Annotated in this window: 40 protein-coding genes and 4 pseudogenes (1 of these 44 running past the window's edge); 21 read left to right on the top strand and 23 right to left on the bottom strand. The window is 42.4% G+C overall.

Translation table 11 applies throughout. The features are described from left to right. The 3 genes from V7K36_RS02865 to V7K36_RS02855 all read left to right on the top strand — a co-directional run. A protein-coding gene (locus V7K36_RS02865; protein ID WP_335113034.1) for a hypothetical protein crosses the window boundary here: on the top strand, positions 1–1,006 show its 3' portion. 809 nt of this gene lie to the left of the window's left edge; only the last 1,006 of its 1,815 coding nucleotides appear in the window; its start codon lies beyond the left edge, outside the window; the stop codon is at positions 1,004–1,006. A gap of 408 nt (positions 1,007–1,414) precedes the next feature. Further along, positions 1,415–1,777 (top strand): hypothetical protein, encoded by a 363-nt coding sequence (locus V7K36_RS02860; RefSeq protein WP_335113032.1) that lies wholly within the window; start codon positions 1,415–1,417, stop codon positions 1,775–1,777. A gap of 213 nt (positions 1,778–1,990) precedes the next feature. Next, complete coding sequence (locus tag V7K36_RS02855; RefSeq protein WP_442948430.1) at positions 1,991–2,212, top strand: ferredoxin-thioredoxin reductase variable chain; 222 nt, start codon at positions 1,991–1,993, stop codon at positions 2,210–2,212. A 5-nt stretch (positions 2,213–2,217) separates the two neighbouring features. Here the strand turns inward: V7K36_RS02855 and V7K36_RS02850 are convergent, their stop codons facing one another. The 7 genes from V7K36_RS02850 to purN form a co-directional block, all read right to left on the bottom strand. Next, positions 2,218–2,439, bottom strand: a complete 222-nt coding sequence (locus tag V7K36_RS02850; protein WP_335113030.1) for a hypothetical protein — start codon at positions 2,437–2,439, stop codon at positions 2,218–2,220. Between the two features lie 460 nt (positions 2,440–2,899). Then, entirely contained in the window at positions 2,900–3,691 is a 792-nt protein-coding gene (locus tag V7K36_RS02845) for a YdcF family protein (RefSeq protein WP_335113028.1), read from the bottom strand. Positions 3,692–3,760: 69 nt separating this feature from the next. Further along, entirely contained in the window at positions 3,761–4,267 is a 507-nt protein-coding gene (locus V7K36_RS02840; protein ID WP_335113026.1) for a hypothetical protein, read from the bottom strand. A gap of 444 nt (positions 4,268–4,711) precedes the next feature. After that, positions 4,712–6,235: a bifunctional aminoglycoside phosphotransferase/ATP-binding protein gene (locus V7K36_RS02835; protein ID WP_335113024.1), complete on the bottom strand. Its 1,524-nt coding sequence runs from the start codon at positions 6,233–6,235 to the stop codon at positions 4,712–4,714. A gap of 82 nt (positions 6,236–6,317) precedes the next feature. Then, positions 6,318–6,917, bottom strand: a complete 600-nt coding sequence (locus V7K36_RS02830; protein WP_335113022.1) for a 50S ribosomal protein L25/general stress protein Ctc — start codon at positions 6,915–6,917, stop codon at positions 6,318–6,320. 78 nt (positions 6,918–6,995) lie between these two features. After that, complete coding sequence (locus tag V7K36_RS02825; RefSeq protein WP_335113020.1) at positions 6,996–8,339, bottom strand: adenylosuccinate synthase; 1,344 nt, start codon at positions 8,337–8,339, stop codon at positions 6,996–6,998. A gap of 150 nt (positions 8,340–8,489) precedes the next feature. Continuing rightward, positions 8,490–9,152 carry a phosphoribosylglycinamide formyltransferase gene (purN, locus tag V7K36_RS02820; protein WP_335113018.1) on the bottom strand — a complete coding sequence of 221 codons (663 nt, stop codon included), beginning with the start codon at positions 9,150–9,152 and terminating at the stop codon, positions 8,490–8,492. A gap of 518 nt (positions 9,153–9,670) precedes the next feature. Here purN and V7K36_RS02815 point away from each other — a divergent pair. From V7K36_RS02815 to V7K36_RS02805, 3 genes are all read left to right on the top strand, one after another. Beyond that, positions 9,671–10,270, top strand: a complete 600-nt coding sequence (locus V7K36_RS02815) for a cytochrome b/b6 domain-containing protein (RefSeq protein WP_335113016.1) — start codon at positions 9,671–9,673, stop codon at positions 10,268–10,270. 138 nt (positions 10,271–10,408) lie between these two features. Next, positions 10,409–11,842 (top strand): bifunctional orotidine-5'-phosphate decarboxylase/orotate phosphoribosyltransferase, encoded by a 1,434-nt coding sequence (locus V7K36_RS02810; protein WP_335113014.1) that lies wholly within the window; start codon positions 10,409–10,411, stop codon positions 11,840–11,842. A gap of 113 nt (positions 11,843–11,955) precedes the next feature. Continuing rightward, on the top strand, positions 11,956–13,056 hold the full coding sequence (locus V7K36_RS02805; RefSeq protein ID WP_335113012.1) for an AI-2E family transporter: 1,101 nt from the start codon (positions 11,956–11,958) through the stop codon (positions 13,054–13,056). Positions 13,057–13,467: 411 nt separating this feature from the next. Here the strand turns inward: V7K36_RS02805 and V7K36_RS02800 are convergent, their stop codons facing one another. After that, the gene (locus V7K36_RS02800) at positions 13,468–15,921 is read right to left on the bottom strand and encodes an ATP-dependent Clp protease ATP-binding subunit (protein ID WP_335113233.1); all 2,454 of its coding nucleotides are present in this window, start codon (positions 15,919–15,921) and stop codon (positions 13,468–13,470) included. Positions 15,922–16,237: 316 nt separating this feature from the next. On the opposite strand from V7K36_RS02800, the gene V7K36_RS02795 reads away from it, so the two are divergent. Then, positions 16,238–16,534: a DUF3288 family protein gene (locus tag V7K36_RS02795; protein ID WP_334902109.1), complete on the top strand. Its 297-nt coding sequence runs from the start codon at positions 16,238–16,240 to the stop codon at positions 16,532–16,534. Positions 16,535–16,600: 66 nt separating this feature from the next. Here the strand turns inward: V7K36_RS02795 and V7K36_RS02790 are convergent, their stop codons facing one another. From V7K36_RS02790 to V7K36_RS02770, 5 genes are all read right to left on the bottom strand, one after another. Continuing rightward, the gene (locus tag V7K36_RS02790; protein WP_335113010.1) at positions 16,601–18,049 is read right to left on the bottom strand and encodes a hybrid sensor histidine kinase/response regulator; all 1,449 of its coding nucleotides are present in this window, start codon (positions 18,047–18,049) and stop codon (positions 16,601–16,603) included. 34 nt (positions 18,050–18,083) lie between these two features. Beyond that, a complete protein-coding gene (locus V7K36_RS02785) occupies positions 18,084–23,444 on the bottom strand; it encodes a trifunctional serine/threonine-protein kinase/ATP-binding protein/sensor histidine kinase (protein ID WP_335113008.1) in 5,361 nt (1,786 codons plus the stop codon). 164 nt (positions 23,445–23,608) lie between these two features. Further along, positions 23,609–24,982, bottom strand: a complete 1,374-nt coding sequence (locus V7K36_RS02780; protein WP_335113006.1) for an HlyD family secretion protein — start codon at positions 24,980–24,982, stop codon at positions 23,609–23,611. Between the two features lie 97 nt (positions 24,983–25,079). Then, positions 25,080–27,299 (bottom strand): peptidase domain-containing ABC transporter, encoded by a 2,220-nt coding sequence (locus V7K36_RS02775; protein ID WP_335113005.1) that lies wholly within the window; start codon positions 27,297–27,299, stop codon positions 25,080–25,082. A gap of 270 nt (positions 27,300–27,569) precedes the next feature. After that, positions 27,570–27,905 (bottom strand): hypothetical protein, encoded by a 336-nt coding sequence (locus V7K36_RS02770; protein WP_335113003.1) that lies wholly within the window; start codon positions 27,903–27,905, stop codon positions 27,570–27,572. Between the two features lie 621 nt (positions 27,906–28,526). Between V7K36_RS02770 and V7K36_RS02765 the strand changes: the two are divergent. Together V7K36_RS02765 and V7K36_RS33960 are read left to right on the top strand one after the other, a co-directional pair. Beyond that, positions 28,527–28,712: pseudogene (locus V7K36_RS02765) on the top strand (IS701 family transposase); the annotation flags it as partial. 143 nt (positions 28,713–28,855) lie between these two features. Further along, positions 28,856–28,978, top strand: a pseudogene (locus V7K36_RS33960) (IS701 family transposase); the annotation flags it as partial. Positions 28,979–29,129: 151 nt separating this feature from the next. Here V7K36_RS33960 and V7K36_RS02760 read toward each other — a convergent pair. Then, a complete protein-coding gene (locus V7K36_RS02760; protein WP_335113001.1) occupies positions 29,130–29,462 on the bottom strand; it encodes a hypothetical protein in 333 nt (110 codons plus the stop codon). Positions 29,463–29,644: 182 nt separating this feature from the next. Next, entirely contained in the window at positions 29,645–32,872 is a 3,228-nt protein-coding gene (locus V7K36_RS02755; protein ID WP_335112998.1) for a two-partner secretion domain-containing protein, read from the bottom strand. A gap of 262 nt (positions 32,873–33,134) precedes the next feature. Here V7K36_RS02755 and V7K36_RS02750 point away from each other — a divergent pair, with 262 nt between their 5' ends. Together V7K36_RS02750 and V7K36_RS02745 are read left to right on the top strand one after the other, a co-directional pair. Next, a complete protein-coding gene (locus V7K36_RS02750; RefSeq protein WP_335112996.1) occupies positions 33,135–33,803 on the top strand; it encodes a response regulator transcription factor in 669 nt (222 codons plus the stop codon). Next, entirely contained in the window at positions 33,803–35,800 is a 1,998-nt protein-coding gene (locus V7K36_RS02745; RefSeq protein WP_335112994.1) for a CHASE2 domain-containing protein, read from the top strand. The genes V7K36_RS02750 and V7K36_RS02745 overlap by 1 nt, the downstream gene beginning before the upstream one ends. A 405-nt stretch (positions 35,801–36,205) precedes the next feature. Here V7K36_RS02745 and V7K36_RS02740 read toward each other — a convergent pair whose 3' ends face one another. Beyond that, on the bottom strand, positions 36,206–36,946 hold the full coding sequence (locus tag V7K36_RS02740) for a chromophore lyase CpcT/CpeT (RefSeq protein WP_335112992.1): 741 nt from the start codon (positions 36,944–36,946) through the stop codon (positions 36,206–36,208). Positions 36,947–37,152: 206 nt separating this feature from the next. On the opposite strand from V7K36_RS02740, the gene V7K36_RS02735 reads away from it, so the two are divergent. Continuing rightward, positions 37,153–39,870 (top strand): CHAT domain-containing protein, encoded by a 2,718-nt coding sequence (locus tag V7K36_RS02735; RefSeq protein ID WP_335112990.1) that lies wholly within the window; start codon positions 37,153–37,155, stop codon positions 39,868–39,870. Positions 39,871–40,125: 255 nt separating this feature from the next. Here the strand turns inward: V7K36_RS02735 and V7K36_RS02730 are convergent, their stop codons facing one another. After that, positions 40,126–40,905 (bottom strand): DUF928 domain-containing protein, encoded by a 780-nt coding sequence (locus V7K36_RS02730; RefSeq protein ID WP_335112988.1) that lies wholly within the window; start codon positions 40,903–40,905, stop codon positions 40,126–40,128. Between the two features lie 581 nt (positions 40,906–41,486). Continuing rightward, positions 41,487–42,575: a chorismate synthase gene (gene aroC, locus V7K36_RS02725; protein WP_335112986.1), complete on the bottom strand. Its 1,089-nt coding sequence runs from the start codon at positions 42,573–42,575 to the stop codon at positions 41,487–41,489. Between the two features lie 683 nt (positions 42,576–43,258). Between aroC and V7K36_RS02720 the strand changes: the two genes are divergently transcribed. The 4 genes and pseudogenes from V7K36_RS02720 to V7K36_RS33955 all read left to right on the top strand — a co-directional run. Next, positions 43,259–43,687, top strand: a complete 429-nt coding sequence (locus V7K36_RS02720) for a hypothetical protein (RefSeq protein WP_335112984.1) — start codon at positions 43,259–43,261, stop codon at positions 43,685–43,687. Between the two features lie 292 nt (positions 43,688–43,979). Continuing rightward, entirely contained in the window at positions 43,980–45,203 is a 1,224-nt protein-coding gene (locus V7K36_RS02715) for a hypothetical protein (protein ID WP_335112982.1), read from the top strand. A 189-nt stretch (positions 45,204–45,392) separates the two neighbouring features. Beyond that, on the top strand, positions 45,393–46,841 hold the full coding sequence (locus V7K36_RS02710) for an NB-ARC domain-containing protein,Caspase domain-containing protein (protein ID WP_335112980.1): 1,449 nt from the start codon (positions 45,393–45,395) through the stop codon (positions 46,839–46,841). Positions 46,842–47,338: 497 nt separating this feature from the next. Continuing rightward, a pseudogene (locus tag V7K36_RS33955) lies at positions 47,339–47,876 on the top strand (tetratricopeptide repeat protein); the annotation flags it as partial. A gap of 212 nt (positions 47,877–48,088) precedes the next feature. Here the strand turns inward: V7K36_RS33955 and V7K36_RS33950 are convergent. The 4 genes and pseudogenes from V7K36_RS33950 to V7K36_RS02685 form a co-directional block, all read right to left on the bottom strand. Next, positions 48,089–48,241: pseudogene (locus V7K36_RS33950) on the bottom strand (hypothetical protein); the annotation flags it as partial. A gap of 151 nt (positions 48,242–48,392) precedes the next feature. After that, entirely contained in the window at positions 48,393–48,806 is a 414-nt protein-coding gene (locus tag V7K36_RS02695; RefSeq protein ID WP_335112974.1) for a type II toxin-antitoxin system VapC family toxin, read from the bottom strand. Then, entirely contained in the window at positions 48,803–49,012 is a 210-nt protein-coding gene (locus V7K36_RS02690) for a hypothetical protein (RefSeq protein WP_335112972.1), read from the bottom strand. Before V7K36_RS02690 ends, V7K36_RS02695 begins: the two co-directional genes overlap by 4 nt. Positions 49,013–49,100: 88 nt before the next feature. Then, positions 49,101–50,594 carry a catalase gene (locus V7K36_RS02685; protein WP_335112970.1) on the bottom strand — a complete coding sequence of 498 codons (1,494 nt, stop codon included), beginning with the start codon at positions 50,592–50,594 and terminating at the stop codon, positions 49,101–49,103. A gap of 657 nt (positions 50,595–51,251) precedes the next feature. On the opposite strand from V7K36_RS02685, the gene V7K36_RS02680 reads away from it, so the two are divergent. Then, the gene (locus V7K36_RS02680) at positions 51,252–51,497 is read left to right on the top strand and encodes a type II toxin-antitoxin system Phd/YefM family antitoxin (RefSeq protein WP_335112968.1); all 246 of its coding nucleotides are present in this window, start codon (positions 51,252–51,254) and stop codon (positions 51,495–51,497) included. A 107-nt stretch (positions 51,498–51,604) separates the two neighbouring features. On the opposite strand, the gene V7K36_RS02675 is transcribed toward V7K36_RS02680, so the two are convergent. Beyond that, the gene (locus tag V7K36_RS02675; protein WP_335112966.1) at positions 51,605–52,312 is read right to left on the bottom strand and encodes a YdcF family protein; all 708 of its coding nucleotides are present in this window, start codon (positions 52,310–52,312) and stop codon (positions 51,605–51,607) included. Positions 52,313–52,621: 309 nt separating this feature from the next. Here V7K36_RS02675 and ctpB point away from each other — a divergent pair, with 309 nt between their 5' ends. The 4 genes from ctpB to V7K36_RS02655 all read left to right on the top strand — a co-directional run. Beyond that, a complete protein-coding gene (ctpB, locus tag V7K36_RS02670; RefSeq protein WP_335112964.1) occupies positions 52,622–53,962 on the top strand; it encodes a carboxyl-terminal processing protease CtpB in 1,341 nt (446 codons plus the stop codon). A 362-nt stretch (positions 53,963–54,324) separates the two neighbouring features. Next, on the top strand, positions 54,325–55,317 hold the full coding sequence (locus V7K36_RS02665) for a glycosyltransferase (RefSeq protein ID WP_335112962.1): 993 nt from the start codon (positions 54,325–54,327) through the stop codon (positions 55,315–55,317). A 105-nt stretch (positions 55,318–55,422) separates the two neighbouring features. Next, on the top strand, positions 55,423–57,408 hold the full coding sequence (locus tag V7K36_RS02660) for a putative bifunctional diguanylate cyclase/phosphodiesterase (protein WP_335112960.1): 1,986 nt from the start codon (positions 55,423–55,425) through the stop codon (positions 57,406–57,408). A 116-nt stretch (positions 57,409–57,524) separates the two neighbouring features. Further along, positions 57,525–57,671 (top strand): helix-turn-helix domain-containing protein (locus V7K36_RS02655; protein WP_335113231.1); only part of this gene is annotated, 147 nt, incomplete at its 3' end.

Below are 57,671 nucleotides of genomic sequence, written 5' to 3'. Positions count from 1 at the left end.
AAAAGCAAGTTTGTCTGGACGAGCAGAAAAAATCAATCAGGTGGTCAAGGCTTTGCAGACGGCATCCTTGGCGGCACAAAAAGTTGGATATAGCCTAGAGGAATTACAAGCTAGGCAACACTTATGGCGACAGGCTATAGCGCCACTAGAAACTATAAGTTCCAGCAGTGAACTCTATGGACTGGTGCAAGGTCAATTACTTAATTATCGTGTCCGTTTACACGCTGTAAATCAACAGATATTTACTGAGGAAAAATGGCTGAAAAAACTCACAGCAGCAAAAGCTGTAGCCAACGCAGCCGAGAACCGGGAAACTACTGCGAAATCTTTGAATGAATGGCAAAAGGTGCAGTCTACTTGGCTGGTGGTAGTTAATGCCTTAAATACTATTCCCCAGACTAGCGCTGAATACCAAGAAGCCCAAAAGGTGCTGATAGATTATAAACCTAAACTAGTCGCAGCACGCGATCGCGCTACAAAAGAAGGATTTGCTGTTAAAACCTACCAACAAGCCGTTAGCACTGCCAAACAAGCCAAAGTTTATGAGCAACAAAAGCAATGGCAAGCAGCAGCGACATACTGGGATCAGGCTTTGCAAACTGCTAAAAAGGTTTCCCAAGATAGTTTGTACTACACTCAGGCTCAGTCTCTCATTGAACCCTATTCAGTAGCCCTCAAACAAGCACAAGAAAAACTCCAAGTTGTTAGTAGTTTGCAACAAACCCGCACCGACTTAGATAAAACCTGTATTAATGGAATTCGGATTTGCACATTTACCATAGACAACACAAGAATTATTGTCCGGCTAACCCCTGAGTATGACCAAGTAAGGCAAAATAACTTAGCTAATCCTTATTCTAAGAACTCAGATACTGCTGTTGATGTCACCAATCACTTGCAAATCTTACGCGAAGCTTTAGCTGTAATTAGTGACAATGCCAACCTGTCCCTTTTCCTCTATGATTCCCAAGGTCAGGTAATTTATACGCGGACTTTAGGCGGTTAGAAAAGTTAGGAGTTCGGAATATATAAGGTATATGGGTAGCGCAAAAGATTAATAGCAATCTGTCGTTGCTTCCTTTATTCACTACAACAGAGTATCCTATGGGAGGATCTCAGTTTTGCAAATATACCAGATGAGAAACAAGATTCTTGCTCCCTCTCCTTACCAACTATCCATTCTCATGGACAAGGAGGGAGTTAAACAGTGTTTAGAGGAGTGAGTGGGGCTAGTCGTGTGGTACTTCCTCGCTAGCAGGAATGTCGCAAAGGTCAGTTAGAAAAATTAAAAACCGTCCCTGGCTGGCAGGAACGGCTAAGATATTTTGTGGACGAATTGATTAATGATATGGACAAACAGTAAATTATGGGTAGAAGTGGGGAGGAATTAAGTTGTAAAAAAACTTAAAAAAGTATGCACGGATTGCTAACACGTGCGGCAGTCGCTACAACGGGGGAAACCCGCCTACAGCGCTGGACTGTCTGTAACGTGCCCTTGCCTGGACGCAGAGGGGTGAACTACTCAGACTTGCCTAAGGCTGAAGTTGATCGCTCCCAATTCATCGGGAATAGCCATCAATTACTCCGTAGTTTTTTTGGTCTGACATTCCCTGCAAAGGCAGGAGTCCTGGTTCCCAAGACCCAAATCTTTCTCTTGCGACATATACCTATTAGCTTGGTTTTCGCTTGTGGCATTGATGGTCAAGACATCACCTATCTTACCAGAAAATCCTGGGGATTCGTCATACATCCAGAAGAGAGTTTTTACGAATTGTAAAAACTCTCTTCTGGATGCAATCCTCAACCAAGGCTCACAATCCCCACTTGTGCGTGTACGTTGAGGGTGGGGACTTCAGCGTTACGTTAAATCCGCCGTCTTACCCCGGTGAAGCGTCAAGAAATAACTGATTAAATCAAATTTAAAGCGATTTAATTATATATTTTGTACCAGATACTTGTGGAAAAGCAAATGCTAGGTGTAAATGTTGTTATGAAAGTTGGCGATCGCATCCGCGTTAAAGATTCGGTAGTAGTGTATCATCATCCTGAACATCGGAATAAGCCTTTTGACATCAAAGGCGTAGAAGGCGATGTAGTAAATATTGCCACCCAATGGCAAGGCAGACCGGTAAGCGCTAATCTACCGATTGTAGTCCAGTTTAGTAAAAAGTTTAAAGCCCATTTACGTGAAAATGAGTTAGAAGTCATCTAAATCACTTATCGCCGGCGAAACCACTGGAAAATATTCAGTTCGCCGCGCATTCTTTTAAGCTCTTGGCGGTGCTGTTCTGCTGTTGTATAATACCATTCACAATAACGCTGAAACTCTGACCGTGACCGAATTTCGTCGTAAAACTGGTGGGTTGTTTGGTAAGCCGCAAAAGCTTCCTCAACTTGGGGTTGAGGGGATGGCATAATATAAGGTAAATTTTTAGACATAAAGTTAATTGAGTTAGGAATTTGGAGTTAGGAGAGACGCGATTAATCGCGTCTGTTAGGAGTTTAAGAGGATGTTTGTAAAGTCGTAAAGTATACTATAAACCCCACTTCCATTCCTCTCCTTCACAGGGAGAGAGGCTTTAAAACCACCATTCCCTCATCGGGAAGGCAGGGTGGTTTCATACAAGCAGAGATAAAAATAAAACTGAGTTTCAAAGCCTCTCTCCGCTTCGGGGAGAGGAATGGAAGCGGGGTAAAAAGCCATGTCACAAAACGAGAATCAAGACTTATGTATTTTTCTTTCTTCGTATGAAACCACCCTGCCATTCCCTCATCGGGAAGGGGGGCTAGGTTTTCGAGCCTTTGATGCTAGCAAAAATACTTTTCAAACATCCTCTAAAGTTTTGAATTCAGCCAATTACCGCACTTCATAATTAATAACTCATAACTCCTAACTTTATTAAAGCCAACCGCGTAAGCGATAAACTAAAGAACCAATGTACTCTTTTAAAGCGCTGGTAAATTGGTGCAAGTTGTCGGTATCAGGTAATAAATTCAGTATAGCGGCTTTAGGAGTGCTGCCGAGTTCTTGCAACTCACCCTCACTCACCAGAAAGTCAGTGGGTGTAGGAATGGCATTGATTCCTTGACGCTGGAAAATTCTTAGGGCTCGCGGCATATGCATTGCCGAAGTAACTAATAATACCTGATGTATACCACGAGATGACAAAATTTTTCGGACATTTACAGCATTTTCGTAAGTATTCAGAGATTCAGGTTCCTGAACAATCGCCTCAGATGGAATACCAATAGATGTAAGTATTGTTGCCATATCTGCCGACTCTGGTGAACCACCTCCACGCCAATCAATGCGACCCCCGCTCAGAATGATTATAGGCGCTCTTTTCTGGCGATATAGTTGTGCAGCATAAATGACGCGATCGCCTGATTCACTCAAATCTACAGTAGGTCTTGGGGGAAAAGCTGATTTAGTTGCGCCACCCAAAACCACAATCGCTTCTGCAACTGGTATTTGGGTAGGTGGAAGATATTGCCATTCTAGCGATCGCACTAATGATTTAGCAATCCAAGCATTACTGCAAAATAGCAATAAAGTTAGGGCAAAAGCAATTGCGATCGCCGCAGTACGCGGTCGTTTCCACAACGTCACTAATGCTATTACCAAGCTTACGCAGGCTAGTCCTAGTGGATAAAAAAATAGTGGCAGTAACTTGGATAGATATAAAAACATAGTGGAGAGTAGGGAGAGACAAGGGATAAATAAGCAATGCCCAATGCCCAATGCCCAATGCCCCAATTATTACTTTTCCCAAAACCTGAAATTAAAACTACTACCAGGAGTGCGACGGTAACGCCGGGCGGTTCTTCTTGTTTGCCGTTTGTTGATCCTCTCGTTCGTTGGTTCAACTTCACCCTCTTCTGACTCTTCAACTTGCAACTGAGTTCTAGTTGTTTCCTTACTTCCCCACCAAGCAGTAATCCAGCCTCCAGCGAGAGCGCCTATTCCACCTAGTAAGATACTCATGGGTGCTGGATACCCTAAATATACAAAGCCAAGCATGAAAAATAACCAGTATTTCAGTCCTGTATCGACACCATCAGAGGAGGCGACAGTTGGTGCCTGGGCGCTATTACTGGTTACATTTGTGATCCAGCTTAAGATGAAACCGCCCATGATACCTAAGAATATGCTCAGGGCTGGTGCGGAGCCGGTCATTATTAATATAAATGTTAAAAATGCCCCAAATAACAACTGAGAAAAGAAGCTGGGAGAAATACTGAAAAAGTCGTTCTTTTTGTCTGCCATAGAGTAAAAAAAGCTATTAACTAATTACTAACTCGTAATTCTTAATTTTCGATTCAATTACGAATTATTTTAATCGTAAATTAAAGGGTTTAAGACCCCAACCATAAACGTAGCCGACTCCCAAGGACTCGTTGGCGCAGCCCCTCGCAGAAAAGAAGCTCCGCTATCGGTTTCAGTCGGGGTTTAAATCCCCCGGAGTTGTTCCTCTTGGGGAGACCCCAAGACCGCACTCCTCTTCGTTTGAAAATGTCTTTAGGAATAAGAATTAAATAACATACAATTTATGTCCCTGACTTACCTCACCCTCAATCCCTCTCCTTATAAAGGAGAGGGATCGTGAGACAGGATGAAGTTTTGCATTTTATTTAATCCACGTTCCTTAATTTTGAATTTTGTTAGCGTAGCGTTAGCGAGTCCGCGAGCGTCATTTTGAATTTTGAATTGTTAATGTGCTTGTTGTGGTTGAGTTGTATCCAAAATCTTTACGTAGGCTAGTTCTTCTTCAGTGAAAGGTTCAGCTTGTTTGATTTGTGAGGCTAATAAATCGGCGGTAGCATCAGCAATATCACCAGTGCGATTGTTCAAACGCTCTTTTAGAACTTCTAGCGGTGCTGTGCATTGGATAATCTGAATAGAAAGTTGGTGTTTTGTAGCTTGAGCGATCGCTTCTTGCCGTAACTGATGTCTATCATACTTGGCATCCAAAATCACCGAAAATCCTTGTTTAGCCAGTATAATCCCCAATGACAACAGCCGTGTGTAAGTTTTCTCGGTCATCTCAGGTGTATACAAATCGTCGCCACCCTTTTCCCACAGAGAAATTCCCCCTAAATGTTTCCGCACCGCGTCCGAACGAAGGTGAATTGCTCCCAGTTGACGGGCTAAATACTTTGCTGTGGTACTTTTACCAGAACCCGACAACCCCGACATCAAAATTAGTTCTCCCAGCTTTGGTTTAGTGTAGTCCCAAGCCTGTTTGTAATACTCACCGGCGGTTTTTGTCGCCTCTTCCTTTACCGTCGCAGGTACATTCGGATCGTCTAGCAAAAATGAATTTACCTTTGCCCGGACATAAGCCTGACGACTTAAGTACAAAGGCAGCACCTGTAAGCCTTCCCAGTCTCCAGTTTGCTCTACATAGGCATTCAAAAAAGCATTACCCAAGTCTTTGCGCTGCCGCGCTTCCAAATCCATCACCGTAAACGCCACATCGTACATCACATCGACAAAGCGAAACGGCTCATTAAACTCAATGCAATCGAATAGCAGAATTTTATCGTGCCACAGCGCAATATTTCTCAGGTGTAAATCCCCGTGACATTCACGAATATACTCGTTGTGAATTCTGCTAGCGAATAATTCTGGACGTTCTGCAAAAAAGTTATCTGTATATTCCTTTGTTTCTGTAAATTGTGCCTGAGTCTGGGGACCACCAATATACTTCTCAGTTTGCTGATAATTCTCGTCAATTGCAGCCCGAACTTTTGGTACTTCACCAAAACTGCGAATATAATCATTCGTCTGTGATTCAGCATGGTATTGAGCCACTACCCGTCCCAACTCTTCTAAGAGTGTCTCATTTAAGTTACCCTGTTCAAAAAGTGAACTTAATAGCGACTCTTGAGGAAATTGACGCATCTTCAGCACGTATTCTACAGCCTCGACTGTTCCCCCTAGCTGATATTGCTCCCTTACCTGAGTTATGGGCAAAACTTCTAAATACAGTTCACCAGCACCCCGTTGATTTAACCGTAACTCTTCCTGACAAAAATGCTGCCGCTTATCCAAGGTGGAAAAGTCTAAAAAGCCGAAATTCACAGGTTTTTTCAGCTTATAGGCATAATTTCCAGTTAACAGCACATAAGAAATGTGGGTTTGAATTAGTTGAATGGGTTCTGTCACCGTATGGGGATAAAATCCAGGCTGCAACATTTGCTGAATTAAAGCTGGAAGAGTCACTTCTGTCATCTCTAGCCTCTGCGGTTCAAATACAAAAAAACCAGGAGTTCCCTCCTGGCATCATCAAGAATTATTACACAGTTTACCTAGCTTAAGAAGCTGCTTCAGTTTCTGTCTCAATATCATCAGTGCTAATTTGCGGTGGCAAAACGCTGACAACAAGTCGCTCTGATTCAGCTAGAGGTGTTACACCTTCAGGAAAAACTATATCACCAATACTCAAGCTGTCTCCCATTTGCAGGTTAGAGACATCGATTTCAATTACATCTGGGATGTTTTCTGGCGCACAACTCACTTGCAATTCAGTGATTACGGTGTCTAACACACCACCATCTTGTTTAACACCAATAGCACTTCCCACAAAACGGAACCGAACTTCTACAGTCGTGTCACCGTGGCCTGCAACCGCGAAAAAGCTGAGGTGGTAAGGGGTACCTTTTGCTGGATGGATCTGAAGTTCCCGCAGCAGGGCTTTGCCGCGCCAAGGTATATCAGTAACGTTTAAATCAATCAAGGTGTTGTTGACTGAAGCCCTTTTGAGCAAGCGCTCAACAGTTTTAGCCTCAATGGTCAAAGAAATTGATTCTGTACCTTTATGACCATACAAATTGGCAGGTATCAGTCCAGAACGGCGCAAAGCTCTTGGCTTGCTGCCTTCTGGACGTTTTTGAGATTCGACTGTAATAGCCATAGAAGTTGTTAGTTGTTAATTAGAGTTAGGAGTTAGGAGTTAGGAGTTAGGAGTTTTGAATTAACTCCTCACTCTTAACTAAGCACTAAGTAGAGTAGCAGGTGTGCCGTCGGGGTGCAATAAAGCACGTTTAGGGCCGTGGATGGGGTCTTCGACAATTATGGTTTGATCGCGGCTAGCTCCTAGTGAAACGATCGCAATCGGGACTTCCATTAATTCGGCTAAGAATTTTAGATAGTCCAGTGCTTGCTGTGGTAACTCTTCTAGGGTGCGGCAGTCAGTTGTTGACACTTGCCATCCTGGTAAGGTTTTGTAGATGGGACGACATCTAGCAAATTTACGGGAACTGGTGGGGAAGTGTTCGCTGCGATCGCCATCTATTTCATAGGCAACACAAACTTGGATTGACTCTAATTCATCAAGAACATCCAGTTTGGTCAGCGCCATACAATCCATGCCGTTAATCCGCACGGCATAGCGACCGATGACGGCATCAAACCAGCCACAGCGCCGTTTGCGTCCGGTGGTTGTGCCAAATTCGGCACCGCGATCGCACAACAACTCTCCCAACTCTCCATGCAGTTCCGTGGGAAATGGCCCCTCTCCCACACGGGTTGTATAGGCTTTCGACACCCCAATTACCCGGTCAATCATTGTCGGACCTACCCCTGTACCAACGCAAGCTCCCCCCGCCACAGGGTTAGAGGAGGTGACATAGGGATAAGTTCCGTGATCTAGGTCAAGGAGTGTACCTTGTGCGCCTTCAAACAAAATATTGCGCCGTCGCACAATCGCATCGGATATTTTCAACGATGTATCAACAACGTGAGGTCGCAAGCGTTCTGCATACCCCAAATACTGTTCAATCACCTCTCCTGGATCTAGAGGCGGCAAGTTGTAAAGCTTTTCTAAAATGACGTTTTTATAATTAATCGTCCACTCCAACTGCTCACGTAGCCCATCAGGGTCCATTAAGTCTAAAACCCGAATGCCTATACGTTCAGATTTGTCAGCATAAGTCGGCCCAATGCCCCGACCTGTTGTGCCGATCTTATGGCTTCCCCGTCGTTCTTCAGATGCCTGATCAATCAATCGATGATAAGGCATCGTTACGTGGGCTGTCTCAGATATCAGCAGGTGGTCAGTGGAAATATTTAATTCTTTTAGTTGGTCGAGTTCTGCAATCAAAATCTGTGGATCGATGACTGTTCCACAGCCGATTATGCAATCGGTATTTGGATACAAAATACCAGAGGGAATCAAGTGCAGCTTAAAGGTCTGACCTTTGACTACAATTGTGTGTCCAGCATTTACACCCCCTTGGTAACGTACCACAACATCTGCCGAACGGCTGAGTAAGTCAGTTATTTTACCTTTTCCTTCATCGCCCCATTGGGCACCTATGACAATGACGTTAGCCAAGAGCTTATATTAAGAAGTAAAGTTTCCACAAACTATAATTAGTAACATATTGCTTTAATTATGTCAAGCCTCTTGTAGAACAATTACCTGAAAATAGCTGTAAGTTCACATCCATGATATGCATCCAAACGAAAACCGTTATCTGTATTTTTACGTGAGGGTGAGTGTAACTTTTGACAAAGAAGCTGCTAGAGCGATCGCTAGTGGCAAAATCCGATGTTCCTGAATTTGAATCCTGGCGTGGAGTGTTTCTGCTGTATCATCCGGTTGTACTGGTACTGCGGCTTGCATCAATATTGGCCCACTGTCCATTTCTAAACAAGCTATATGCGCTGTACAACCAGTGATTTTTACTCCAGATGCCAAGGCTTGTTCTACAGCATGAATTCCCTTGAAACTAGGTAACAAACTAGGATGGATATTAATAATATTGTCAGGAAAGGCATCAATGAAAACTGATGTTAATAATCGCATCCAACCTGCTAAGATTACCCATTCTACATCGTAGTGCCGCAATGTCTGCACAATTTTCTCATCAAATTTTTCCCGACTTTTATAGTTGCGGTGATTTAATAAAACAGCTTCTACACCTCTATTGGCTGCTCTGACGACTACTTTAGCCGAGGGGTTATTGTAAATTAAAACTTGAATTTGAGCATTTAGCTGCCCATCTTGGATAGCTTGGGCAACCACATCAAAATTGCTGCCATTCCCAGAAGCCATAATTCCCAGTTTTAAAGGGGCGACTTGTCGGCAAACATCGCTAATGCTGGGAGAAACTAAGCTAAGGGTAGAATCAAGGCGGTGGGTCATAACAGCTAAGAAGGAAAATTTATAGATGCCAAAAATATATAGGAATCCGGTTTGATTTATGAAAAGATATGTAGGTGTGTTAGCAAGGAGAGTACGGCACCAAACCCTTGATAATGGTGCGTTACGAACTTCGTTCTAACACACCCTACAATACCTAATTTTGTTCAAAAATCAAGTAGGAGTCCTATATACTAAGTCGTGGTTGGATAATGATACAGTAGCTGCCTGGATTTTTCTTACATAAATAGGTAAAATTTCATCCTCTGATTTAGCAATATCCCCTTCCATGTTGCCAGCGCTCTAGTTTAGAGTTTAAATCTACAGGCGATCGCACACCTAAACCTCACTAAACTAGATCAATTACTGGTAGAGTTAGCAAACTTTAAAGACTATTCCATCATCTCAAAACTTGTTCTGTTGAATCGTAGAATGAGAAAATAAGGGTAAGTAATAATCCTCAAACTTGCTGGGCTATTTACCCAAGACAGATAAACAGCAAATTTTATCACTCAAAATCTATGACTTCGACCGTTCCCCCTGAAAGTCGGAAGCTGCCCACTCAAGCAATAGGAGGCAAAATTTTCCACTCCTGTAACATCATTAGTCTGTTTATCATGCTCACCAGTGGACTACAAATTTACAACGCCAACCCTGTTTTTGGTGGACGTGCAGGTTTTCACATTCCTGGGATATTTACTTTAGGAGGTTGGCTTGCAGGAGGTAGAAACTGGCATTTTGCAGCAATGTGGCTATTCTCCTTGAATCTCTTGTGGTATGGAATTTACGTTTTAATTACCGGGCGCTGGCGACATCGGTTTGTAGGTGCCAATGACCTCAAAGCATTACAAAAAACTCAAAATTACCAGCGCCTAATTTATGCTTGGCATCGTATTGTCTATACAGCAATTCTTCCTATCTTGCTGCTGGCGTTATTTACAGGAATAGGAATGTATAAACCTGCTGAATTTCCCTGGATTGTGGATCTGTTTGGCAGTTGGCAAGCATTGCGAATCGTTCACTTTGCGTCAGTGCCGATGGTTATCTTATTTGCAGTGATTCACTCTCGATTAGGGCAAAAAGCTGGAGGTACTCAACTAACAGAATCGATGTTTTGGTAAACGAACTATGGCAAGGGAGATAGGGAGACGCGGGGACGTAAAGAACCAATAATAATTCAAAATTCAAGAGAATTTCAGACGGGATTTAAACCCTTTAATTTGCGATAACAAATTGACTCTTTTTTTTAACCGAAAATTATGAACTTTTTTGATAAATTGAATCGGAATATATTGGAAAATCAAAGCTTACTATTTGTAGGACTTGATCCAAATCCAGAGATGATGCCTGTGCGTTATGAATCTGAAGAACTCATCGCTGGTTTGTGGAAGTGGTTACAATTCATTATTGCTGAAACTTCTGATTTTGTTTGTGCCTATAAACCGACACTTGGCTTTTATGAAGCGTTAGGTATTCCCGGTTTAGAACTGCTGTACAAAACTTTAGCAGCTATTCCAGCCCACATCCCAATTATTTTAGATGCCAAACACAGTGACTTAAATACTAGTACCATTTTTGCGCGGACTGTGTTTACAGAATGGCAGGTAGATGCAATCACTCTCAGTCCCTATACAGGACAAGATCATGTAGCACCTTTTTTGGTCTATCCTGATAAAGCGGTGTTTATTTTATGCTGTACTTCTAATCTAGGTGCAGAAACTTTACAACAATATCCTACGAAGGAATCACCCCTTTATTTACAGGTAGTAAAAGAATCAAAAACTTGGGGGACTCCAGAACAATTAGGTTTGGAAGTGGGAACTACAAATCCCGAAATTTTAGCACTTATTCGAGCAATTGCTCCCGAACGAATTATTATGGCGCGTAGCATCTGGGCGGAGGGTCAAAATCTGAAGAAAATTTTAGAAGCAGGCTTGAATGCTAACGGTGATGGCTTGCTGATTCCTGTTCCTCAAGATATGTTGGTAAACACACAACTATCTGAACAAGTCCAATCTCTACGCGCAGAAATTAATCAAATTAAAGCTGAAATTATTTACGAAAATTCAACTTGTTCTGTGTGGTTTCCTGATGTTTGTTTGCTAAATCAGCACCCCCAACAAGATTTAATTTTGCAACTTTATGACATTGACTGTATTATGTTTGGCAGCTTTGTACAAGCATCAGGAGCGATATTTCCTTATTACATCGACTTACGCAAAATTATTTCCAATCCCCAAGTTTTTAATCAAGTTCTCACTGCATATCAGGATATTTTGAAAACCCTTACTTTTGATAGATTAGCAGGTATTCCCTATGGTTCTTTACCTACTGCGACTGGTTTAGCTTTGCGCCTTCATTGTCCAATGATTTTCCCTCGTAAAGAGTTGAAGGCACACGGAACTCGGAGAGTAATTGAAGGTAACTTTCATCCTGGTGAAACGGTTGTGGTGGTTGATGATATTCTCATCAGTGGCAAAAGCGTTATGGAAGGGGCAGAAAAGTTGAAATCAGCAGGATTAAATGTTAATGATATTGTGGTATTTATCGATCATGAACAAGGAGTAAAAGACAGATTACAGCAAAATGGTTATTGCAGTTATGCAGTTTTAACTATTTCAGAAATTACTAATACTCTGTATCAAGCAGGGCGAATAAGTGAGGAGCAATTTTTAGCTTTTGCTGAAAGTTAGTAATCGGAATAATGGGTAGTGGAGAAAGATTTTTTTTATCTACTTCCCATTGAGTATATTTAATTCTCAGGATCAATCTAGTAACTAGAATAATTTGGATTTTTAAATTAATTATGAATTTTTCACTGAATCAACTACTTAGATGGTTAATTTTTACGCTGCTATTTCCTCTAGTCTTTCTCAATGGTTGGCTAGCATTTTTGCTTGTTAAAAATCTTCAACCTGTTGTAACAATTCTAGTCTTGGCTACTTTGCTTGCATTCGTTTTAAACTATCCTGTTTCGATTCTCCAAAAGCGGGGAGTTAAACGAGGCTATGCAGTAGCATTAGTTTTTATATTAGCATTGGTAATTGTTGTTGCTTTGGGTATTACTTTAGTTCCCATTGTTTTAGAGCAATTTAATGAGATGGTTAAAGTCCTTCCCCAATGGATTGATTCTAGCGAAGAAAAACTTCAGATTTTAAATGATTGGTTTTTGAGGCACAAATTAAATGTGAATCTAAGTCAGTTATTAGCACAAATAACCAACAAATTGCCCAATGAATTAGAGTTTATTTCAGATAAACTTTTAAGCATTATTATAGATACGATTGATAGTGTTTCTGAGTCATTAATCACAGTAGTACTGACTTTTTATCTATTGTTAGATGGTCCACGAATTTGGGAAGGGATATTTAAGAAGTTACCTGGAAATTTTGCCCACCACATCAGCCAGTCTATTCAGCAAAACTTTCAAAATTACCTAATTGGTCAGGGAACTTTAGCTTTACTGATGGGAGTTTCAGTAACATTATTGTTTTTAGCTTTTCAAGTCCAGTTTGCTTTACTGTTTGGTTTGGCAGTTGGGCTTTTTAGCTTAATTCCCTTTGGCGATGTTGTCAGTCTGATTGTAATCACTTTCATAATAGCCACACATGATTTTTGGCTCGCAGCGAAGGTTGCTGCGGTAGCTGTTGTGATTGATCAGTTAATTGATCAGGCGATCGCACCACGATTATTAGGTAAATTTACTGGAATTAGACCAATATGGGTATTAATTGCTTTGCTTGTAGGAACCAATGTTGCTGGAGTCTTGGGTTTGCTAGTCGCAGTACCTCTAGCTGGTTTTATCAAAGATGTCGCAGATGGTTTTTCTAAATCTGGTGATTCCAATAATTCTGTTGATGGTGAAGCAGGATCAGAATTGCTGGCACAGGAATCAATATCGCAATGAGTTGTGGATAAAAATAAGATGTCATCTCTACCGCTAACAAGAAGTTGCAATGGTGTCATTAAGGATGGGGTGTAATTGTCAGGATAGTTATAAGTCCTTGTTAAGATCCGTAATACCAAAAAACTCGAAAAGCAGCAGATATTTTGTTTTCTACATAGGCTTCAAAAATTTCTTCTCCATTGGGTTCTGATAAAGATTCATATTTGTGAGTATTCAAACTAGGGTGTCGTAGGTTTGGGTATTGCCCACTCAAAAGGAACTGTATAAAAAACCCCTAGCATTTCTACTAGGGGTGAGATATAATACCATTTCACTTGATGTTTGTCGGAGATGCCCCTGCTTCTACCTCTACTTAGACGAGAGGCTAGAGTATTTCTCAAATATTACAGCAAAAAGTGATCAGGTATAAAATTAGCCAACATTTGCCAAGAGCAATTCTCGTTTTTCTGATTTTTTGACTCTTATCTGAGAGTCATCATCAACATCGATAATTGCTGTGTCTCCATCTGTAATTTCACCAGACAGCATTGCTTCGGCGAGAGAATCTTCTAGGAGGCGCATAATTGCTCGACGTAATGGCCTAGCACCATAACTAGGGTTGTAGCCTTCTTGGATTACACGCTCTTTGAAGCGATCGCTTACTTCTAGGATAATTCCCCTTTCCGTCAAGCGGCTAGCAACATCACGGAGCATAATCTCAGCGATTTGCTTAACTTCATCCTTGGAAAGCTGGGTGAAGACGATAATTTCATCAAGACGGTTGAGGAACTCAGGACGGAAGTAAGCTTTCAATTCCTCATTTACCAAGGTACGGATGCGATTATAACTAGCGTTGGCTTGAGTGTCGAAGTCAAAGCCTAAGCCACTACCACCTTTTTCAATCACCTTGGAACCGATGTTGGAAGTCAAAATGATCAGCGTGTTCTTGAAGTCCACTTTCCGACCTTTGGCATCGGTAAGATGACCGTCATCCAAGAGTTGTAGCAGCATATTGAATACATCGGGGTGTGCTTTTTCGATTTCGTCGAATAGCAGTACCGTGTAGGGTTTCCGCCGCACAGCTTCTGTAAGTTGTCCGCCTTCGTCGTATCCCACATAACCAGGAGGCGAACCAATCAGCTTGGCGACGGTGTGGCTTTCCATGTATTCGGACATATCTAGGCGAATCATCGAGTCTTCCGAACCGAAGAAGTAGCCAGCTAGTGCCTTCGCCAATTCTGTTTTACCGACTCCAGTCGGACCAGAGAAGATAAAGCTAGCAATGGGACGATTGGGATTTTTTAGTCCGACGCGGGCGCGACGGATACCGCGAGATACAGCTGAGACTGCTTGCTCTTGTCCGATCAGCCTCTGGTGCAAAGTGTCTTCGAGGTGCAGGAGCAACTCTGACTCAGATTCAGTTAACTTGTTGACTGGTACGCCAGTCCAAGAGGCAACGATTTGGGCGATGTCTTCTTCGTCAACTACATTAGAGTTGACAGGTTGACCATTTTGTGCAAATGTTGCTTGCAGTTGTTCTGCGAGTTCTAACTCTTGGTCGCGCAGGCTTCCAGCTTTGTCAAAATCTTGGACTCTGACTGCTGCTTCTTTAGATTTGGTAACGCCAGCAAGTTCACGCTTGAGTTCTTTATTCGGAGAACTCTGAGAGTTCCGTAGATGAACGCGAGAACCTGCTTCATCAATCAAGTCTATTGCCTTATCGGGCAAGAAGCGATCGCTAATATAGCGATCTGATAATTCTGCTGCTGCTACAAGTGCCGCATCCGAAATTGTGACTTTGTGGTGTTGTTCATAAGCACCGCGCAAGCCGTAGAGAATTTGTACGGTTTCCTCTACTGAGGGTTCCCCGACCATAATCGGTTGGAAACGACGCTCTAGGGCGGCATCGCGCTCAATATGCTTACGATACTCATCAAGGGTAGTTGCGCCGATGCACTGGAGTTCACCTCGTGCTAAGGCAGGTTTGAGGATGTTGGCTGCATCCAAGCCACCTTCTGTACCACCAGCGCCAACCAAGGTGTGAATTTCGTCAATTACCAGGATGATATTGCCGACAGTGCGGACTTCTTCCACGACTTTTTTGATGCGTTCTTCAAAATCGCCACGGAAGCGAGTCCCAGCTACCAATGACCCCATATCGAGGCTGATAACTTGTTTGCCCTGTAAGCTTTCGGGAACATCCTGATTGATAATACGTTGAGCTAGACCTTCAGCGATCGCAGTTTTACCAACTCCTGGTTCTCCAATCAACACTGGGTTATTCTTAGTGCGGCGACCGAGAATTTGGATAGCCCGCTCAATTTCCTTCTGGCGACCAACTACGGGGTCGAGTCTGCCTTCTTGTGCTAATTTGGTCAAATTCCTGCCATACTCTTCCATCGTTAGCGGTTGGGTGCGCTTTTGACTACCACTACCAGCGAAAGCTGGTGCATTTTCACCCAAACGGCGAACTATGGCATTGCGGACACTTTTGAAGTCAACCCCTAGATTTTGCAGTACTTTGGCGGCGACACCTTCACCAGCCTCGGTCAATCCTAAAAGTAAGTGTTCAGTGTTAATGTAATTCTGTCCCAGACTATGAGCTTCTTTAAAGGATTGCTCAAAGAGACTTTTCACCTTGGGTGTAAAAGGAATTTCCGGTGGTACAAAGCCAGAACCCCTACCAATAATTTTTTCTACCTCACGGCGAGCATCTTTGAGGGTAACGCCTAATTCGGCCAGCACTTTCGCAGCAACCCCAGTTCCTTCTCCCATCAAACCCAGGAGAATTTGTTCAGTTCCTACAAAGTTGTGTCCCAGGCGACGTGCTTCCTCCTGAGCTAGCATAATTACTCTAATGGCTTCGGAAGTGAAGTGTTCAAACATAATGGGTTCTTGCTCCCTCGCTGCTTGGACTTTGGGTGAGATAAAATTCACCCTCATCTAAAGTTTTTTGTATTTTCTTAAGGACTAATGTAACTTTATTTAAAGTTAGGTGGCAGTGGTGAGAGCCGTAAGACCTCAGGTGTAGTTGCCGTCTACTATGAGTGAGGAGTTAGGAGAGAGGCGATAAATCGCGTCTGTTATCAATTTTACAATTAATTTTTCAGTGCAGAAGATGATTTTCTTTTGCCTTTTCTGCTCCTCTGCTCTCGGCTAAACTTAAAACTCAGGACTCAGCACTCTTAACGCAGGACTGACCATGACTGATGCACCCGCAGGGAAAGACCAACAACATCCTCTTTATAATCGCGATCGCCCTGTTATTGATATTTTACTCCTTCAAGAGGCGACAGACTATAATTTAGCAGAATTGGCTAGACTGCGAATGCGTTATCAAGGGTTTCCAGGGGCGAGAGACATCCAAAAAGACCTAGATAAAGTCTTGCAGCAGTGGGGTTTGACCGAAGCCGAGCTTTTTGAGAAAACTCGCCAAATTCACGATTTGGGGGGAATTTACAAAAGTCGCGGCAAGAAAGAAGAACAGGATTGGAATTAGGGGATTGGGCATTGGGCATTAATCACTTGACTTCTAACTCCCAACTCCCAACTCCCAACTCCTAACTCAGCACTCAGCACTCAGCACTGGAATGACGATCGCTAATTCTGTACCTTTGCCTAACTCAGATGTCACTGTGAGTTGCCCACCATGTTTTTCTTCCACAATCTGCCGGGAAATCGACAATCCCAAACCTGTACCTTTCCCTACTGCCTTGGTGGTAAATAAGTAATCAAACAGTTTTTGCTTGACATTTTCCGACATTCCCTCACCATTGTCTTGAATTCGGATCAAGACGTGATGGCGATCTTCAGACAAGGTGGTTTGAATTGTGATGCAATTGGGATTATCCTGGATTTGTTGGAAACTACGCCCTTTGTTAGATTCTTCCAAAGCATCAATGGCGTTGGCAATCAGATTCATAAATACTTGGTTGAGTTGCCCAGGAAAGCATTCTAATTGAGGTATTTGCCCATAATCTTTGACTACTTCAATTACAGGATGATCCTCATTGGCTTTTAATCGGTGGTTCAGGATGAGTAATGTACTTTCAATGCCTTCATGAATATTAAAAGGAACCTTGCGATCGCTATCTCCTCTAGAGAAGGTGCGGAGACTGACGCTGATGCCACGGATGCGATCGCTACCTTCTTTCAGGGAACAGATGAGTTTAGGTAAATCTTTTTGGAGATAGTCTAAATCAATTGTGGCGATCGCTTCTTCAATTTCTGCTCCCGGATCAGGAAAGGTTTGCCGATAAAGGTCGATTAGTACCAATAAGTCGTGAATATATTCCTGAGCAGGTTTCAAGTTGCCGGCAATAAAATTAATTGGATTATTAATCTCGTGGGCAATCCCTGTAACGAGCTTGCCCAGTGCCGACATTTTTTCCTTTTCCACAAGACTGTTGTATTGTGACTGTTGCAGGTCGTGCAATGCTTGAGTTAATTGTGCTGTTTGTTTTTCTATGGTGATTAAATCGCGGTATGACCTTAAAGCAGCGATCGCACTTGTAATTAACTTTTGGCGAGTCAGTTCCACCTTCAGCTTATAATCATTGATGTCATAGTTAAAAATCACTGATTCTTCGGGCGCATCTCCCGGTTGTCCGGTGCGTAAAATCACCCGCACAATCTGATTTTTCAACTCTTCCCGAATATACTTAACTACCCTTAACCCAGCATCATTAGTTTCCATCACCACATCTAATAAAATAAACGCGGTATCTGGGTGAACTGCAATCAGCTTTTTGGCTTCTGTTCCCGAAAAAGCAGAGAGAAAATTTAAAGGTTTGTCCTCAAAGGTAAAACTTCTCAAAGCCAGTTTGGTTGCTTGGTGGACTTCAACATCATCATCCACAATCATCATTTTCCAAGGTTCAGAAGTCTCTTGTCCCTGACTCTCTACCTTCAACGAAGTTAAGTGAGTTTTATCACTAATCTGCTCTTGTTCATCTTCAAACACGAAGACTTCATCATCTGTCGATGAGAGAAACATATCGGTATCGTTAAGCATTGCCAACCAACTTTGTTAAAAGGAACAAGAAAACTTAATAGTTTGTGGACAGAGGTAGTGTCACTGTAAATAGGGTTCCCTTTTCTATTTCACTATGAACATCAATTGTCCCTTGCAGCTTTTGAGTAACTAAGTTGTAGACAATATGCAGACCTAAACCACTGCCTCCTTTTTGCCTAGCAGTGGTGAAGAAAGGCTCAAAAATTTTGTTTAAGTTTTCTGGTGGAATGCCGTAACCATCATCACTATATTGAATCACAACAGTCTCACCTTCTAGCTTCACCTGAATCCGCAACTGGCCTGATTCGTGAAGTTGATAGGCATGAGTTAAGGAATTCATCACTAAGTTAGTGACAATTTGCGCCAAAGCCCCAGGATAGCTGTTGATGATGACAGTTTCATCTCCTGTCACAGTCAGAGTATGGGAAGCTTGTTTGAGTTTGGGATTTAAACTGGCGACAATTTCTTCCAAATACTGCTTGACTAAAAATGTCCGGTGTTCCAAACTAGTCTGATCCACAGCTACTTGCTTGAAGCTTTGCACCAGTTCTCCCGCACGATTTAGGTTGCTGAGAATCAAGTCAGTACTTTCCTTGGCAATCTCCAGATAGTTGTTTAAGACTGAACGCTTTAATTGACCTTGTTCGACAGCCCTAATAAACGATCGCGTTTCGTCAGCTAAAGTAGAAGCAACGGTGATACTTGTGCCCACAGGTGTATTAATTTCATGAGCAACCCCAGCCACAAGACCACCCAAAGCCGCCATTTTCTCAGATTCTACCAGTTGCTTCTGGGTAACTTTCAGGTCTTGTACAGCTTGAGACAATTCTTGGGTGCGTTCAACTACCTTTTGTTCCAAGGTGTTGTAGAGGGTAGCATTTTCAATGGAGATAGCAGCTTGGGAAGATAGCAAATTCAGAACTTCCACCCGCTCTGATGTAAAGGCTCCAGTTGTGAGATTATTTTCCAAATAGACAATCCCGATCAATTTGCCTTGATTGAGAAGAGGAAAACTCAAGATAGATTTAGGTTGCTGTTGATGAATGTAAGAATCATGAGTGAAGTTACCTACATTAGCAGCGTCGCTTAATACAACACTATCTTTGGTACGAACAACGTAATCGATAATAGCATTAGATAATATTGGTTTACTGAAGGTTTCGATGGCGATAGCTTCTCTGACTTTAACTGCATCTGAGTCAATTGTTCTTGATGCTGCAATCTGCCATTCTCCCTGTTGGTTGAGAAGTAAATAACCCTTTTCTGCCCCAGCATTTTCGATAACGATTGTCATCAGTTTAGTCAATAAAGTATCGAGCTTGATTTCTCGCCCCAGAATTTGAGAGGCTTTGAGGATGCTGTTTAAGTCTAAGGAAAATGATATGCTGGTACTACTGGTGGAGATGGTTTTAGAGGTTATAAATTGAGAGTTTCTTTCGGCTTGGTTGAAAAATTGGGGATAGCGTTTTTCTAAATCTGCTACTTTTGCTTTAGCTCCCCAGCGAGTGTAGGCATAATAGGCATTGAGTAGATAATCTTGGGCAATTTTGTCTTTCCCCCATTGGAGATAAAATCTGCCAGCAAGTTCATTAGCGATCGCTTGTTCGTTGAGATATTCATGTTCTGTCGCTTTAGCGATCGCGCGATCATACATCTCAATGGCCTCAGCTTTTTGTCCTAAAACTTGATGCCGTTCAGCTTCCACTAAATAAAATTTGTGTAATAAATTTGTCGGCGTGTAGTTCGCCCAATTCTGTATTTTGGCTTGATTTGCTGTGACTTTTTCTAATAAGCTTTCTTGTGCTGACGGCAGTGCATCAGCATATAAAGCTAACGCCGTCAGAGAATCGTAAAAATTGTAAAGTGGTACGATTATGGTTCCGGTTACTGCATTTAGACACTTTTCTAACTCTTGGACATTGGCTGCGGCCTGCGGAAAATCTTGGAAAAGATAGCAGAGAAACAACTTGGAGAAATATAGGTACCCCAGTCCAGTGCCATCATTAGCTTGCTGATGCCAGGGTAACATTTGCTCCTCCCGATAAGCTGCCCCACTTAAAAGACAAGGGTTTTCAGTTGTTTCTAGCAGATTTAAGGTTAACTGCCAATAAATAGCTAGATACTCAAAAGCCGCTTTGTTTTGGACTTGACCGAGGGAATGACTGTAGTTAGCAATTTGCCGTTCAACTTCCACCAAGTTTTGGCCAATCGCCCATAAATGTATGCCATCAACGACCGCACAATTACCTGAAAATTCTATATCTCCTGTGTCTCTACCAATTTGATAAGCTTCCCTTAAGGACTTGATCGTTTGCTGGAGTGGTTCTTGCCAATGCCGGATGCAAATATTAAATGCAAAGTTGATGTAACATTTAAGATGTTGAGTATCGTAGCGTTCTAACAAACTTAAAGCAAGTTGACCAAATTGATAGCCCAATGTAATCTCTTCCAAGACTCCACAGAGAATTAAGCCGTACATCACATAGGCAACCGTTGATAGTTCTGTATTGCCATGTTCCAGAGATAAATTCACCATCTCTAAAACAAAGAATGGGAATATCTCAGGCGCTCCCCGAAAGGCAGGTGACATGATGCTGGAAAGAATTTGCATCGCTGCTAGTTGCTGGGCTTCCCGCATTTGGGGCAGGTTGATTAGGTGTTTAACTTCCCTTCCTGCTAAATGAACTGCTGTTTGCTGTAGCACTTTGCTCAGTTCTGAGTGACTTAGAGGAGAGGGAAAATTAATTCCCAAGGCTTGCAGAACTTCTAGACCGATTGCGATCGCTGCTGGTAATTTATTCTGGATTGAAAAGCCTTGGATTTGAATTTCATAAACTTTCACCTTGTCTAACAAAACTTGAGTATTTTCTAGTACCTCTTCTACACATCTATTCATCTGTGTGAAGTCACCACACACAACTGCTGCTTCTGCTGCTGACTCAAATAATGCCAAGCTCAGGTCATAGTTTGTTTGCCAAGAATCTGCGGCTCGTAATTTAATGCCGACTGAAAAATATTCCATAGCAGCTTCATAAGCAGCAGATGCTTTGGCTTTACGTCCTGCTAATAAATTTAACTTGACTAATTCGTTCTGTTCGCTTTGAGTGTTAATTAATTCTGCACCAATATTTAAGTGGTTAACAATTTCAAAAATTTTCTCTTCTTGCTCTGCTGTTGATGTATTGCTCAATATCAGTCGCCCAATTTGCAAATGGGTTGCTTGCTTTTGCGCTTCTGGAATCAGACAATAAGCAGATTGTTGGACACGATCGTGCTGGAATTTACAACTAGCTTCACTAACTTTTTTCTCATCCCTAAAATTTCTCAGATGATATTGATTATTTACAGAGACAATTAAACCTTCTTGTAGTGCTGGTAATAAATGCTCTAATAATTGCTTGGCTGATTGCTCAGAAATAACTGCCAAGGTGGACAAATCAAAATTATTGCCGATACAAGCAGCTAACTGCAAATTTTTCTGAGTCACTTCTGGCAAATTGACAATTTTTCTTATCATTAATTCCACAACATTATCAGTAATGTCCTGAGCTTGAATCTGCTCTAAATCCCAGTACCACTGCTTTGTTGAATCATCAAAGCTGAGTAACATATCTGTATAGAGAGATTTCAAAAATTCAGTGATAAAAAAGGCATTACCCTGAGTTTTATCGCAAACCAAATTAGTTAATGGCTGACTAAAGATAGTTGAACAGCCCAATGCTTCCGCAATTAAAACATTGACATCTTTTGGGGTCAGGTTTTCTAAATGAATCTTGGATACAGTTCCTCCCTCTTTCTCAATCTCGTCCAAAGTGATCATCAATGGATGGATAGAATCTACTTCATTATCTCGATAGGCTCCGACGATGAGTAAATTTTGAATGTTGCGATCGCCTAAAATAATCTTGAGCAGTTTTAGCGAGCCACTATCAGCCCATTGCAAATCATCAATGAAGAAAACTAGGGGATGTTCAGCCTGACAAATAGCCTTGATAAAGTTTTGGAAGACTAAATTAAAACGGTTTTGGGCTTCTTGTCCAGCTACCTGAGCTACAGGAGGTTGTTCGCCAATCACCAATTTTAAATTAGGAATGACATCAATTAAAACCTGTCCATTATTGCCAACAGCAGCTAATATTTTTTTTTGCCATTGTTTTAAAACGGATTCGCTTTCGGTCAACAATTGATTACACAGGTCATTGAATCCTTGAGAAATCGCGTAGTAGGGAATATTTTTTTGGTACTGGTCATATTTACCAGTAATAAAATTGCCGCGTTTGGCTGTAATGGGTTTATGAACCTCATTTACTAAAACTGATTTACCCACTCCGGAATAGCCTGCAACTAACATCAGTTCAGTTGTACCATTGGTGATGCGATTGTCCTCTGGACACGCTACGCGAACGAAAGCCGCCAATAGCGTCTCTAATTCTGGTTCCCGTCCATAGAGTTTTTGCGGAATTATAAACCGATCAGAGACATCCTGACTACCCAATGGAAACACCTCAATTTTCCCATTGGTTTGCAGTTGACGCAAACATTGTTCTAAATCTGCCTGAATACCAGAAGCAGACTGATAGCGATCTTCGGCATTTTTCGCCATCAGTTTGATCACAATATCACAGAGGACTTGGGGAATAGAAAAAGAAACCTCACCCCAACCCTCTCCTTGGTAAGGAGAGGGTGCAGAAGGCGGGTGAGGTTTATTCATATTTGGTGGTTGTTTAGCAATATGGCAATGAATCAATGCTAGAGCATCATCTCCTTCAAACGGTACTTCTCCTGTTAGTAATTTATAAAAGGTCACTCCTAAAGAATAGAAATCGCTGCGATAGTCAATCGCCCGATTCATTCGACCTGTTTGCTCAGGAGAAATGTAAGTAATAGTGCCTTCTAGAATATTGGGATTTTTGAATGATTGGGTTTCTCGTGACAGAACAGTAGAAATACCAAAATCGATGATTTTAAGTTGTTTGGTGTCGGGGTTAAAGACAATATTTGATGGGTTAATATCTTTGTGGATGATGTTAGCAGCGTGGATCTCTCTAAGGCTTTCGACAATAGAAATACCCAGATGAAGAAACTCTTCTAACTCTATTTTTCCAGCTAGCTGCAATTGAGCTAAAGAACTACCGCCGAAATCTTCTAACACTAAGACTGGTCGTTGTTGGTGACTTTCCAAAGCGTAAACTTGGACAACTCCTGTGAGATAGAGATTGTGGATAATGTCATATTCACGCTGATAACAAGCAATGCGTTCTGGCGAAGGATAAGCATCTCGCAGGGTTTTGAGAATTACAGGTTGATTATCGGCTTCCCTGTAGCCTCGATAGATCAGAGAGTTGCTGCTGTCATAGATTTGGTCAATAATTTTATAGCCGGAAAGCGTGAGCATATTTGGGTACTCCTCAAAAGTGGGTTAGTGCTGTCCCAGTTACTTTGTTGGAGTTAGTGTACCCATTTCGAGACTTTACGAACAAAAAGATCCCCGACTTCTTTAAGAAGTCGGGGATCTGAGCGTCTTAGTGGAGAGCAAATCAAATAGGATTGCTATATTCCTTATACATCTACAATTAGCCTTGCTTTTCTCAAAAAGAATTGGAGTACAGTCTCTTGTTTAGAAATAATATCGGCTCTGCCTTCCATTCCCATTTGAATAGAACATTTTTTATTTCCTCGACCTAAAGATAGGCTTTGAGGTTCAATTGTTACCTCATAAAAGGCAGCACCTTTGGGAGTAGTTGCAGTAGCACTTGTAGCAGCATCATTATTCGCTGGTGGGAAAAATGCATCTGGAGAAATTGATTTCACTTTACCTTGGAGAGTACCGTAATCTGGATAAGGACAAGCAGAAACTCGCATTTGCACATTTTGTCCTGGCTTCAACTTGCTTTTATCCTCAGTTCCTACCACTGCCTTAATCACCAAGGGGGCAGAAGTAGGAACAATTTGGGCGATTTCTTCTCCAGGGCGCAATGTTTGTCCGGGATTACGTAGGTTTAGCTTGGAAATAATACCGTCTGCTGTTGCAGAAATGAGCGTCTCTTTAAGTTCGATATTCGCTTGTTTAAGTTCGCGGTCATCATGCTCGAACTGTTTTTGCGTTTCAATCCGTTGCTGAATCAGGGCGTTGCGTTCTTTGTCTAATGTGGCGATGCTAGCTTGTCCGGTAGCTTTTTCTTGAGCAATGCGTTCTTGAGCGATCGCGATTTCTGCTGGAGTTGGATTCAGGGCAGCTTGGAGGCTTTGCAATTTTGCTTTGGCAGCCTCAAGTACTTGTTCTTGCTGGCGAACAGCTAGTTGTGCTTCCTCGAATTGATCTTGTGACAAAGCTCCAATTTTGGCTACGCTCTCATATCGGTTTCGCTTTGTCTCGGCTGCTGTTAAGCCAGCAGTTGCTGCTCTCACGTTTGCAGAGGCTTCTTGGACATCACTAACAGTAGTAATTCGCTTGTCTCGATAGTCCCGCTTACGACTGCTCAATTCCGCTTCAGCCCCTGCAACTGCACGGTTACTGCTGTCAGTTTGGGCTACAATTTGGTTATTAATAGCATGAATCTGAGCGTTGATTTGCACTAGTTGTAATTTTGTTTGCCCAATGCTACTTTCTAGTTGGCTCTTTTTGGTTTGCAGGCGGGAGTCGTCAATAGATGCGATCGCATCTCCTGTTTTAACAATCTGATTCTCTTTCACAAAAATCCGCATAACTGGGCCTTCTGTAGCAGCCTGAACCAGCCGCAACTCACCAGCCGGACGCAGATTTGCCTGTGCTTGAACGGTGGTTTTGTATTCAGTTACAGAGGCGACGGCAACTGCTATTGTCACAGTAACCAATGTAATCGCGCCACCAATAGTAGTCCAACTACCAAGTGGTGGCAGAAAATCGTTTTCTTCAGCTTCGGGCAGCAAAACAGAATTAGACTGACTAACCATAATAAATAATAAGGATGAGGGAGGGATGATCGAGGTAATTCAGTTTTGTAAGGAGGATAAAGACGTTAACTCTCTTGACTTAAACCGCCAAAATTAGTTAACTAATGCTGACATATTTGCCATTAGTAGGAGAGCCGGAAGATTTCATTAATAAACTAGGAGTTGATGATCCAACATTCTCTAGGAAGTCCAAGTGATTGCCAGCAATTTGGCGCAATTCTTCGGGAGAACCTTGAATTTGCAAACGTCCTTTCTCTAGTAATACAATCCAATCGGCTCGCCCAATGACTCTGGGACGGTGACTAATTAAAATTGTGGTTTTGCCTTGGCGATGGGTAAGCAATCGATCTAGTACTTCAACTTCACTGGCTGGATCGAGAGCGCCAGTAGATTCATCTAAAATCAGTATCGGCGGGTTAGTAATTATTGCTCTGGCGATCGCTAATCTCTGTCGTTGTCCACCAGAAAGATTAGCTCCAAATTCTCCTAAGACAGTATGATACTTATCAGGTAATTCGCTAATAAATTCATCAGCTCCTGCAATCTGGCAAGCTGTGACAATTTCTTCAAAAGTCAGGTCAGGATAGCTGAAGTGGAAGTTATCAAAAATTGAGCGACTCCAGAAGTGCGGGTCTTGCGGGACTAAGACTACCTGCTGTCGCAGACATTCTAAAGATAAGTCTTGTTTGTTATAGATGCCATAACGGATATTGCCTGACTGGAGGGAATATAAACCAGCAATCAGTTTAGCTAGGCTACTTTTACCACAACCAGATTTACCAATTAAAGCAATCACTTTACCACCAGGCATAGTCAACGTAAAATCTTGCAAGAGGTCAACTCTACCAGCATGGTGAAAGTTAACTTTAGTGCAGATAATATTTGCATCAGTAGAAATTTTTACCCAAGGCTTTTTCTCTTCATTCGAGTCTTCTGGAGTAGCGTCAATCACTTCTGCCATCCGTTGGATGACAATTTGGGCAGTAATAAACTTATCAGCTAACCCAATCACTGAACTCAGAAAACCGAGAAAGTTGCCACTCATGCCGTTAAAGGCTAGTAGCTGACCAATAGATAATGTGTGATTAATTACTAAATAGCTGCCTAACCAGAGTAAACCTATATTAGTTATAGTTGAAAGAATATTAGTGAATGTGCTGCTGTATAGCTCCAACTTCATCGTACTCCAACCCAAGTTAGCGATGCGACCATAATTGGTTTGATATTCTTGCCAAGCTTGCGGAGTTGCTTGTGTAGTTTTGAGTACTTGGACGCCACGAAAGGTTTCCACCAAAAAACCTTGGTTTTCAGTGCCTAAAACGATCAGCTTACGGGTTTTCTGGCGCAAGGCAGGTAGGAAAAGTAGGTTAACTAAGGTGACGACAACAAAGGCCAATACCGAAGCCAGAGTTAGTTGCCAACTCAAAAAGAGCATAAAGCCCAAAGAAACTACAGCAATAAAAAATTCGCTAGGTAAACCAAGAACAATCTGCGAAACTAAATCATTGATCGCATGAATATCGGCAATTCGGCTGACGACTTCCCCACTACGATGTCCTTCAAAGTAAGATAAGGGCAAGTGTAAAAGTTTTCGACCGTAGTCCAGCAGCAATCCTAATTGCAACCGTTGACCGAAGTGACCGATCAGGTGAGACTGTACCAAACCAATTGCACTTTTAAACAAGTTCATGGCAATTACCCCAATTGCCACGGTAGTTAATAGTTGAGTATCTCCCCGCACTAGCACATCATCGGTGAGGAGTTGCATCATCAAAGGATAGGCGAGAGACAAAAGTCCGATTACAATATTAATTGCGATCGCCTGACCCAGAAGGAAGCGATAAGGCCAAACACGCGCCAGATAGCGCCCAAAGCCAGTCATTTTGTCATCCGGCTGCTCAGAAAAACGGGTGTCGTCTGGCACCAATAGCAGCATAATCCCATTGCTCCAACCCTCAACTAATTCCTTACGGCTGAGGTAGCGGATACCAAAACCAGGATCGGAAATTACATATTTTTTCCCCTTTTGTCCGTATAAAACTACCCAGTGGTAGCCTTTCCAATGTATAATTGCGGGCATTGGAGCTTTATTTAAACTGTCGATCAATTGAGGAGAAGCTTTGACTTGGCGAACATTAAATCCCAAAGCTTCTGCACCCCGATTCAAACCAAGCAGAGTAGTACCTCGCGATCCCGTACCTACCGCTTCTCGTACCCGGCTCAGAGTCAAAGTGCGTCCGTAATGTTTGGCAACAGTTGCAAGGCAAGCAGCGCCACAATCTTCTTCACTGTGTTGGAGAACAACCTGATATTTCATAAAAAATTCGGGAATTACTTGGTTACGCCGTTTGCGACTTGATTCTCATGCTGTTCGCGTGCTCCTACGCACAAATCTTGCTATGGGTATTACCATTTACGTTTATTTGTGCTATCTTCATTGAAATAAAAAAGTAGGAGCGAAAACGACCTCGCCCCTACAAACTGCGAGAAAAGGATGTTACTCAGCTAAAAGCAAAGGTGAGAGCATTCTTTTCTGTTTTAGGTTTTTCAGGATTCTAGTCTGCGGTATGAAATAGAACCGAGCTGATTATACAGGTCTGGCAGACTCAACGTCGTCGTTAAAGCTAGCAGGTAAGTTATTTGATTTACCTGCTCCTAGACGTCTTCGTCTACCGCTGAAATTCTGACCAGTGTAGACAAACCAATCTCTGTTACCCGTTACCTCGTACCAAGATGCTATATTGTTAAAGCTGCCTAAACTGCGGTTTCTGGCGGCGCTAAAAGTTCTCCGTGTTCCTTCACCACCAGCATCGCTGCTAAGGACTAAAGCACCACCACTAACAGTAGCAGCAGTTTCCTGGTCAAGGTCTTGCACCAATTCGATGCTGTAAAGGTCTTGCGTTTGATTGTTGATATTAGACATTGTTTTATCTCCTTAGTTAATTGAGGGAGTTTAGTAAGTTGAGTCTGTGCAGCGCTGGCGTTTTAGGTGTTCGCCTTCACTGCACTGTTTTACAATAGATAAATTTGATTAGACACACATCGTCAAGTTAGGAAATTGGCTTTCCAATTTTGGAAAGTCAATTTGTGCAGATAACTAATTATGTTTATCGGAAATCGAAGGGTTTAAGACCTGTACCATTACACGTAGCTCGGAGGCAGAGTGGCTCCGACTCCGCTCAATTTCAGTCGGGGTTTAAATAAGAGTCTGAAATTGTCTAAAATCTTTGAATTTTGTTAGCATAGCGTAAAGCCTGCGGCATGGCAACTCTTAGAGACGCTGTTCGCTTTCGCTTAGAGTGAGTCCGCGTACTCCTGCGGGGAAACAAGCTACGTGGAGCGTCTCGTAAGAGAGCGTCATTTTGAATTTTGAATTGTTAATTGTGTTATCTTCTAGAACTTACGCATTGATAAATGAGACAATAAATGCAGCAGTGAGATATAGAAAAGAATAAGCGATGCCTAGGTTGGGCTACGCCTACGCTAGTCAGTAGGGGACTAAAAAGATGGATAATTTACGCTGTCTTTATTGAGTCCATGTACAATCAGAGTAACTACCAAGCCATCCACAGCAAAGTGTGACCTTAACACTTACACTCTGTTTTTATTGGCAGAATCAAAGTATCCAGGCTGCACACGTTTAGCAGATATTATGGAAGATTTGTCACATGATAGTGTCAATAGATTTTTGCTACGTGAGCGATATGAACCCAAGGATTTATTTGATGAAGTTAAACCGTATACAGCAGATTTCAAGTTAGTGAAGTACACTATCTAAGCCTCAAAGCTAGGCACAGAGCCTATTCTAATTCTGAATTCTGACGCCTCGGCGGAGCGTCTCCGGCTTTGCTCCTGAATTCTGAATTCTGCTGTATCAATTTTATAGATGGCACATTAAGTGCAGATGATACTGTAATTGACAAGCCTCATAGTGACCCAAAATTAGCAGAATTACTTGGTTATATTTATTCTGGAAGACATCATCGTACAGTCAAAATTAAAATGAAAAAGTAGGAGCAAAAACGAGATCGCCCCTACAAACTGCGAGAAAAGGATGTTACTCAAGCTTTAGCGAAGGTGAGAGCATTCTTTTCTGTTTTAGGTTTTTTAGGATTCTAGTCTGCGGTATGAAATAGAACCGAGTTGATTATGCAGGTAGTACAGACTCGATGTTGTTGTTAGCGTTACCGTCTAAGTTACCTTGTGTGCCTGCATATAATGTGTATTCTTTTCCTGTGTAATTCTTACCAGTGTAGGCATACCAATTTTTGTAACCCGTTACCTTGTACCACGACACTTTATTCTTATAGGAGCCTAAATCGGTATATCCTTTTGAGAGACCTATTTCACCATCTGTGCCATTATATCCCTTTGAAATGTATAATGTACCACCACTAACAGTAGCAGCGGCTTCCTGGTCAAGGTCTTGCACCAATTCGATGCTATAGAGGTCTTGGGTTTGGTTGTTGATGTTAGACATGTTTTTTTCCTTAGTTAATTGAGGGAGGTCAGTAAGTTGAGTCTGTGTAGCGCTGGCGTTTTAGGTATTTGCCTTCACTGCACTCATTTACAATAGGTAAATTTAATTAGATGCACATCGTCAAGTTAGGAAATTGACTTTCCAATTTTGGAAAGTCAATTTCTGAAGATAAGTAAAACTTGTTAGGAACCCAAGCAGGTAGAGAATTTTGACCAAGAACCGTGAGGAGGGACAGTAGGTGCAGAGGCAGTGAGAATCACCTCACCATTAGCTCCGTACATCCATCCCTGAGCTTCAATCAGTGGCGCAGATTTAGGAGGATTGTGAGGTTTGTTGCTAGTAATCGAGTCTTTTGGGTCGAGAGGGTTTTCTTGGGGCGTTGAAATACTTGCACTCTGGACAGTTGGGATTTGATAAGTTTGATAAGGTGCAATTGAGGGGTCATCTGGCATCACTGGCAAACCTCCGTTCCCCGTGATGATGAATTTCCCTTCTGGCCGTTTATTTGGTGCAATGCAACTATTGGCAATCAACTGTGAAGTATCAATGATGTTTGTGGGCAGAGCAGTTAAGCCTTGACTAGGGTTAACATCAAGCGTGTTGAGTTGCACTACGCCATTGAATTGGGGACCACGAGCTGAACGAGCTGTAATGTCACTTAATGGCGTGGGTTGTAGACGAAACTCTGTGCCAAAGATACCAAAAGCATTGACAATTACTTGACCACCAAAGCTATTTTCAGCATTGGCACTGATGTCGCTATTTTCTTTTGGAACAGCGACTAGGTTGTGAGTATCAATCGTAATATTGCCACCAGTGGCATTACCAGTAGCGTTGGTAGTAATGCTACTACCTTGGCGTAGTAGCAACAAGTCGCGCGATCGCAAATTAATATTTCCCTGTCCTCCATCTGTGTCAGCACTGATTGTGGCTTTGTTGTCAAGATAGATAGAGTTAGCTTCAGCATTCACATTGCCTGCATTTCCTTTTCCTTGGTTTATGACATTCAATACAGCGCCATTTTTCAGATCAAGTGACCCAGTGGTAATATTGATGTCGGCACCGTTGCCGACCCCGTTTGGGAACACATTGCTGAATGCTCCAGTAGGGATATTACCAAGTCCTTTATCAAAAACAATGCGATCGCGGGCAACTATATTCACACTACCTGCATCCCCGTTTCCACCATAGTTGGTAGCAACCAACTCACCACCATTTGTAACAGAGAGTGACCCAGTTTTGATGTTGATATTGCCTCCCTGACCTTCGGCTCCTCTCTGCACTCCGCTGACTACCCAAGTGACATTTGTGCCATTGCCATCCAAGGAAACTGTATCGCGGGCAACTATATTCACACTGCCTGCATTTCCTTTTCCTTGGGTTCTGGTATTCAATAGAGCGCCATTTTTCAGATCAAGTGACCCAGTTTTGATATTGATATCGCCTCCCTGACCTTCGGCTCCTCTCTGCACTCCGCTAAGTACCGTGGTGACATTTGTGCCATTGGCACTTACCCCATCCAAGGAGACTGTATCTTGAGCAACTATATTCACACTGCCTGCATTTCCTTTTCCTTGGGTTGTGGCATTCAATACAGCGCCATTTTTTAGATCAAGTGACCCAGTGGTAATATTGATGCTGGCACCGTTGCCTACCCCCTCTGGGAACACATTACTGAATGCTCCAGTAGGGATATTACCAAGTCCTTTATCAAAGACAACGGTATCGCGGGCATCGATATCTACCCTACCTGCATCCCCGTTTCCACCATAGTTGGTAGCAACCAGCTCACCACCATTCGTAACAGAGAGTGACCCAGTTGTGATATTGATATTGCCTCCCTGACCTTGGGCTCCTTTCTGCACTCCGCTGAGTACCGTGGTGACATTTCTGCCATTAGCACTTACCCCATCCAAGGAGACTGTATCTTGAGCAACTATATTCACACTGCCCGCATTTCCTTTTCCTTTGGTTGTGGCATTCAATACAGCGCCATTTTTCAGATCAAGTGACCCAGTAGTAATATTGATGTCGGCACCCTTGCCCACCCCATTTTGGAACACATTGCTGAATGCTCCACTCGGAAATCTATTGCTACCTATCCCATCAAAGGTAACGGTATCCCCGGCAGTAATATTCACACTACCTGCATCCCCCTTTCCACCATAGTTGGTAGCAACCAGCTCACCACCATTTGTAACAGAGAGTGACCCAGTTCTAATGTTGATGTTGCCACCTTTGCCTACGCCTGTTGGTCGTAGAGCACTGAATGCGTGACTGGCATCAAAGGAAACGGTATCACGGGCAACTATGTTTATATTGCCCGCATCCCCTTGTCCAAAGGTTTCGGTATTCAGTACACCGCCATTTATTACATAAAGCGATCCGGTCATAATATTGATGTCGCCACTGTTACCTATAGCTGTTGATTGCACCGTATTAGAGATACCACTTCCATTCAGGTTTATTGCCTCTGTTGCATTAATTTCAATATCTCCCGCCCGTGAGTCAACAGAACCCAACTTTGATCCTATCCCTGACTGTAGCTGTGTACTTTCTCCAGTCATATCTAAGGAACGGGCATTGATCGCAATACTACCTCCACCACCAGCGAGTACATTGACCTCAGTGCCATTGCGGAGAGATACATCAGCTCGTTCAACGCCATCAGGAAAACTTAAATCAAGGTATGAGCCATTAATACTCAAACCAACTGTACCAGTGTCTGCCATACCTCCCAACTCCACATTTGCACCCGGAGCTATGAGTTCACCACCATCAAGCTGCACATTACCGCCTACAAGTGCTAAGGTCTGACCAGGATTAACTCCTAATTTAGAACCCTGTACCTGAATTTTTGCCGGATTCGTTCCAAATTGTAAGCCAATGGGTACACTGATCGTCAGCAAAGGTGGGGTTTGAGAATTTACAGCACTGAATTTTATACCATCAATAAAATTAAGACTATTAGCTGTACTGGCAATAAACGAACCGCCAATATTGAGAGAGGCATTGGAATTAAAGACAATTCCATTCGGATTGATTAAAAATAAATTTGCCTTGCCATTTGCCTGAATCAACCCATCAATATCTGAGCGTGAGTTACCTGTAACGCGAGTGAAGATGTTCTGAATCTGCGTCGCATTATTGAAAAACGCTTCCCCGCCTGTAGGTACGGAAAACTTGCTAAAGCTGTGGAACAGATTGCTACCTCGAACTGTTCCACCCTCAATCGTGCAAGCTGTGCATCCTGGCGCGACCCTGGAATTTACCTCAAGTGTATTATCAGGAATAATTTGGGCGTTGACGGGGCTAGTCATCACAAAAGCACAGCATCCCGTTATGGTTATCGCCCCAGAACCAAATAGCAGCGATTCCCAGCTTTGATAACACCTTAATTTAGCTTTCACAAGACTTATAGACTCCTCATAACCAGCTATTCATACTATGTCATGAACTTTAACAAGTTGTCATATTCCTTAACTAAGATGCTGATTTTCCAATTTTGGAAAACTAAATTCCTCAAACTGCAACACGGAGTCAGTTGATTATTTGTATCCTAGTGTTGAAGGATAAGTTTTACTTAAATGGCAACTTAATTTCTAGCCACAAAAAGTTAGACCTCCTCTAGTTTTGGTAAGTTGAATAAATATATTAAAAAGTAAACCAGTTATGAACCGAGAGCCAAAGCAAACTTTGCAAAAGTTTTTAGTTGTTGACGACCACGAAGCAATTCTTCAAGGTACAATTCCAGCGCTCAAGGAGAAATACCCAGAAGCGAAAATCTTCGTAGCTCAAGATGCCCAAACTGCGTATCAGCAATTTGAATGCCACCACCCAGACTTGCTAATTGTTGATTTATGTCTGCCAGAAAAGCCTGAAGCTCCAGCTCAGATTGAAGTTGGTATGCAACTGATCAAAACTTTGATGTCAAGCCCTCTCGCCCCTAATTTAATGGTGCTGAGTACCAATGTCAAACCGTTGGTACGTCTCAAACCGATAATTAATGCTTATGAAGGTGGCTTTGCCGCTATGGATAAGTCTTTGCCGATCCGCGAAATGTTGAAGTTAGTTGACTTGGCATTGCGCGGCTCTATTTATTTATCTTCAGAACTGCGATCGCGCCCCGAATTTGACCGAAAATGGATCGAGGTATTGACGCTGAAATATGAAGAAGGCTTAACAGATAAAGCGATCGCTCAAAAAATGCTAGTAAGCGATCGCACTGTCAGAAACTACTGGATTAGACTGCAAGATTCTCTGAGTGTCTATGACGAACCTGGTAAAGAATTGAAAATTAAAATTGAGATCGCAGCTAGAAAAATCGGATTAATTAATTGATGAAGTTCACGCTTATTATCAAAGGCAATTTTTGTAGAAAAGTTTATAAACAACTGAAACCCTGGCGAGAAGTAATTCTGCCAGGACTTTCAATAATCCTATTGATCGTCCTGGTTCGCTCAACAGGATTATTGCAATTGCAAGAGTGGCTTGTATTCGATCAATTGCTCCGGATGCGACCTAATGAAGCCATCGATCCACGGGTGGTAATTGTAGGCATTGATGAAGAGGATATTAACTATGTAGGAAGCTATCCCATACCGGATAAAGACATTGCTAAAATGTTGAGCATTCTACATACTTACAAACCTAAAGTCATCGGTTTGGATCTTTTTAAGGACAAAGATAGTAATTCAGATCGTGCAGACTTGGCACTTGCCTTGAGAGAAAATCCAAATATCATTGGAGTTGAAGTTGCATTAAATCAAAAGCGAACTTTTAATGTTAAGCCACCGCCTGAGTTACCTCCCGAACGAGTCGGCTTTGCAGATGTAATAGTTGACCCTGATGGCAAGCTACGACGTAACTTGTTGGCAGCTAAGACTCACACCGGAAAGCTTAAATACTCCTTACCTCTGCGTTTAGCACAATTCTATTTGCGCGAACAAGGAATTATATTTCATCATGGCAGTCGTTCTGACGACCCTATCCAATTTGGTTCGAGTCGGCTAGTCCGCTTTCTCCCCAATTCTGGTGGATATGTGGGAACTGATGCTAATGGCTTTCAGATACTTTTAAACTTTCGCTCTGATCCCGAACCTTTTCGCACCTTATCTTTGAAAGATGTCCTCACTAAAAAATTTGATCCCAATTGGATTAGCGATCGCGTCGTGATTGTCGGCATGACTGCCTCCAGTATTAAAGATCAATTTACCACTTCAGCAGTCAAACGTACACTTTATACTAGAGATTTAGGAATTGAAAAGTCTGCTGATCAGTTTCAATGGATTTATGGTGTAGAGATTCATGCCCATACCACGAGCCAAATTATTAGTAATGTTTTAGACGGACGACCACTGTTAAAAGTGTGGTCAAAATTTTGGGAATATTTATGGATTTTAGCTTGGGGCTTACTTGGCATAATTCTCGGTTTAATCCTACAATCTCCGATAAAAACACTCTTGAGCCTGGGGTTAGCTAGTATCGGACTTGTTGCAATTTGTTATATTCTCCTAATTGTGGGTTGGTGGATTCCTTTAGTACCAACCTTGTTATCTCTAGCAAGCGCAGGACTGACAACATCTTTTTTCGACCGAGATTTAAGAACATTACTCGAACAACGTAGTCTAACTCTGAAGCGCTGTTTTGAGACAATCCACAATGGTCCTCTGCAAACTCTGGCTGTAATTTTAAGGAGTCTTGGCGAAGAAGACATAGAAACAGGGAAATTGCGATCGCAACTTGAACAAGTAAATCGGGAGTTACGAAGTATCCCTGATTATCTCAGTCAAGAAATGCTTAGTCGTCATGACAGTCTCTATTTGGAGGGAAATGAGATTCTCGATCTGCAAACTCCAATTGCTGAGTTACTTTATCATATTTACGACAGTACCTTAAGAAGAAACTTCCAAGGATTTGAAACAATCCAAAGTTTTATTCCTCCCAATTTTGAGCCACTAGAAGATTGTTACTTAAATGCAGATCAAAAGCGAGGCTTGTACTTATTTTTGCAAGAAGCTTTATGTAATGTGGGCAAACATTCGCAAAGAGCTACCCGTCTTGATGTTATTTGTATGCGAAATTCGAGGGAGTATTGCTTACAAATAATTGATAATGGATCTGGAATGATATCTAAATATAACTATCAAAGTGGCGGGCGAGGAACAGACCAAGCTCAAGATTTAGCCCGAAAATTGAGAGGTAAGTTTCGACGATTTCCTCACTCTCCCCAAGGCACTGTCTGTGAGTTAACTTGGTGTGCAGCAAGAACTTGGCCACAACGATTTTTGTATCCAGGCAATTGGAAATTTTTCTCTGCCCGCACTGATGTAACTTAGGAATAAGAATTAAATATAGGACTCCTATTTGATTCTTGAAAAGATACGTAGATACGTAGGGTGTGTTATCGCCGAGAGTACGGCACCAAACCCTTGATAATGGTGCGTTACGAACTTCGTTCTAACACACGCTACATACTACATATCTAATTTTGTTCATAAATCAAACCGGATTCCCATAACATACAATTTATGTCCCTGGCTTACCTCACCCTCAATCCCTCTCCTTATAAAGGAAAGGGAAGCTAGAGACATGATGAAGTTTTGCATTTTATTTAATGCACGTTCTTTAAGAAAGCACCATCCGCAAGAGATTTAGATAAAATTACTTTTGTAAATTAGTAATTATACTGAAATTCTCGGAAAGATAGAGGTATAAAGTTAACTCTAGTATCGCATAAATCGCTAACTTGAAACAGAGGTTTTATTCTTTTTGAATTTATCTTTTAGGTTATCTGAAATTGCGTTTTTTGTACTCCAAATTCCTAAAGCCAGCAACCCAAATGTGACAGAGGGTTCTGGAACGGACTCAACTCTACGGAATTCGATGGGTGTGGCAACAAGCAAATTACCTTTTGCATCAAAAATCTTGTCTAGGGAGTCAATGCTACTCTGCTCAATAGTTACGTCGGAAACCACTTTGAAGCCATCACTTGTTATACAGCCATTAGGAGCGTTATTTCCAATGTAGCTGTTCGGCTCCCAAAATAATTGCAGATTACAGGTGTTCTTCTCAACATTGTTAATACTAACAGTTCGCGTAGACTGAGAATGATTGCATAACCCGCGTACAGTATTTTCATTCAAAAAACTGCTAATACTTAGATTAACAACCAAATTCTCTTCACTAAAAGAATAAAGGCGTAGGCGTTCAAAACCTGGGCTTTCTTGTTCCAGATAAACATTCTGTGTGTCAGCCAGAGAATTAGTATCATCCAGTTGCACATTACAATTTGAAATAGTAATTAATGGCACAGAAGGGCTATTAGTAACCTGTTGGGCATTATCAAAAAAACCAGTGAACCACTGTGCTACTTCGTTAACCTGTGTCTTAATTGGTGGGGCGATGGTGTCAGCACGGCTTTGTTGAACAAATGAAAATGTTGTGACTAATACTGTCAAAATTGATACTTTGAGTAAATGCATATAAGTCCTGACTTCAACAACAGCAGATTACAGACAGATGACAAATAATTTACACTATCAAGCCCCATTTACCATCAAGAAATTTATTTCTGGCGTAATTTCTAACGAATTTGTGAAATACTGTACTTAGTTATGCGATCGCAATGTCGAGACTGGGCATTGCCTAAAGCGATCGCTGATTAATCAAAATATTACTTTGTGCCATTATGCAACGCTTGCCATACCGTATTCGTCGCGTTTGGGCAGTTATCTTCCTCACAACGCTAACCTTATGCTTGTGGTTAGCGCATCCTTCTCTAACAATTGGGCATCAGAGAATCGCAGAGATCCCAATAGCTAAATCATCGGCTTTAACACAGCTAGCGCAGCAAGGACTTGAGCTATATCAAGCTGGCGATATTCAAGGAGCAATCAAGTGTTGGCAAAAAGCTCTCTCCTCTGATCAAGAGGGTAATAGTCATTCTGCTGACAGGATAAATATCTTTATATACCTTAGTAGAGCATACCAACAAGTAGGTCAAATACCGGAAGCGATCGCGCAATTAAAGCAAGTTATTGCCTATTATCGTCAAACAAACGAGCCGATAAAAGTCGGACGGATGCTCACAGAACAGGCTCAACTCTACAGTAGCTTGGGACAGCACCGACGGGCGGTTGCCATTTTGTGCGGTCAAAATCAAATCAATCTGCCATGTACTCAGGATAGTACCTTAGAAATTGCCCGCCACCACTCAGATGATCTGGGCGAAGTCGCCGCTTGGGGTAGTTTAGGAAATGCTCATCGTCTCCAAGGCGAGTACGAGGAAGCTATTCAAGATTTTGAACACAGCGATGAAATCGCCAAGCGCATCAATAATCAAACTTATATAACGTCTAGCTTAAATGGTTTAGCCAATACCTACGCTAGTCTGGCAAAGCGCAATCAGCGTCGTGCTGAATTCGCTAACGAGGTAAACGATCGCAAAGCAGCCCAAAAATTCCAGCAAGACATGGTTAGTGATGATAAGCAAGCTGCACAATATTTTGAACAAAGTCTGAATCTAGCTCGTAGCCAGAAGGACAGAGTAAACGAACTGCGATCGCTACTAGGTCTAGTTAGGCTTTATTACCGCCAACATCGTCAGGATAAAGCCATAGTTAACAATACATTACAGCAAGCGATCGTTGTATTGGAACAATTGCCTGACTCTCGTGATCAAGCCTATGGGGCGATTCAACTCGCGAATATTTTACAACTCGTTAACCAAAAGAGCGCGTCGGTCACTAATAACCCAGCAACTCAATGCTTGAAGTCAGAATCGTTACCTAAGTCTATCGAACTACTCAACAAAGCTATAGAAATCACTCAAAAAATACAGGATCGGGAGGGAGAATCCTTTGCCAAAGGTCGATTAGGACATATTTACGAATGTCGTCAAGATTATCAACAAGCGATAAATTTAACTCAACAAGCGCTGATTAGCACGATCGCAAACGAGAGGCTTTACTTGTGGGCTTGGCAGGCGGCTCGCCTATCTAGAGCCACAGGTCGGGTGAAAGAAACGATTAATTTTTATGAACAATCTATTGACAGCCTCAAAACTATCCGCAGCGACCTTACCTTAGAACAGCGAGATTTTCAATTTGACTTTCGAGACAATGTTGAACCAGTTTACCGCGAGTTGCTGGAGTTACGCCTAGAGCAAAGTGAGCATCTTGTTAAAGAATCTGATATTCAACAGAATTTGGAATTTGTCCTTCTCGGAATAGATGAATTAAGACTAGCAGAATTACAAAATTATTTAGGTAATGATTGTGCTTTAGCACAGATTCAGCAACCAGTGCCATTAATCGGGAAAAACACTGCTGTCTTGAGTTCAATTATCTTGAAAGAGCGCCTAGCGATCATTCTTACCTTGGCTGACGATCATAAAAAATTTAAATCACGACTTTTTTGGGTACCTGCTAAGAGTCAGGAGGTCAAAGATACAATCAATGATCTACGAGTTAAACTAGAAAAGCGCTCCGATTTGGAAAACAGTTATCAAGCTAAAGCTCAACAAGTTTATGACTGGTTCATTCGTCCTTTCATCAAAGATTTAGAAACAGAGAAAATCGAAACTTTAGTTTTTATTCAAGATGGAATTCTTCGGAGTATCCCGATGGGGGCGTTGTTTGACGGCAAGCAATTCTTGATTGAAAAGTATGCGATCGCCACTGTCCCAGCACTGACTTTAACCAATCCAATCCGCTATAACCCTCAAGAATTACGAATATTGGCTTTCGGCTTGACACAGGCAGCTACCGTTGAAACTGATGCAGGTGCAAAATTTTTTGAGCCACTTAGTCAAGTGAAATTAGAGCTTAAAATCATTACAACGAGTTTACCTAAAAGCAAGGGCTTACTGGATCAAGACTTTACACCTGAGCGCTTGCAACAAGAGTTAGAAAAAAATACTTACCCAGTAATTCACATCGCAACACACAGCAAGTTTGGTATTGATAATAGAGAAACGTTCTTGGTAACTGGTAAAAAAGTGGAAGTAAATCATCAAAAATCTCGCCAAACTGAAACTTATAATGAAAAATTGACAATAACCGACCTTTTTCAATTAATTAGTAATAGTCGCGATCGCAATCATCCGATAGAGTTACTGACCTTGACAGCTTGTGAAACAGCAGTAGGTAGCGATCGTGAAACTCTAGGTCTAGCTGGAATCGCCATCCAAGCCGGATCTCAAAGTGCTATGGCTTCTCTATGGAAAATTGATGATGCCGCAACCGCGCAACTGATAGCCAAATTTTATCAAAGTTGGCACAGTGGACTAAGTAAGGCCAAAGCTTTACAGACAACTCAAATAGCTTGGCTAAAAACGCATCAGCAGCAACTCGAAAGTCACCCTGGATACTGGGCACCATTCATTCTCATTGGTAACTGGCTGTGAACTACTCCTAGTAGCTATAAAGTTGAACTAGGAGCTTCTGTACTCATAGGAGAGTGCCGATGAAATTTTGGCTCTATCGCTCCTTTTACGGACTCTAATAATAAATAAACTGGTCTTATAGAGTGTGTTCTTTAGAGTTACTGGGTTTTCAGATTTTAAAGTTTCCCTATAAAACCTGAATTTTAATCCCACAGCATAAGGGAGCGGTAGAACCGAAATTTTTAAGTGCTTTTTGGTTGAAATTCAAACGTTTATCTAGCGCTGCAATTGATGAATTGCACTTTTTGTAAGTTCTACTTGAATTTGTTCTTTCAGTCCTGTTTCAGATCCATTTGCTACTTGTTCTAGGAGAGATATCTTTAATTCTCTCAGCTTCGGCTGATCCTTTGAGATTAAAGCAATTTTTAAAGTGTTATACCACAAATCAGCTTGGTTATAGAGATTTGCCTTAGTAAAAACATCATTACTTTGAGAGAGTTGCTTTTCCAAATCTGGTTTAAATGTAACTACTTTCATCGCAGCTGTAGCAAATGGATTGCCTGACGGGCGATTAGCGTCGCAGACTAATTCGACTTGCCAAAGATATCTTCTACCAACTAACAATTCTGAACTGGACAGAGATAGCATCATAATTCCTGGTGAACTTTTAAAGTTTTCGTCTTTAATCTCTTTTACTAACTTAGATTGTTTGCTAGCTTGGTCATATTCATAAAGCCGAAACTCCATTTGCCAGGAGGCAGAATTGCTGATAAACCAAGCGAATGTAGGACGGGTTGCCAAAGTTTGCCCATAAATTTGGGAAGGTGCAAGCAAAATCAGGGCTGGAATGCGACTTGAAGATGTCTCGGACTGAGTTTCACATCCTCTAGAGCCACCTGAAGTTCCCGTAGTCTGAGGTGGGGGATCGTTAGAATTATTGTTCCCATCAGCTAAGGCTGTTGTCGGCATCAATAACAATAAGCTCAAGCCAATATCAATGTATTTAAAAAGGCTTTTCCTCAAACATTTCTGGGAAGGGCGTAATATCTTAGCCATGTTTTACCTCGATAAGTTGCTAGGACAAGTTTTAAGAACATATATGGTTAAACAACCTATATTTTGCAGATGGGCTTGAAAATACGGTTGTGTTGCAAAAACCAGTGCTGGTCTGGTAAAAGTGCAGAAAGCAGATAATTCAGCAGCCAAAGATACCCCGTTAATTAGCCGCAAGTAACTATTCAAATGGCGACACTTAATATGCAAGATTATTCTACTGTCTATGCGCTGGTATATGCGATGTTCCCTCTCGTATCGAAACCTTGAAGAAAAGCTCGGACGAAAGTCTAAGTACAGCTTTGCGTAAAATCGTGGCGAATTGAGAGTTGAAATTTAAACGCATAGGCGCCTTCCCGCAAGGTAGGGGCGCAAAGGAAACCGCAGAGGCACGCAGAGAATTTCCTCTGAATTAATGAAATGTTGTACCAAGCTTAGGCACTTGCCTATGAATACAGAACCGATACTATACTTGATATTCCAACTCAGCGTGGGTAGTTCAAAGAGTCTAAATATTCTTTGAGAGGCGAGTAAGATACCCACCCCAGGAAAATAAATATTTTTTGTAAGTCAAAGTGTAGTGCCTACAAGACCTGACACTGCCCATGATGTCGTAACAAATGGTCACACAGCACCAACGCCACCATTGCTTCAACCATTGGAACTGCACGCGGTAACACACAAGGATCATGGCGTCCTTTGGCTGCTAGTAGCGTTTCTTCGCCCTCACGAGTTACAGTCTTCTGCTCTTTTCTAATTGTTGCTGTCGGCTTAAATGCAACTCGCAAAATGATATTTTCTCCGTTGGAAATTCCCCCTTGAATACCACCAGAACGGTTTGTAAGTGTGCGGATTTCACCATTTTTATCAATATAAAATTCGTCGTTATGCTCAATTCCCGTTAGCAGCGTTCCCCCAAAACCGGAACCAATTTCAAAGCCTTTGCTAGCAGGTAGAGACATGACACCCTTAGCGATATCAGCTTCCAATTTATCAAATACTGGTTCGCCCAAACCTTTGGGCACATTTCGCGCTACACATTCGACGACACCACCGATAGAATCACCTTGTCTACCTGTTTGCTCAATTAATTCAATCATGCGATCGCAGCATTCAGCATCGGGACAACGGACGATATTGCTTTCCACTTGTTCTAAGGTGACAGTGTTTGGATCAACTACACCTTCCAAGTCTTTGATCCGCTTGACGTAAGCGATAATTTCGACATTGGCGACTTGACGGAGAATTTTTTTAGCGATCGCACCTGCTGCTACTCTTCCAATTGTCTCACGCGCTGACGACCTACCCCCACCTTGCCAATTGCGAATGCCATATTTTGCATCATAAGTTGCATCGGCGTGAGAAGGCCGATACTTGTGTGCCATCTCGTCATAATCTTGGGGACGAGTGTCTTGATTTCGTACCAAAATTGCTATAGGCGTTCCTAGTGTTTTGCCTTCAAATACTCCTGATAAAATCTCGCAGGTATCCGCTTCTTTGCGAGGGGTAGTAATTTTACTTTGTCCGGGACGCCTTCTATCTAGTTCTGCTTGAATTTCTTCTGCCGAAATTTCTAGTTGTGGAGGACAACCATCAATCACAACTCCCACACCGCCGCCGTGAGACTCGCCAAAAGTAGTTATCCGAAATAGATGTCCAAAAGTGTTGCCCATGATGTTGAGGAAAAAGGTAAAGCTTATGTATTTTACCTAGAGTTCTTGCAAAAGTTTGTTTTTGCTCTGATCTAACAAATACGGTAGGACTTTTTTTGTTTGGCAAAATGGCATATCTCTAAATTAAACGGTTGCTATGGTATTTGAGGAAGATACATTCCATGCGAAAAAGTACTGACTTGCATTACCCCTGGTAGTTAGCCAGGGGTTTTTATTGGAATTTCACTTTATTAATTGTGAGACTCTAAAAAAATTTTCACTTCCTGAATCTTGTCAGGTGTAGATAAGCCACACTGTACGGTTTCAGGAAAGTACACTTTTCAGTAGCACATCAAACCCTTATAACTTCGTAAAACTTCAATTGCCACAGTGGCAATTCTGTCTGTGCCTGGGGATTCTACTGAGATATTGCACCATTCACTCTAAATAATTTATCTTATCTGGGGAGAGTTTGATCTCCATTTGAGTAATTATTAAGTATGATTACTTAATAAGTGTTAGCCAGTCCCAACAAGAAGCGATTTTTGGCATCTGTTTGTGATCAGGATTGTTAGGGAAGTATGATTTAAAATTGCTAAATCTCAAAGGTCTTGATAAGCTGAAACACCATAATATAAGCCTTCTGGCGGTTTTTCTGTCTTCACATCCCCGAAGATGCCGACGCAATATAGGAGTGTTTTTTAGTGAACGCAGCTGAACAGGCAACAAACCTTGAACTCGCCAGCAACATTGCTACGGTGGTTAATTTGTTCAAATTCGAGTTTCCTGATGCCAAATCTGATCTCAAACCCTGGAAGAATGACCCAGAAACTAGAGAGTTAGTCGATCCAGATTCTATAGATATTGGCTTTCACTTTCCTGGTATTAGCAAATCTTGGCGAAGTCGTAGTATTTTAATTCAAATCCGATTTTATCAAGATCCCATCAATAATTCCCGCCGTGCGATCGGCGTAGAGGTAGCTGGATTTGATCATCGCGGCGAAGCTTGGCGACTTTCTACGGTAGAAAACTGGAGTATTGTCGGCGCATCTTCGCCTTCTGGCGAAATTGGGGAGAAGCTCAAACAGATTTGCCGACAGATTCTAGAAGTTTTTAATAAACAAAGTGATTGAAGAAGAATTCACGAGTCAGAATTCAGGAGCGGAGCCGGAGACGCTCCGCCGAGGCGTCAGAATGCAATCAGTGGGGGATTCAGACCGCCACTCGATAGCGTAGCGTTAGCGAGTCCGCGAGCGTCTTGTTGCACCACTAAATCATAGATTTAGTGGGGGTCTTCAACCCATTTATTCATCCGCTTTTTCGGTCAGAAAACATTGCTGAATTTTGACTCCTGACTCCTGAATTCTGTTTGATAAAATCAACTTGTGTCAGAGAAAGTAGTAAGGAATAATACAGAGGAAAGCTTTGCGTAAGCATAGCCCTACCCAGGCATCGCTAGCCACCCTGATCGCAATGACTACTGTAATATTTGTACATGGCACTGGCATTAGAGAACGAGAATACAACGAAACTTTTCAGATAATTGAGCAAAAGATTCACGCCCAACGTCCTGATATCAAAGTTGCTCCCTGCCTTTGGGGTTCATTAGGTGCAAGGTTTAATGATAATCGGGCATCAGTACCCTTGGAAGATGCGACACTGGCTTTATCTGAGTCAGAAGAAGACGCAGATATTTTATTGTGGCGGCAATTATACCGCGATCCTCTTTATGAATTGCGGCTGTTGTCTTTGAAACCTATTGAGTCAGGAAATCCTTTTGGGGAAGATTCAGGGGATATTTTACAATCTCGTCTGGCGAGTTTCACTCCGGCATCTCAACTGCAAGCTAAGTTGCAAGAGGCGGGAATTGCAGAGATATTTCCAGAAGCACGAGAGGCTGTTATTCGCAGTGAACCGTATGATCAGGCATTGCTCAGAGTTTCCGAATCTGATTTGAGTGAATATTATGCACCAATAGCTAGAGCGATCGTGGCTCAAGCAATGTTTCTTAGCGAACAGCAAGAAAAATTCCCCCCCATACTCACCGATGCCCAATTGCGGGATAATGTTGTGGAATTGCTGACTCTGGCTTTGACAGAGGCGGAGTTAGGATTGGGTGGCTGGTTATTAAAGCCACTTCTTGAGTTAGCCTTGCCAATGGGAACAAATTATGTCAGAGGAAACCGCCTTGAACTAACTGATAAAATTTCGCCTATGCCTGGTGATATTTTGTTGTATCAGACGCGGGGTGAAAAAATCAGGGCGTTTATCCAGGAACAAATTGCCCAAGCAGAACCGCCAGTGGTTTTACTCGCCCATAGCTTGGGAGGTATCGCTTGTGTAGATTTGCTAGTGCAGCAGCAGTTGTCTCAGGTGGAATTATTGGTAACAGTTGGTTCTCAAGCACCATTTTTATATGAGATTAACGCCCTCTACAGCTTAGAATATGGGCAGTTATTGCCAGAGCATTTCCCGGAATGGTTGAATATCTACGATTTACGGGATTTTCTCAGTTACGTTGGGAAGAATATTTTCCGCGATCGCGTGCAGGATGTGCGAGTGGATAGCAGACAACCATTTCCCCGTTCCCACGGTGCTTATTGGACAAATGCTAAAACCTGGGAGGCGATTATTCCGAGGTTGCCATAATGCTTTACTCTTTACGGTATCTAGAAAACCCCTCTCCAAACCTCTCCAATACAAGGCTACGGTGTACAGACAAGTCGAATTACCCCCCTCAATCCCCCCTTTACAAGGGGGGAAGCCGGAAATCTAGTTCCCTCCCCTTTACAAGGGGAGGGTTAGGGTGGGGTAAAAACCATGAGAGGCTAGGTCATCATGCAGTTGACGGCTAAACCTGAGCGGACATTTGGGTTAATTGTGGGTATTGAAAAGTACCACGAATCAGCTTGGAATGTGCCGGGTGGGGGGCCAGCCGATGACGCGCTGAAATTTGCTCATTGGCTGCATTGGCGCGGTGTACCGAAGGAGAATATTCGGTTATGTTTATCAGCACTGGAAGAAAATCATCAGTTAATTGGGGAATGTGGGTTAACTGTAGAGTTAGCAACAGAGCAAAATATCTCTGACATTGTGACTGACTTTTTATCCCCAAAGTCGGGGGATTTACTCTACATTTTTTGGGCGGGACATGGTTTGATTACCTCAGAACGAGAGCGTCGGTTGCTTTGTGCTGATGCAAATAAACAGAATTGGCAGAATTTAGATTTAAATTCTTTATTAGTTTTGCTGGGTTCCGATAAATTTCAGATTCGTAATCATATTTGTATTATTGATGCCTGTGCCAATTATCATTTAGAGTCGGAGGGAAGACTAACTAACTTAGGTGGCAAAGTTTTTTCGAGTGGAAAGCCAAGGAAAGATAGTCAACAATTTGTGTTACTGGCTACGCGGGAAGGAGAGAAGGCTAAGGTAAATTCTGAAAATAAAACTGGATACTTTTCTCAAGCTGTTAGAGAGGCTTTTGCTGAAGCTAATGGCACTTTTCCGCCGGATATGAGGGAAGTTACTGAGGCAGTTAAGCAGCGATTTACCAGTTTAGATAAAAAACAACTGCCAACTTATTTTTATTCCCGCAGTTGGGATGGAGATATCGAAAAATCTCATTTCAACCCCTTTGATATCCCGCATAATATCCCACAGAGTCAAGCTCGTAAGTTTGTTGGGAGAGATGAGCAAATAGAAGAATTGCGTCAGCGATTGCAAGCAAATGATGTTGTGGCTATTACCGATGTCACTGGGCAAGGTGGGGTGGGTAAAACAGAGTTAGCTATTCAATATTCATGGGAATATTTGGAAGATTATTCTGGCGGGTGTTGTTGGTTAAATCCCCAAGGTATTGATTTGGGAACCCAGTTAGTAGAGTTTGGAGTTGTGAATTTACCTAATTTTAATCCTCTTGATGGATTAAGCCTAGCAGGTCAAGTTGCTTATTGCTGGAAGAACTGGCAAGCTGGCAAAGTTTTACTGGTATTTGATGATGTCAAAGACTGGAAGCAAATTCAACGCTATCTACCACCTAAAGGTTCTCGGTTTAAGGTGTTAATTACCACTCGTCAAAACACAGGGTTAACATATCCCTCACTGCCGCTAGGTAAATTGTCAGCAGAGGCAGCTTTAGAATTATTAACAACCCTGCTGGAGAAAGATAGGGTTGAGAAGGAATTAGAGTTTGCTAAGGGACTTTGCAGATTTGTGGGTTATGTACCTTTTGGACTTTACCAAATAGCAGCACAGTGCCGAGAGCCAGGGAGAGTATTATGTTAGCAGACATCCTCGCACGGCTACAAAAGCAAGCACAGAGCGGCGAGTCTGGTGTAGCAGCTGCTTTTGAGTTAAATTGGCAAAGCTTGGAAGCAGAGGCGCAAAAATTGGCTTGTCTGTTGAGTTTGTTTGCTTTGGCTCCTATCCCTTGGTCTTTGGTAGAATCAGCAGCAAGTTATAGCGATTTGGAATTTGACTTGAAAGCTAACTGCGCTGTTTTAGTTGAGCGTTATCTACTGCAAGAATTGGCAGATGACACGTACCAAGTTCACGATCGCATTCGGGAATTATTATGGCAGAAGTTAGAAGAGTTAGCGGAAGCTGACGAACTCAAGCACGGCTATTGTCAAGCAATGGTAGCAGTAGCAAAAGATATTCCTCAGACACCCACATTAATAGAAATTGATCAAGCAACCCTGACTATCCCACACCTTGCAGAAGCTGCCACAGTTTACCAAGATTGGTTAAGCGATGATAATTTAATCTGGCCTTTTGTGGGCTTAAGTAGATTCTACGAAGGACAACGAGCCTACGAGCAAGCCTTACCGTGGAATGAACAAAGTTTATCAGCTGCTAAAAAACGTTTTGGGGATGAACACCCCGATGTGGCAACTAGCCTGAACAATTTGGCACTCCTCTACCGTTCACAGGGGAGGTACAGCGAAGCCGAACCTTTGTACATCCAAGCTTTGTCCATGATAAAACGCCTGCTGGGGGATGAACACCCCGACGTGGCAGCTAGCCTGAACAATTTGGCAGCACTCTACCGTTCCCAGGGAAGGTACAGCGAAGCCGAACCTTTGTATCATCCAAGCTTTGTCCATGACAAAACGCCTGCTGGGGGATGAACACCCCGATGTGGCAACTAGCCTGAACAATTTGGCAGCACTCTACGAATCACAGGGAAGGTACAGCGATGCCGAACCTTTGTACATCCAAGCTGTGGCGATCGCTGAAAAACAGTTGGGGGCAAATCATCCCAATACAATAACGATTCGTAAAAATCTGGAAGAGTCGCGGCGCAATGATCAGCCTTGATTCAGCAGAATAGTTGCTTTTGTCTCCCATTGGTTTCAGTAATTTAGGTAATCTGCATCGGCTGCATTACCCGTCTGCGATTGAAATCCCAGTCTAATAGCTTAACTCCTCTAAAGAGGACTAACCCATTTTTTGAAATTAATTGCAGTCCACTTGAGTGGACTTACGCTATTAGCCCAGTACTTTGAGTGCTGGGCGGGATAGGGAGCTAATTAAGATACATTAATGAGGCTTTGAACTCCGTCAACGAGTCTTTGAACTCCGTCAACGAGTCTTTGAACTCCGTCAACGAGTCTTTTATCTCCGTCAACGAGTCTTTTATCTCCGTCAACGAGTCTTTGAACTCCGTCAACGAGTCTTTTAGCTCCGTCAACGAGTCTTTTAGCTCCGTTAACGAGTCTTTTATCTCCGTCAACGAGTCTTTTATCTCCGTCAACGAGTCTTTTAGCTCCGTTAACGAGTCTTTTAGCTCCGTCAACGAGGCTTTTATCTCCGTCAACGAGCCTCTGAACTCATTTATGATGGTAAAATTTGAAATCCAGCTTGATAAAAATGATTATCTAAGGTTAAAGCTGTAACAATCTCTCGTTGTTGCATAACGATGAATGATAAACAATCAGTGAGAGAATACGATTTATCTTTATGCTTTTGAAAATATTCCCATCCCTGATTAAATAGAGTTCGATCGATTTCGATTAATTCTATATCAGGACTTTCCAATAAACGATTACCAACTTCAACTGCTTTATAATGAAGGTTTCGACTATTAAAAAAAGTAACAACTTCATCAAAAATGTATGTTGTTGTCATTAAAACAGGTTTGGACTTTATTAAAGTAGCCCAATTTTGTAATACTTTTTGATGAGCATCTTCATTTTTGATTTCTAGAGCTAAAATATAGCTGGTATCTAAAAAATAGATACTTCTCATGGATTATAGAGATAGCGATCGTGGTTAATTGCACCATCTTTTACATCACATTCCACAGGATTTGAACCTAAATCCCAAATAGAAGATGTTTGTTTGATGGTAGTAATAATAATTTTTCCATTTTCTTGAATAATCTCAAATTCTTGGTTTTCTCCTAATAGTTCTTTAGGGATTAATAAGCCTTTTTCTGTTGCTGTTAATTTCATGTTTAATTACCTCGATTGTTTTTGTAAGTTAATCAAATGAATTTGCTTTAAGGCGGGCAAGATGCCCACCCCACAAAATTGGATAAGGCTACCAGTTACCTACAAGTTGAGCAGTAGCAGAAAACATTGAGGGATCAATTGAAATGCCTAAGCCCTTAGCTACACGACCACCATAGGAAACATCTGCCCGAAAAAAGTGGCAAAGTTGGCGCATTTGGATGTCTTGCCTTGCTTGAGAGAGACTACCGACAATATTTTTTGCCAGACGCTCCTGCTGTTCAGGAGTCTGTAACCGATACAGATCACCTGCTTGGGTGTAATCGTCGTTTCCTTCACGATGATTGTAACGATCAACGGCAACATCACCCAGGTGGATAGGTGGCTCTGCATAAGCTGGATTTTCCTTGGGCGTACCCTCAGCACTATTGGGTTCATAGTTAGGAGCGCTACCGCCGTTGTTCCCCAACGCCATAAAGCCATCTCGCTGATTATGCATCACTGGACATTTAGGCTGGTTGACAGGTAGTTGCTGATAGTTTCCACCCAAGCGATACCGTTGAGCATCTGGGTAAGAAAAGAGGCGAGCTTGCAGAACCTTGTCTGGAGAGAAACTAACCCCAGGAACCACCGCACTAGGACTAAAAGCAGCTTGCTCAACTTCCGCGAAATAATTCTCAGGGTTCCGATTTAGCTCTAATATTCCAACTTCGATTAGAGGATATTCTCCTTGTTTCCAAACTTTCGTCAAGTCAAAGGGATTATCTCGATGTTTTGACGCTTGCTCGTCTGTCATCACCTGAATACACATCCGCCACTTGGGATAGTCTTTTTGAGCGATCGCTTCAAACAGATCATGAGTCGCATGATCGGGATCTTCTCCTTTTATCTTCGCCGATTCTTCCTCCGTCAAGGTTTGATGCCCTTGCAGAGTCTTAAAGTGAAATTTGCACCAGACGCGATCGCCCTGAGCATTAATCAAACTGAAGGTGTGGCTACCAAAGCCATCCATGTGTCGATAGGTTTTGGGAATTCCCCGATCTGAAAACAGAATCGTCACCTGGTGGAGCGATTCTGGACTGAGTGACCAAAAATCCCACCTTGCATTATGATCTTTGCAATTGGTTTGGGGATTGCGCTTTTGGGTATGGATAAAATCAGGAAACTTAAGCGGGTCACGGATGAAGAAAACAGGGGTATTATTACCTACAAGATCCCAGTTACCCTCCTCAGTATAAAACTTCAGTGAAAAACCTCTAGGGTCACGTTCGGCATCTGCCGAACCCTTTTCTCCCCCGACTGTCGAACAGCGCAGTAGGAATTCCGTTTTCTTGCCAATCTCCGAAAAAAGTTTAGCTTTACTGTAGCGGCTGATGTCATTCGTAACAGTAAAAGTACCGAAAGCTGCCGCACCTTTAGCATGGACAACTCTTTCAGGAACACGTTCTCTGTTGAAATGAGCCAGCTTTTCTAAGAGGTGGAAATCCTGTATTAATACAGGACCACGCGATCCAACTGTGAGTGAATTTTGGTTATCGGCAACAGGAATACCGTCAGCAGTTGTCAAGTTTTGGTGTTCAGTCATTGGTAAAGAAGCTCTCCATTAAGTTACCCAGATTGCTCACAGTATATTTTACTCAGTAGATAGACGGATGGCCACTGATAGACCAGATAATTCATAGTCATAATGAGTTTATATATAAAGCATACTCAATATGACTATGAATTACAACAAATTTGTTTTGTATTTTTGAGATATGTAGGGGCGCACATCTGTGCAGTGGTGTCAACCAAGAGGCTCTTGGATGGGGGCAGGGAGCGTGGAGAAATGATCCCTGACCGAAGAAGACTCATGATACAGAGCAACTAAATTTATTTATATCCGCATTGTATATTTAGGGGGCTTACCGAATTTCGTGAACACTTGGGAGGAAAATTGACAATCACCCTTCTACAAGGAATCGGACAGGGAATAGAAGTTCATCAGGTGGATTTGTGTTTGTATAGAGATGCTATTTTGATGCTGCAAGCTTGGGAACTTTGCTTTTTATAAAGTAAATATGACAGTGAAATTTTCTTAACTTACACCTGATTACGATTATTCTATGCAAATATATCGCTTAATTTTCCAGGCGATCGCTACTTCGTTTTGGACTGTCCATATAAAGCAAATTCGATATTGGTCATTAATCCAAATGCTATGCGAGTACTTTAAATTAAAGTTATCCTGAGTCAAAAAAGTATGATGTCTTCGCTTCCCGTCAACGACACTCAAAATAATTTGCAACAGATCATCGACCAAGTTGCAGAGCAGGGTAAACCTGTGATCGTTCGAGACGATCGCGGTAATGCGATTCTGCTTGCAGAAAAAGATTGGTCTGCAATTCAGGAGACTCTTTACTTATTATCTGTCTCTGGAATGCGAGAATCTATAAAAGAAGGACTAGCAACCTCGATCCAAGAATGTGATGGGGAGTTGGATTGGTGAGTCCGCGAGCGTCTGGGGAGCCAGTTCCAAACCCCGAAGGAGCGAGTTGGAGGTTGATTTACACAAAACAGGCGCAAAAAGATGCGAAGAAATTAACTTCTAGTAACTTAAAGGAAAAGGCCAACCCACGCCACTTGGTGTTCACAATGAAAACCTTGATGCTGCCAAGCTTGCATATCTACTTCAGTAAGTCTTGTCACATTTGAGCATTGCGGTTGAATAATTTGACTTAAAATCGCCCAAAATAGGCTGCGTGTTAAATCTAATGCAGTTTTAGGCCAAGATTCACGATTACCAGGAACACCCAACTCCTGAACAATCTCTGTCTCTACCCAAATACCATGAGCGCCTAAAAGAATTTGTGCCATCCATTTGGCTCTGGGTAAGTGACTTGGCGAGGTAATCAACATGACTTTATGCACTCCCCAACGCCGTAGAATCGGGATACCATAATAGAAATTTTCAAAGGTAGAATTCGCGCACTTTTCTAACCAAACGTTTTCTAACCCTACTAATTCCGGCTGAAAAATTAACCGTATACAGGGGTCTGGGGAACCATGAGAAATTAAAATTGGGGTTTGCGGGTATTGTTTTGCTTTTTGGGCAACATAAATTTCTCGACGAATACTGCCACCAAGTACAAAGAAGGCATCTACTGGCTGCGAATAAGCAAAAACTAAGGTTATAGTAGTTAAAATCAGCCAAGCACCCAGAACAAGGTACAATCCACCAGTTAGTTTTTGTAACAACTGCCACAGATTAGTAAATTTTTTTTTAATAGAGATTAATGATTTGATGGTAAGTTTACGTTTCATGACTTATGTAAGAAAACATGATTTAATGGCTGTCTAACAGTGCTGCAATTGAGTGATCAAAGTGCTATCTTATAAAAGTAATCAAGAAGTGCAAACATGACGCTGATCAAAGTGTCACATCTTCAGTATAGCCTTTGGAAGAAGTCTAACAAACTGAGAAATGGTTGTTAATAATGCAGTATTTTCGGCATCATTCAACGATAAAAATGATGAAGGGAGCATAGCTTAGTTTGGGGTATAAAAACTTAAAATTTTCTGGAAAGCCTGATTGTTAAACTGTCAACAACACAATTATTCCAACTGATATACATGAACCAATCTGCGAAAAGTTACTCTCCGCTCCAAGTAGCCTTGATTGGTGGAGCGATCGCCACTACTGCTGCTATCTCTGTGTTCGGCCCCGCTTGGACTCGTGGTGTCCGTGCCGCTCTAGCCCTACAAGACAGCCCAAAACAGATAGTTGACCAAGTATGGCAAGTAGTGAATCATGAATATGTTGATGCTAAATTTAATCAACAAGATTGGCAAGCAACCAGACAAAGCCTGTTAAACAAAGACTATTCTTCTCGTGAAGAAGCTTATACTGCCATTCGCGAAGCTTTACAAAAGTTGGGAGATCCTTACACTCGGTTCATGGACCCCAAACAGTTTGAAGCCCTGACTAGCCAAACATCTGGGGAAGTCTCTGGCATTGGCATTCGGATGGAAGTGAACCCAAAAACTCAGAGGCTGACTGTTGTCGAAGCCATAGAAAATTCTCCAGCATTGAAAGCGGGACTCAAAGCAGGCGATGAAATTTTAGCAATTGACGGCAAACCCACTCTCAAGATGAAAGTGGATGATGCCTCCAAGCTAATTCGCGGCAAAGCGGGTACTCCCATCAAGCTACGGCTGGCACGGAAAGGGCAAAATGCTTTTGATGTCAAGCTGACCAGAGCAAGTATTGAAGTACCTACAGTCCGTTATACCCTCAGACAAGAAGGGAATCGCCGCGTTGGCTATATCCGTTTACGCGAATTTAGCGCCCACGCCGCAGACCAAATGCAACGAGCCATCCGCGATTTGAACAGCAAAAAAGTTGATTCTTATGTCTTGGATTTGCGGGGAAATCCTGGCGGGTTATTGCAGGCGAGCATTGAAATTGCCCGGATGTGGTATGATAACGGCGGCATTGTCAAGACAATAGACCGTGTGGGCAGCAGTGAGGAAAGTAAAGCCAATCGTACTGCTCTCACAAATCGTCCTTTGGCGGTCTTAGTGGATGGTAATTCAGCTAGTGCTAGCGAAATCCTCACAGGGGCACTTAAGGATAATAAGCGGGCGGTAGTCGTAGGTGGTCAAACCTTTGGTAAGGCATTAGTACAGTCAGTTCATGAGCTCGCAGATGGTTCCGGCTTGGCTGTCACCATTGCCCATTACTACACCCCTGCGGGAACAGATATTAACCACAAAGGGATTACGCCAGATATCAAGCTAGACTTGACAGAGGCACAAGAGCGTCAGTTGGCTTCTAATCCAGATTTAATCGGAACTAAGAGTGATCCACAATATGCCCGGGCGATCGCAATTTTATCAAATAGCAACTTTGCCCAGCCGCCAGCAAATCAGCCCACTCGACCCATGAGCCGCGCCGATAACCTGAAATTTTAGATTGACGCAAATGATTTCTTACCAGGTGTTTATCGAAAAATCGGGTCTAAAACCCCGTGCTTATAGGACGGCTTTTGGTATAATACTAGAGTACCGCTTTCTCTTGCGGGAGGCTCAAAACCAAAGCCTGTGGAGCGAACGTAAGACCAGAAAACCCTTCGGGAGGTGGAGGCAGTTGCTATGAAGCAGGAACCCAAATAAGTAATGTTTGGGAATCACCGTGGCTTTAGTCCGGTGAGGATGTCAAATAGTAGTATTCCCAAATCCAGATTTTTGGAGCTATGAAAACTGCTTAATATATCGTTCTAGGATTTTGGTTTGGGAATACTAGCTAGTAATCCCATCTCCAAAATCTCAGATTTATGAATCATCAGCCAGTTGATGCAACCACCGCCACCAGCTTATTACCAATGGTATCGGTGGTTGTTCCTATTTATAACGGTGAGGCGGATTTACCAGATTTGCTCAATTGTCTGTTGTCTCAAACCTACCCAAAAGACCGGGTAGAATACTTGTTGGTGGACAATAATAGTAGCGATCGCACTCTCACCATTCTCAAAGCATCTGCCGAAAATTGCCCAAATACAATTCACCCTTTGAGCGAAAACCAAATTCAAAGCTCCTATGCTGCTCGTAATACTGGGATTCGCGCCGCTAGGGGTGAAATTATAGTTTTTACCGATGCTGATTGTCGCCCACAACCACAATGGTTAGATGCATTAATTGAGCCTTTTGTCAACAAAGAAGTGGTAATTGTCGCTGGTGAAATTTTGGCACTACCAGGCACAACTCTGCTAGAACAACACGCAGAGCGTCAAGAAACGTTGTCGCCAAAGCATACCCTTGGACATTCCTTTCGTCCCTATGGTCAAACGGCTAATTTAGCGATTCGCCGCTCGGCCTTAGAAAAAGCGGGTTTATTTCGTCCCTATCTTACCACCGGTGGCGATGCCGACATTTGCTGGCGGATTTTGGGGGAAAACATCGGGCGTTTGGAATTTGCCCCGAATGCGATCGTTGGGCACCGCCACCGCGCTACACTTCAAGAACTGCAAAGTCAATGGCGGCGCTATGGGCGCTCAAATCGCTATCTCCACGAACTGCACGGTGTCGATTTGATGCCAGAGATGACACCCAAAGAATACGGCTATCGTTTGGTACGTTGGTTATTGAAGGAAGTACCAAGAGATATAAAAAATGCGTTGGCGCAGCCCAACCCAGGCATCGCGGGTAAAGCCACCCTTGTAGATTTATTAAATACTCCCATTGGTTTGTTCACTGCTAGAGCACGTGCTGCTGGGCAACGAGACACCAAGCTGCCAGAGAATGCTAAGATAATTGATCGTTTACGCTAGTAATGAAGAGTTTGTAGTAAGCACTAAAGTACCTCGGCATTTATTTTTGCTTGCATTGCCTTTTTCATTTACAATTACGCTCGATAGTTCTGTAAGTTAAGCAACATGAACGTCGATGGATTTAGCCAACAGGTAGAGAAATTGCGCTCACAGGTACAGGGATTATTGCAATCCAATGGAACTAAGCCAAACTCAGAACAGGAGATCATAACAGAGGCTTTCGAGCAACTCAACATTGCAATGGAAGAACTATTGACAGCCTCCGAGGAGTTAGAGGTAACACGAACGGCAGTAGAGAAAGAGCGCCAACGTTACCAAGATTTGTTTGAGTTCGCTCCAGATGGTTACTTGGTAACTGATACCGCCGGGACAATCCAAGAGGCTAACTATGCAGCAGCAACCTTGCTCAGTGTCCAGCAAAAGTATCTAGTAGGTAAACCATTAATTCTCTTTATTGCTCAACAAGACCACCAGTCCTTTAGCTCTCAGATGAACAATTTGCAGCCGCTACTGAACTGGGAAATTAACCTACAACCACGGAGAGGAACGCCTTTCCCTGCTAGTGTGAAAGCGTCTGCGGTATACGACCTTGAGGGGAAGCAGCTTGGCTGGCGTTGGCTGCTGTGCAACATCAGTGAACGCAAACAAGCTGAAGAAATGTTGCACCGAGCTTACAATGAATTAGAAATACGGGTGGCGGAACGGACAGAGGAATTGGTAAAAGCAAATCAGAAATTGCAGACTGAAATTACAGACCGTAAACGAGCCGAATCACAACTGCTGCACCTTGCGTTTCATGATGCACTGACGGGTCTGGCAAACCGCGCTGCATTTATGAACCGCCTAACACATGCGCTCAATTATTCAAAACGGCATTCAGATTATCTATTTGCTGTAATGTTTATCGACCTTGATCGATTTAAAGTGATCAATGACAGTTTTGGACACTTAAATGGAGACCAATTACTGGTTATGACTGCAAGGAGGCTAGAACTATGTGTACGCTCCATAGATACAGCCGCACGGCTTGGGGGAGACGAATTTACAATCCTGCTTGAGGGAATCCAAGATATATCAGACGTCATCATAGTCGCTGAACGGATTCAAAAGGAACTAGCGTTACCCTTTGAGCTTGGCGGACAAGAAGTGTTGATAACGGCAAGTATTGGTATCGCCTTGAGTTCAACAGTAGGCTATGAACACCCAGAAGACCTTTTGAGAGATGCTGATACAGCAATGTACCGAGCTAAGGTGCTAGGCAGAGCGCGTTATGAGCTATTTAACTCAGATATGTATGCTAATGTTCTGGCGAGATTGCAGTTAGAGTCCGATTTGCGCCGAGCAATTGAACGCGTTGAGTTTCGAGTTTATTACCAACCGATTGTTTCACTCACAAATGGCTCTATTTTAGGTTTTGAAGCTTTGTTGCGTTGGCAGCATCCAGAACGTGGTCTACTTAATCCAGCAGATTTTATTCCTCTAGCAGAAGAAACTGGACTAATTTTCTCCATTGGCAACTGGATGTTGCATGAAGCCTGTCGCCAGATGCAAGCTTGGCGGGTGTGCCATCATTTCAACTTACTAGAGAAAATCAGTGTCAATCTCTCCCTCAAGCAATTTTCCCAACCGGATTTGATTGAGCAGATTAAGAAAATTTTGCACTCAACTGGTCTTGATGCTGACACTCTAGTGCTAGAGATTACTGAAAACGCAATTGTAGAAAATGGCGATAAGGCAACTGCCACACTCTTACAACTTCGAGAGATGGGCATTGAGTTATCAATTGATGACTTTGGTACAGGTTACTCCTCATTAGGTCGTCTTTATAACTTTCCGATTAGTGTGTTGAAGATTGACCGTTCTTTCATCAGCTCAATCGGCGCTAGTAGTATGAATTTAGAAATTATTGAGATAATTGTCACATTGGCACACAAGCTGGGTGTGAATGTGCTTGCTGAAGGAGTAGAGACAAAAGAGCAACTAGCACTTCTAAGAAAGTTGAGCTGTGAATATGGCCAGGGATATTTTTTCTCAGTTCCATTAAATAGCTCGGCAGCAGAGGCATTAATTATGGCAAATCCTCACTGGTAAGGGTTATTTGAAAAAATTGAAATTTATCAGAGAATTGGGTTTAAAACCCCGTGTTTCTAGCACCGCTTTATATTTACTAGCATTGCCTCTACCACTAAATATGCTAAAATAGTGGAATGCTAACCATCAACTACCGCTATCGAATCTATCCCAACATCACTCAAGAACAGTCGCTCAAAGAGTGGATGGATGTTTGTCGCGTTGCCTATAATTACGGGCTGCGAGAAATCAAGGATTGGTGTAATAGTCGGAAGTGCATGGTT

This window comes from Nostoc sp., assembly GCF_036919555.1.
Taxonomy (GTDB): domain Bacteria; phylum Cyanobacteriota; class Cyanobacteriia; order Cyanobacteriales; family Nostocaceae; genus Nostoc.
This window is presented reverse-complemented; position numbering and strand designations above follow the sequence as displayed.

Coding starts and splice junctions, on each gene's coding strand:
- V7K36_RS02835 (WP_335113024.1), bottom strand. CDS start 6,235: ATGACAGAAGTGACTCTTCCAGCTTTAATTCAGCAAATGTTGCAGCCT.
- V7K36_RS02730 (WP_335112988.1), bottom strand. CDS start 40,905: ATGGCTAAGATATTACGCCCTTCCCAGAAATGTTTGAGGAAAAGCCTT.
- V7K36_RS02735 (WP_335112990.1), top strand. CDS start 37,153: ATGCAACGCTTGCCATACCGTATTCGTCGCGTTTGGGCAGTTATCTTC.
- V7K36_RS02750 (WP_335112996.1), top strand. CDS start 33,135: ATGAACCGAGAGCCAAAGCAAACTTTGCAAAAGTTTTTAGTTGTTGAC.
- V7K36_RS02695 (WP_335112974.1), bottom strand. CDS start 48,806: ATGAGAAGTATCTATTTTTTAGATACCAGCTATATTTTAGCTCTAGAA.
- V7K36_RS02800 (WP_335113233.1), bottom strand. CDS start 15,921: ATGTTTGAACACTTCACTTCCGAAGCCATTAGAGTAATTATGCTAGCT.
- V7K36_RS02840 (WP_335113026.1), bottom strand. CDS start 4,267: ATGGCAGACAAAAAGAACGACTTTTTCAGTATTTCTCCCAGCTTCTTT.
- V7K36_RS02710 (WP_335112980.1), top strand. CDS start 45,393: ATGCAGTTGACGGCTAAACCTGAGCGGACATTTGGGTTAATTGTGGGT.
- V7K36_RS02780 (WP_335113006.1), bottom strand. CDS start 24,982: ATGGTTAGTCAGTCTAATTCTGTTTTGCTGCCCGAAGCTGAAGAAAAC.
- V7K36_RS02795 (WP_334902109.1), top strand. CDS start 16,238: ATGACTGATGCACCCGCAGGGAAAGACCAACAACATCCTCTTTATAAT.
- V7K36_RS02785 (WP_335113008.1), bottom strand. CDS start 23,444: ATGCTCACGCTTTCCGGCTATAAAATTATTGACCAAATCTATGACAGC.
- V7K36_RS02745 (WP_335112994.1), top strand. CDS start 33,803: ATGAAGTTCACGCTTATTATCAAAGGCAATTTTTGTAGAAAAGTTTAT.
- V7K36_RS02760 (WP_335113001.1), bottom strand. CDS start 29,462: ATGTCTAACATCAACAACCAAACCCAAGACCTCTATAGCATCGAATTG.
- V7K36_RS02770 (WP_335113003.1), bottom strand. CDS start 27,905: ATGTCTAATATCAACAATCAAACGCAAGACCTTTACAGCATCGAATTG.
- V7K36_RS02860 (WP_335113032.1), top strand. CDS start 1,415: ATGCACGGATTGCTAACACGTGCGGCAGTCGCTACAACGGGGGAAACC.
- V7K36_RS02790 (WP_335113010.1), bottom strand. CDS start 18,049: ATGCTTAACGATACCGATATGTTTCTCTCATCGACAGATGATGAAGTC.
- V7K36_RS02740 (WP_335112992.1), bottom strand. CDS start 36,946: ATGCATTTACTCAAAGTATCAATTTTGACAGTATTAGTCACAACATTT.
- V7K36_RS02830 (WP_335113022.1), bottom strand. CDS start 6,917: ATGGCTATTACAGTCGAATCTCAAAAACGTCCAGAAGGCAGCAAGCCA.
- purN (WP_335113018.1), bottom strand. CDS start 9,152: ATGACCCACCGCCTTGATTCTACCCTTAGCTTAGTTTCTCCCAGCATT.
- V7K36_RS02660 (WP_335112960.1), top strand. CDS start 55,423: ATGAACGTCGATGGATTTAGCCAACAGGTAGAGAAATTGCGCTCACAG.
- V7K36_RS02665 (WP_335112962.1), top strand. CDS start 54,325: ATGAATCATCAGCCAGTTGATGCAACCACCGCCACCAGCTTATTACCA.
- V7K36_RS02810 (WP_335113014.1), top strand. CDS start 10,409: ATGAACTTTTTTGATAAATTGAATCGGAATATATTGGAAAATCAAAGC.
- V7K36_RS02855 (WP_442948430.1), top strand. CDS start 1,991: ATGAAAGTTGGCGATCGCATCCGCGTTAAAGATTCGGTAGTAGTGTAT.
- V7K36_RS02680 (WP_335112968.1), top strand. CDS start 51,252: ATGATGTCTTCGCTTCCCGTCAACGACACTCAAAATAATTTGCAACAG.
- V7K36_RS02850 (WP_335113030.1), bottom strand. CDS start 2,439: ATGTCTAAAAATTTACCTTATATTATGCCATCCCCTCAACCCCAAGTT.
- V7K36_RS02815 (WP_335113016.1), top strand. CDS start 9,671: ATGACTTCGACCGTTCCCCCTGAAAGTCGGAAGCTGCCCACTCAAGCA.
- ctpB (WP_335112964.1), top strand. CDS start 52,622: ATGAACCAATCTGCGAAAAGTTACTCTCCGCTCCAAGTAGCCTTGATT.
- V7K36_RS02675 (WP_335112966.1), bottom strand. CDS start 52,312: ATGAAACGTAAACTTACCATCAAATCATTAATCTCTATTAAAAAAAAA.
- V7K36_RS02805 (WP_335113012.1), top strand. CDS start 11,956: ATGAATTTTTCACTGAATCAACTACTTAGATGGTTAATTTTTACGCTG.
- V7K36_RS02775 (WP_335113005.1), bottom strand. CDS start 27,299: ATGAAATATCAGGTTGTTCTCCAACACAGTGAAGAAGATTGTGGCGCT.
- V7K36_RS02690 (WP_335112972.1), bottom strand. CDS start 49,012: ATGAAATTAACAGCAACAGAAAAAGGCTTATTAATCCCTAAAGAACTA.
- V7K36_RS02685 (WP_335112970.1), bottom strand. CDS start 50,594: ATGACTGAACACCAAAACTTGACAACTGCTGACGGTATTCCTGTTGCC.
- V7K36_RS02845 (WP_335113028.1), bottom strand. CDS start 3,691: ATGTTTTTATATCTATCCAAGTTACTGCCACTATTTTTTTATCCACTA.
- aroC (WP_335112986.1), bottom strand. CDS start 42,575: ATGGGCAACACTTTTGGACATCTATTTCGGATAACTACTTTTGGCGAG.